This window comes from Streptomyces sp. NPDC055955 (assembly GCF_042270245.1).
Lineage (GTDB): Bacteria > Actinomycetota > Actinomycetes > Streptomycetales > Streptomycetaceae > Streptomyces.
In genome coordinates this window covers 53829-111499 of record NZ_JBHJYS010000002.1, presented here as the reverse complement: position 1 = coordinate 111499, position 57671 = coordinate 53829, and the positions used below count along the sequence as shown (strand labels likewise).

42 protein-coding genes and 1 pseudogene (2 of these 43 cut by a window edge) are annotated in these 57671 nt (G+C 71.5%); 19 read left to right on the top strand and 24 right to left on the bottom strand.

What is annotated here, in order from left to right:
- On the bottom strand, nt 1–524 hold the start of the coding sequence (locus ACFC96_RS03790; protein WP_376610019.1) for a TauD/TfdA family dioxygenase. Its footprint begins 559 nt before the window's first position; the window shows 524 of its 1083 coding nt (coding positions 1–524); its start codon is at nt 522–524; its stop codon lies off the left edge, out of view.
- A gap of 252 nt (nt 525–776) precedes the next feature.
- Here ACFC96_RS03790 and ACFC96_RS03785 point away from each other — a divergent pair, with 252 nt between their 5' ends.
- The 7 genes from ACFC96_RS03785 to ACFC96_RS03755 all read left to right on the top strand — a co-directional run bounded on the left by ACFC96_RS03785 (nt 777) and on the right by ACFC96_RS03755 (nt 8867).
- On the top strand, nt 777–1796 hold the full coding sequence (locus ACFC96_RS03785) for an AraC family transcriptional regulator (RefSeq protein ID WP_376254192.1): 1020 nt from the start codon (nt 777–779) through the stop codon (nt 1794–1796).
- Between the two features lie 169 nt (nt 1797–1965).
- Nucleotides 1966–3024: a 3-keto-5-aminohexanoate cleavage protein gene (locus tag ACFC96_RS03780; RefSeq protein WP_376254189.1), complete on the top strand. Its 1059-nt coding sequence runs from the start codon at nt 1966–1968 to the stop codon at nt 3022–3024.
- Nucleotides 3025–3180: 156 nt separating this feature from the next.
- The gene (locus tag ACFC96_RS03775) at nt 3181–4152 is read left to right on the top strand and encodes a quinone oxidoreductase (protein ID WP_340456726.1); all 972 of its coding nucleotides are present in this window, start codon (nt 3181–3183) and stop codon (nt 4150–4152) included.
- Between the two features lie 33 nt (nt 4153–4185).
- Nucleotides 4186–5061: a TauD/TfdA family dioxygenase gene (locus ACFC96_RS03770; RefSeq protein WP_340456724.1), complete on the top strand. Its 876-nt coding sequence runs from the start codon at nt 4186–4188 to the stop codon at nt 5059–5061.
- 4 nt (nt 5062–5065) lie between these two features.
- Nucleotides 5066–6331 (top strand): MFS transporter, encoded by a 1266-nt coding sequence (locus ACFC96_RS03765; protein ID WP_376254186.1) that lies wholly within the window; start codon nt 5066–5068, stop codon nt 6329–6331.
- Nucleotides 6328–6921: an RBBP9/YdeN family alpha/beta hydrolase gene (locus tag ACFC96_RS03760; RefSeq protein WP_376610017.1), complete on the top strand. Its 594-nt coding sequence runs from the start codon at nt 6328–6330 to the stop codon at nt 6919–6921. Before ACFC96_RS03765 ends, ACFC96_RS03760 begins: the two co-directional genes overlap by 4 nt.
- Nucleotides 6918–8867, top strand: a complete 1950-nt coding sequence (locus tag ACFC96_RS03755) for an acetoacetate--CoA ligase (protein WP_376610015.1) — start codon at nt 6918–6920, stop codon at nt 8865–8867. Before ACFC96_RS03760 ends, ACFC96_RS03755 begins: the two co-directional genes overlap by 4 nt.
- A gap of 113 nt (nt 8868–8980) precedes the next feature.
- On the opposite strand, the gene ACFC96_RS03750 is transcribed toward ACFC96_RS03755, so the two are convergent.
- Nucleotides 8981–10102: a PP2C family protein-serine/threonine phosphatase gene (locus ACFC96_RS03750; RefSeq protein ID WP_340456719.1), complete on the bottom strand. Its 1122-nt coding sequence runs from the start codon at nt 10100–10102 to the stop codon at nt 8981–8983.
- Between the two features lie 292 nt (nt 10103–10394).
- On the opposite strand from ACFC96_RS03750, the gene ACFC96_RS03745 reads away from it, so the two are divergent.
- Nucleotides 10395–11423: a helix-turn-helix domain-containing protein gene (locus ACFC96_RS03745; protein ID WP_340456718.1), complete on the top strand. Its 1029-nt coding sequence runs from the start codon at nt 10395–10397 to the stop codon at nt 11421–11423.
- A 223-nt stretch (nt 11424–11646) separates the two neighbouring features.
- Entirely contained in the window at nt 11647–15036 is a 3390-nt protein-coding gene (locus tag ACFC96_RS03740; protein ID WP_376610013.1) for a S8 family serine peptidase, read from the top strand.
- 291 nt (nt 15037–15327) lie between these two features.
- On the opposite strand, the gene ACFC96_RS03735 is transcribed toward ACFC96_RS03740, so the two are convergent.
- The 7 genes from ACFC96_RS03735 to ACFC96_RS03705 all read right to left on the bottom strand — a co-directional run bounded on the left by ACFC96_RS03735 (nt 15328) and on the right by ACFC96_RS03705 (nt 26508).
- Nucleotides 15328–15933: a GPP34 family phosphoprotein gene (locus ACFC96_RS03735; RefSeq protein WP_340456716.1), complete on the bottom strand. Its 606-nt coding sequence runs from the start codon at nt 15931–15933 to the stop codon at nt 15328–15330.
- A 211-nt stretch (nt 15934–16144) separates the two neighbouring features.
- A complete protein-coding gene (meaB, locus tag ACFC96_RS03730) occupies nt 16145–17125 on the bottom strand; it encodes a methylmalonyl Co-A mutase-associated GTPase MeaB (protein WP_340456715.1) in 981 nt (326 codons plus the stop codon).
- Between the two features lie 12 nt (nt 17126–17137).
- Nucleotides 17138–19324: a methylmalonyl-CoA mutase gene (gene scpA / locus ACFC96_RS03725; protein WP_376254168.1), complete on the bottom strand. Its 2187-nt coding sequence runs from the start codon at nt 19322–19324 to the stop codon at nt 17138–17140.
- Nucleotides 19324–21132, bottom strand: a complete 1809-nt coding sequence (locus ACFC96_RS03720; protein ID WP_376610011.1) for a methylmalonyl-CoA mutase family protein — start codon at nt 21130–21132, stop codon at nt 19324–19326. Before ACFC96_RS03720 ends, scpA begins: the two co-directional genes overlap by 1 nt.
- A 307-nt stretch (nt 21133–21439) precedes the next feature.
- Nucleotides 21440–22942, bottom strand: coding sequence for an amino acid permease (locus tag ACFC96_RS03715; RefSeq protein ID WP_376610009.1), 1503 nt, complete (start codon nt 22940–22942; stop codon nt 21440–21442).
- Between the two features lie 274 nt (nt 22943–23216).
- Nucleotides 23217–24563 (bottom strand): diaminopimelate decarboxylase, encoded by a 1347-nt coding sequence (locus ACFC96_RS03710; RefSeq protein ID WP_340456763.1) that lies wholly within the window; start codon nt 24561–24563, stop codon nt 23217–23219.
- Nucleotides 24564–24864: 301 nt separating this feature from the next.
- A complete protein-coding gene (locus ACFC96_RS03705; RefSeq protein ID WP_376254162.1) occupies nt 24865–26508 on the bottom strand; it encodes a PucR family transcriptional regulator in 1644 nt (547 codons plus the stop codon).
- A gap of 255 nt (nt 26509–26763) precedes the next feature.
- Between ACFC96_RS03705 and ACFC96_RS03700 the strand changes: the two genes are divergently transcribed.
- Nucleotides 26764–28278, top strand: a complete 1515-nt coding sequence (locus ACFC96_RS03700) for an SDR family oxidoreductase (RefSeq protein ID WP_376254159.1) — start codon at nt 26764–26766, stop codon at nt 28276–28278.
- A 97-nt stretch (nt 28279–28375) separates the two neighbouring features.
- Here ACFC96_RS03700 and ACFC96_RS03695 read toward each other — a convergent pair whose 3' ends face one another.
- Both ACFC96_RS03695 and ACFC96_RS03690 read right to left on the bottom strand, forming a co-directional pair.
- The gene (locus ACFC96_RS03695; protein ID WP_376610007.1) at nt 28376–28873 is read right to left on the bottom strand and encodes an amidase family protein; all 498 of its coding nucleotides are present in this window, start codon (nt 28871–28873) and stop codon (nt 28376–28378) included.
- A gap of 19 nt (nt 28874–28892) precedes the next feature.
- A pseudogene (locus tag ACFC96_RS03690) lies at nt 28893–29789 on the bottom strand (amidase); the annotation flags it as partial.
- A gap of 98 nt (nt 29790–29887) precedes the next feature.
- Between ACFC96_RS03690 and ACFC96_RS03685 the strand changes: the two are divergent.
- From ACFC96_RS03685 to ACFC96_RS03665, 5 genes are all read left to right on the top strand, one after another.
- The gene (locus tag ACFC96_RS03685) at nt 29888–30739 is read left to right on the top strand and encodes a helix-turn-helix domain-containing protein (protein ID WP_376610006.1); all 852 of its coding nucleotides are present in this window, start codon (nt 29888–29890) and stop codon (nt 30737–30739) included.
- Between the two features lie 154 nt (nt 30740–30893).
- Nucleotides 30894–31628: a class I SAM-dependent methyltransferase gene (locus ACFC96_RS03680; RefSeq protein WP_340458343.1), complete on the top strand. Its 735-nt coding sequence runs from the start codon at nt 30894–30896 to the stop codon at nt 31626–31628.
- An 888-nt stretch (nt 31629–32516) separates the two neighbouring features.
- Nucleotides 32517–32792, top strand: a complete 276-nt coding sequence (locus tag ACFC96_RS03675; RefSeq protein WP_340458344.1) for a hypothetical protein — start codon at nt 32517–32519, stop codon at nt 32790–32792.
- Nucleotides 32793–33164: 372 nt separating this feature from the next.
- A complete protein-coding gene (locus tag ACFC96_RS03670) occupies nt 33165–33371 on the top strand; it encodes a hypothetical protein (protein ID WP_376610004.1) in 207 nt (68 codons plus the stop codon).
- A gap of 932 nt (nt 33372–34303) precedes the next feature.
- A complete protein-coding gene (locus ACFC96_RS03665) occupies nt 34304–35776 on the top strand; it encodes a neuraminidase (sialidase) (protein WP_376610002.1) in 1473 nt (490 codons plus the stop codon).
- Between the two features lie 589 nt (nt 35777–36365).
- Here the strand turns inward: ACFC96_RS03665 and ACFC96_RS03660 are convergent.
- A complete protein-coding gene (locus ACFC96_RS03660; protein ID WP_376610001.1) occupies nt 36366–36920 on the bottom strand; it encodes a nucleoside-triphosphatase in 555 nt (184 codons plus the stop codon).
- Nucleotides 36921–37031: 111 nt separating this feature from the next.
- On the opposite strand from ACFC96_RS03660, the gene ACFC96_RS03655 reads away from it, so the two are divergent.
- Nucleotides 37032–37484: a YbhB/YbcL family Raf kinase inhibitor-like protein gene (locus tag ACFC96_RS03655; RefSeq protein ID WP_376227341.1), complete on the top strand. Its 453-nt coding sequence runs from the start codon at nt 37032–37034 to the stop codon at nt 37482–37484.
- A gap of 534 nt (nt 37485–38018) precedes the next feature.
- Here ACFC96_RS03655 and ACFC96_RS03650 read toward each other — a convergent pair.
- Complete coding sequence (locus ACFC96_RS03650) at nt 38019–39116, bottom strand: hypothetical protein (RefSeq protein ID WP_376609999.1); 1098 nt, start codon at nt 39114–39116, stop codon at nt 38019–38021.
- An 897-nt stretch (nt 39117–40013) separates the two neighbouring features.
- On the opposite strand from ACFC96_RS03650, the gene ACFC96_RS03645 reads away from it, so the two are divergent.
- Together ACFC96_RS03645 and ACFC96_RS03640 are read left to right on the top strand one after the other, a co-directional pair.
- Nucleotides 40014–42413, top strand: coding sequence for a ricin-type beta-trefoil lectin domain protein (locus ACFC96_RS03645; protein WP_376609997.1), 2400 nt, complete (start codon nt 40014–40016; stop codon nt 42411–42413).
- A 199-nt stretch (nt 42414–42612) separates the two neighbouring features.
- Nucleotides 42613–46158 (top strand): discoidin domain-containing protein, encoded by a 3546-nt coding sequence (locus ACFC96_RS03640; protein WP_376609996.1) that lies wholly within the window; start codon nt 42613–42615, stop codon nt 46156–46158.
- Nucleotides 46159–46383: 225 nt separating this feature from the next.
- Here ACFC96_RS03640 and ACFC96_RS03635 read toward each other — a convergent pair whose 3' ends face one another.
- Genes ACFC96_RS03635 through ACFC96_RS03620 form a run of 4 tightly spaced genes read right to left on the bottom strand, consistent with a single transcriptional unit; the run spans nt 46384 to nt 48441 of the window.
- Nucleotides 46384–46743, bottom strand: a complete 360-nt coding sequence (locus ACFC96_RS03635) for a hypothetical protein (RefSeq protein ID WP_376225717.1) — start codon at nt 46741–46743, stop codon at nt 46384–46386.
- A gap of 5 nt (nt 46744–46748) precedes the next feature.
- Nucleotides 46749–47069 (bottom strand): hypothetical protein, encoded by a 321-nt coding sequence (locus ACFC96_RS03630; RefSeq protein ID WP_376225719.1) that lies wholly within the window; start codon nt 47067–47069, stop codon nt 46749–46751.
- 60 nt (nt 47070–47129) lie between these two features.
- On the bottom strand, nt 47130–47474 hold the full coding sequence (locus ACFC96_RS03625; RefSeq protein WP_340459681.1) for a GNAT family N-acetyltransferase: 345 nt from the start codon (nt 47472–47474) through the stop codon (nt 47130–47132).
- Between the two features lie 25 nt (nt 47475–47499).
- A complete protein-coding gene (locus tag ACFC96_RS03620) occupies nt 47500–48441 on the bottom strand; it encodes a pirin family protein (RefSeq protein ID WP_376225720.1) in 942 nt (313 codons plus the stop codon).
- 98 nt (nt 48442–48539) lie between these two features.
- Here ACFC96_RS03620 and ACFC96_RS03615 point away from each other — a divergent pair, with 98 nt between their 5' ends.
- Nucleotides 48540–49040, top strand: a complete 501-nt coding sequence (locus tag ACFC96_RS03615) for a carboxymuconolactone decarboxylase family protein (protein WP_340457987.1) — start codon at nt 48540–48542, stop codon at nt 49038–49040.
- 463 nt (nt 49041–49503) lie between these two features.
- On the opposite strand, the gene ACFC96_RS03610 is transcribed toward ACFC96_RS03615, so the two are convergent.
- The 7 genes from ACFC96_RS03610 to xylB all read right to left on the bottom strand — a co-directional run.
- A complete protein-coding gene (locus tag ACFC96_RS03610) occupies nt 49504–51027 on the bottom strand; it encodes an aldehyde dehydrogenase family protein (RefSeq protein WP_340457986.1) in 1524 nt (507 codons plus the stop codon).
- Nucleotides 51028–51082: 55 nt separating this feature from the next.
- Nucleotides 51083–52381, bottom strand: coding sequence for a GAF domain-containing protein (locus ACFC96_RS03605; protein ID WP_376609994.1), 1299 nt, complete (start codon nt 52379–52381; stop codon nt 51083–51085).
- 157 nt (nt 52382–52538) lie between these two features.
- The gene (locus ACFC96_RS03600) at nt 52539–53135 is read right to left on the bottom strand and encodes an N-acetylmuramoyl-L-alanine amidase (protein ID WP_376609992.1); all 597 of its coding nucleotides are present in this window, start codon (nt 53133–53135) and stop codon (nt 52539–52541) included.
- Nucleotides 53136–53196: 61 nt separating this feature from the next.
- Nucleotides 53197–54228: an acetamidase/formamidase family protein gene (locus ACFC96_RS03595; RefSeq protein WP_376609990.1), complete on the bottom strand. Its 1032-nt coding sequence runs from the start codon at nt 54226–54228 to the stop codon at nt 53197–53199.
- The gene (locus tag ACFC96_RS03590) at nt 54225–55754 is read right to left on the bottom strand and encodes an APC family permease (RefSeq protein ID WP_376609988.1); all 1530 of its coding nucleotides are present in this window, start codon (nt 55752–55754) and stop codon (nt 54225–54227) included. The genes ACFC96_RS03595 and ACFC96_RS03590 overlap by 4 nt, the downstream gene beginning before the upstream one ends.
- Before the next feature lie 201 nt (nt 55755–55955).
- Entirely contained in the window at nt 55956–57161 is a 1206-nt protein-coding gene (locus ACFC96_RS03585; protein ID WP_376609986.1) for an ROK family protein, read from the bottom strand.
- A gap of 76 nt (nt 57162–57237) precedes the next feature.
- Nucleotides 57238–57671: the final stretch of a xylulokinase gene (gene xylB, locus ACFC96_RS03580; RefSeq protein ID WP_340457980.1), read on the bottom strand. It continues 1006 nt past the right edge of the window; only the last 434 of its 1440 coding nucleotides appear in the window; the start codon falls outside the window, past its right edge; the stop codon is at nt 57238–57240.

Sequence of the window (57671 nt, the reverse complement as noted above, 5' to 3'; positions counted from 1 at the left end):
ACGGCGTTGTGCACCGCCGCCGAACTGGCGAGTGCCGTACGCCCCCGGGAGCCGGTCGCCTCCAGGCACAGCAGCGCCGACGCGTCGGCGGCCTCGGTACGCGGCGACAGCGCGGCCCGGGCGTCGGGTCCGTCCCGCAGATGCCCGAGCATGTGACCGGTCGCGTCCTGCGACACCGGGATCCCGAGGTGTTGTCCGACACCCCACAGGAGGACAGCGGCCTCCTCCTCGCTGTACCGCTCCACCGGGATGCCCCGCACCAGTACGAAGCCCCGGCCGCTCTCCAGCTCGTCGGCCGCAGCGCGCAACCCGCGCGCCAGAGTCGGCAGCGGGAAGTGGTCGGCGGTCACCTTCAGCAGAGGTGTGCCCCGGGCGCGCACCGTCCGCAGCGCCACGTCCAGTTCGTCGAGCCACGCCGGTGACAGGTGCGGCGCCCAGGCCGGGGAGGCCGAGAGATCCCGGCCCCGCCACACCGCCGGACCGGTGCAGGGACGGCGGGGGAGTTCTGGTGATCGACCACGCACCACATTCATCCTTTCTCCGCCGGGTAATTCCATGAGAAGCAGGCGCCGGGTTCTGAATTCACCGGCTCTGTCGCGGCCTCTTCGTCGCGATGCCGGCCCCTTTTCAAGGGGCCCGCATTTTGCCAAGGTGTCTTCCGCCGGAATTCCGTGCGGCCTTCGCGGTGGTGCCACGCTAAGTCACGGCCTCACGCCTCGCTTGACCTCACGGGACAGATGCCTTATCAATCTGGGACACAGCCCTGGAGCGCGCCCATGAAACCGCTGGTCCGCAACGCAGCCCTGAGCAGCTACATCGAGCTCAGCCAGTCCGTGGGCATCGACCCCCGTGCCCTCATGAAGCGGGTGGGGCTCGACCCCGTGGGGCTCGCCGTCCAGGACCGCTGGATTCCCGGCGCTGCCGTCGCCGAGCTGCTCGAACTGTCGGCGGCGGCGGCGCGGCGGGAGGACTTCGGCCTGCTCCTCGCGGAGCGGCGCCGTTTCTCCAACCTCGGCCCGATCAGCCTCGTCCTGCGCGAGGAGCCGGACGCGCGCAGCGCCGTCCGGCTCCTGGTGCGCCAGGAGCGCATGTACAACGAGATGCTGCGCAGTCGGCTCACGGAGGCGAACGGGCTCGCCACCTTGAAGGTGAGCCTCACACTCGGCGAGGTACGAGAGGCCCGGCAGTCCGTCGAACTGGCCGTGGGCGTGCTGCACGGATTTCTCCGGGTGTTCCTCGGTGCCCGCTGGCAGCCACTGTCCGTGTGCTTCTCCCACGGCGCCCCTCACGACATCGCCGCGCACCGGCGTTTCTTCGGGCCCGTGGTGGAATTCGACCAGGAATTCAACGGCATCGTTTTCTACGCGACGGAACTCGACACCCCCAACACGATGTCGGATCCCCTGCTGCGCGGCTACGCCCGGCAGTACTTCGACTCCCTCGCGGTCTCCGAGGACACCACCGAACTCGACCGGGTACGCGAGCTGATCGAGGTCCTGCTGCCGACGGGGCGCTGCTCGGTCGAACAGGTCGCCGGCAGCCTCGGCGTCGACCGCAGGACCGTCCACCGGCACCTCGCCGCGTCGGGCGAGACCTTCTCCTCGCTCGTCAACGCCACGCGCACGGAGCTTGCCGAGCAGCTCGTGGCGAATCCGAGCCGTTCCCTCACGGAGATCGCGGGACTCCTCGGCTTCTCCGCTCCCAGCGCCTTCTCCCGTTGGTTCCGGGATCAGTTCGGCAGCAGCGCCCGTGAGTGGCGCGCCCAGCGGTCCGCCCCCGGCCCTGTCCCCAACTGACAAGTCTCCCGTCACCTGCGGTAAAGCGCCGCGCGTAACCCGCTCTTAACGTGGCCGTACCGCAAGGGCCACTTCGGCTCTGTCGATCAAGGCCCTTGCCCCAGCCACGAGTCGGGTCGCCGTGCCCACGAAGGCCTGCCCCGGCGCGTCCGCGTACCAGGAGATGACGATGCACTTCCTCGATGACTCCCTGCTGCCCGAGAACCAGCAGAAGCTGGTGATCCAGGTCGCTCCCTACGGCCCCGAGTGGCTTCCCGGCGACGCCGACGACCTTCCCCTCACCATGGACGAGCACGTGCAGGCCGCCGTGGACTGCTACAACGCCGGTGCCACCGTCCTCCACATCCACGTGCGGGAACTGGACGGGCACGGCTCCAAGCGCATGTCGAAGTTCAACGAACTCATCGGCCTGCTGCGCGAGGCCGTTCCGGACATGGTCCTGCAGATCGGCGGGTCCATCTCGTTCGCCCCCGAGGACGAGGGCGCCGAGGCGAAGTGGCTCAGCTACGACACCCGCCACCTGCTGGCCGAACTCGACCCGCGGCCCGACCAGGTGACGATCGCCATCAACACCAGCCAGATGAACATCGTCGAGATCATGTCCGACGACGACCTCGCCGGGACGTCCATCGCCAAGCCCGACTACTACGCGGCGTACCGGGACATGGTCGTCGAGGCGGGCCCCGACTTCTACCTCGAACACCTCGAGCGCCTGCGCGCGAACGGCATCCAGCCGCACTTCCAGCTCGCCACCCTGGCCCAGCTGGAGACCGTCGAGCGTCTCATCCGCAGCGGCGTGTACACCGGCCCCCTGGTCCTCAACTACGTGGCCATCGGCGGCGGGTTCTCCGGGCGCCACCCGGCCGACCTCATCGAGTTCGTCCGCCGTGTCCCCGACGGCGCCGTCCTCACCATCGAGTCCTCGATGCGTGCCGTCGCCCCCATGAACGCCATCGGCATCGCCCTCGGCGTCCACGTCCGCGTGGGCAACGAGGACAACCTGTGGGCCCGCAAGGGCGAACGCATGAGTTCCGTGAAGCAGGTCGAGCAGATGGTCAGCATCGCCGACACCCTCGGCCGTGACATCGCGAACGGCGCGGAGGCCAAGGAGATCTACCACATCGGCGAGTACTACTCCGACACCGACCGGACCCTGGCCGCGCTCGGCATGGTGCCCAACCGGCGTCCCGGCCAGCGCGGCTTCATGCTCGGCGGCACCGCCGGCTGACATCGGCCGACGTCCGCCGGCCGTCGCCGAACAAGCACGGCGAGCCCACCGGCGTCGCGGACCCACCATCACAGCGAGCCCACCGGCAGCACGCAGGCCGGCACAGCAAGCCCCCAGCACAGCACGCCGAACAACCCGAACGAAGAGAGCATCGCCGTGGCATACGCCATCCGCTTCCACGAGACCGGCGGCCCCGAGGTCCTGCGCCGCGAACAGGTGGCCGTCGGCGCCCCAGGCCCCGGCGAGGTCCGGGTCCGGCACGAGGCCGTCGGCCTCAACTTCGCCGACACCTATTTCCGCACCGGCCTGTACCCGGCACCGCTGCCCGCGGGAATCGGCGTCGAGGCCGCCGGCGTCGTCGAGGCCGTCGGCCACGGCGTCACCCACGTCGCCGAGGGCGACCGTGTCACGTACACCGGCAGCCCGCTCGGCGCGTACAGCTCCGAGCGGGTCATGCCCGCCGACTCCCTGATCCGGCTCCCCGACGGCATCGACTTCGAGACCGCGGCCGCCATGACCATGCGTGGCCTCACCGCGTCGTACCTGCTGCGCCGCATCCACCCGCTGAAACCCGGCGACACGATCCTGCTGCACGCCGCCGCGGGCGGCGTGGGACTGATCGTCTCCCAGTGGGCGAAGCTGCTCGGCCTCACCGTCATCGGCACGGTCTCCACCGAGGAGAAGGCCGCACTGGCCCGCGCCCACGGCTGCGACCACACCATCCTGTACCGGCAGGAGAACGTCGCGGAGCGCGTGCGGCAGCTGACCGGCGGGGCCGGTGTCCCGCTCGTCCTCGACAGCGTCGGCAAGGACACGGTCGCCGGGTCCATGGCCTCGCTGCGCCGCCGCGGCCTGCTGGTCTGCTTCGGCACCTCGTCCGGGGTGCCGCCGCTGGACGCGATGCAACTGGTCCGGCACGGCTCACTGTTCGTGACCCGCCCGGCGCTGGCCGACTACATCGCCGACCCCGCCGAGCGGGACGACCTCGCCGGGGAACTGTTCGGCCACGTCGCCGCCGGCCGCATCGGGATCCGCATCGACCAGCGCTTCGCCCTCGAGGACGCCGTCACCGCGCACCGCACGCTCGAAGCGGGCCGCACCACGGGCTCGTCCGTCCTCATCCCCTGAGCCACCCGTCCCCCGTACCCCAGGAGAGCACCCATGCCCCGGACCGCTGCCCGCACCCGGATCCAGGTCGAACCGCTGACCTGCACCATCGGCGCCGAACTGCACGGCGTCCAGCTCAGCGACGCCGTCCATGACGACGCGCTCTTCGCCAAGATCAAGGAACTCCTGCTCCGCCACAAGGTGCTGTTCCTGCGCGACCAGGACATGAGCCGCGCCGAGCACGTCGGGTTCGCCTCCCGCCTCGGCCCGCTGGAGGACCACCCTGTCCTCGGCAGCGACCCCGACCACCCCGGCCTCGTCCGCATCTACAAGGACCTGGACAGCAAGCCCGAGCACTACGAGAACGCACTGCACTGCGACGCGACCTGGCGCGACCGCCCGCCCATGGGCGCCCTGCTCCGCTGCGTCGAGACGCCCGAGGTCGGCGGTGACACGATCTGGGTCAACATGGCCGAGGCGTACCGCAGGCTCCCCGAGCACATCCGCACCCGGATCGACGGGCTCCGCGCCCGGCACAGCATCGAGGCCAGCTTCGGCGCGGTCCTGCCGACGGAGCAGCGCCACCAGCTCAAGGCCCGCTACCCGGACGCCGAGCACCCGGTCGTGCGCACCCACCCCGAGACCGGCGAGAAGATCCTCTTCGTCAACTCCTTCACCACCCACTTCGTCAACCACCACACCCCCGAGAACGTGCGGTTCGGCCAGGACCACGCGCCCGGCGCGAGCCACCTGCTCAACTACCTCACGAGCCAGGCGGCCGTCCCCGAGTACCAGGTCCGCTGGCGCTGGACCCCGAACAGCGTCGCCCTGTGGGACAACCGCTCCACCCAGCACTACGCGGTCCAGGACTACTGGCCCGCCGTCCGCAAGATGGAGCGCGCCGGGATCGCCGGTGACAGGCCCTGCTGAGCCGATGACGCGTCGCTACGCGTGGTGGGTGTTCGCCCTCAGCTTCGGGCTCCTGCTGTCCGACTACATGTCACGGCAGGTCCTGAACGCGGTGTTCCCGCTGCTGAAGGCCGAATGGCTGCTCTCCGACACCCAGTTGGGAGCGCTGAGCGGCATCGTCGCCCTGATGGTCGGCGTGCTGACCTTTCCGCTGTCGTTGCTCGCGGACCGCTGGGGCCGGGTCAGGAGCCTGGTCCTCGCGGCGGTGGTGTGGAGCCTGGCCACCCTGGCCTGTGCCGTCTCCGCGAGCTACGGCCAGATGTTCCTGGGCCGTTTCATGGTGGGCGTCGGCGAGGCGGCCTACGGGAGCGTGGGCATCGCGGTGGTGCTGAGCGCGTTCCCGGTGGGCCTGCGGGCCACGCTGTCAGGCGCCTTCATCGCGGGCGGCGCCTTCGGCTCCGTACTCGGCGTGTCGATCGGCGGTGTGGTGGCCCAACACCTGGGCTGGCGCTGGACGTTCGGCGTCATGGGCCTGTTCGGGCTGGTCCTGGCCGCGGTCTACGGCGTCGTCGTGACGGAGCGGAGGCTGGCCCCGGCCGGCCACGGCACCGGCCCCGCGCCGGGTACGGGAGGCCCGGTACGGGCGCTGCTGCCCCGGCTGTTCTCGTCGGTGTCCGTGCTGTGCGCCTACGTCGGCAGCGGCCTGCAGATGTTCATCGCGATGTCACTGCTGGCCTGGATGCCCAGCTTCCTCGACCGGTACTACGGCCTGCCGCCCGGCAAGGCCGGACTCGCCGCCGGAGGATTCGCCCTGATCACCGGGATCGGCATGATCGGCGGCGGCATCGTCAGCGACCGGCTCGGCCGCAGCGACCCGCACCTCAAGTGGACCGTCGCCATCGTGTGCAGCTTCGGCTCGCTGGTCCTGCTCACCGGCGGGTTCCGACTCCCGCCCGGCATACCGCAACTCCTGCTCGTGGGCGCCGGGACGCTGCTGTCCAACGCCACGGCGGGACCCGCCGCCGCCATGGTGGCGAGCCTGACACCGGCCGCCGTCGCGGCGACGGCCATGGCGACGCTCACCCTCGCCAACAGTCTGCTGGGCCTGGCGCCCGGCCCCGCGGTCACCGGCATGCTGGCCGACCGCATGGGCCTGGACGGCGCACTCCGCCTGGTCCCGCTCGTCGCCGTCGTGGCGGGCCTGGCCTTCGCCCTCGGCAGACGCCACTACGACAAGGGCCTCGTCTCGGCATCGGCCCCGGCCCTCGAAAAGACGGAGATCTCCGCATGAACCCCGTTCCCGCGCCCACGGTCGTGCTCGTGCCCGGCCTGCGCGACCACGTCCCCGACCACTGGCAGACGGTCCTCGCCGCCCGCCTCCCCGGTTCCGTGACCGTGCCGCCCCTGACGGACCTCAGGCTGAGCCGTGACGCGCAGGTCACCGCTCTGAACGACGCGATGTCCGGCATCGAGGGACCGGTCGTGCTCGTCGCGCACAGCGCCGGCGTCCACACCACCGTCCACTGGGCGGCCGGGCACACCCGCCCGGTGCGCGGCGCCCTCCTCGCGACGCCGCCCGACTTCGAGACCCCGCTGCCGGACGGCCAACCCGCACCGCGGACCCTGCGTGACAACGGCTGGCTGCCGACGCCGAGCGCCGCGCTGCCGTTCCCCAGCGTGGTCGCCGCGAGCACGAACGACCCTCTGGCCCGCTTCGACCGGGTCAGCGCACTGGCCGACGCGTGGGGCAGCCGGCTGGTCGACCTCGGCCCCGTCGGCCACCTCAACCCCGCCTCCGGCTACGGTGAGTGGCCTCGCGCGCTGGAGATCCTCCAGGCCTTCGGCTGCCGTACGACGCCGGACCCGCGGGTGTCGGCATGAGCGCGCGGGACTCCGGCATCAGCCAGTTCCTGGCCTGGCTGGCACAGGAGCGCGGACTGTCGTTCACCGACTACGCCGAACTGTGGCGGTGGAGCGCCGACGACCTGCCCGGCTTCTGGTCGGCCGTGTGGGAGTTCTACGGCCTGGACACGGTCAGCGACTACGACGAGGTACTCGCCGACGCCAGGATGCCCGGCGCGACCTGGTTCACCGGAGCACGCCTCAACTTCGCGCGGCAGTGCCTCGCCCACGCGACCGACGAACGCCCCGCGCTCATCGCCGTGTCCGAGACCGGCGACCCCGTGGAGATCTCCTGGGACAGGCTCACCAGGGAAGTGGCGGGCACGGCCGCGGCCCTGCGAGACATGGGCATCGGCCCCGGAGACTGCGTCGCCGGGTACCTGCCGAACGTCCCGCAGGCCGTGGTCGCACTCCTGGCCACCGCCGCCGTCGGCGCGACCTGGACGGTCTGCGCACCCGAGTTCGGCACGCCCGGCGTCCTCGCCAGGCTGCGCCAGGCCCGGCCGACGGTCCTGGTGGCCGCGGACGGCTACCGCCACGGCGGCAAGAACTACGACCGGCGCGCCCACATCGCCGAGATCCTGGACGGTCTGCCCACGGTCCGCCATCTCGTCGCCGTCGACCGCCTGCACACGTCCGCCGCCGGACCGGTCTGGTCGCAGCGGCAGGACGTGACGCAGCACGACTGGGCCGTCATGGCCGACCGTGAGGCCCCGCTCGACTACGCCGACGTCCCGTTCGAGCATCCGCTGTGGATCCTCTGGTCGTCGGGCACCACCGGCGTCCCGAAGGGAATCGTTCACGGCCACGGCGGCATCGTCGTCGAACTGCTCAAGGCGCTCGGGCTCGGCGTGGACCTGCGCGCCGACGACCGCTACCTCTTCCACACCTCCACCGGCTGGATGGTGTGGAACTTCATGGTCGCCGGACTCCTGCACGGCAGCACGCTCGTCCTCTACGACGGCAGCCCCACCCACCCCGACGTCAACGGCCTCTGGCGGATCGCCGAACGCACCCGCGCCACGACGGTCGGCGTCGGCGCCGCCTACCTGATCGCCGCGGAGAAGGCGGGCGCCCACCCGGCCGCCGCCACGGACCTCGGCGCACTGCGGACCATCCTGCAGACGGGCTCGGCGATGCCCGACAGCACCTGGCGCTGGGTCCACGACCGGCTCGCCCCGAAGGCCCGGCTCCAGTCGATCTGCGGCGGCACCGACATCTGCTCGGTGCTCGCGGGCGGCTCCCCGCTGCTGCCGGTGCGCACGGGCCGGATCTCCGGCCCCTCCCTGGGCGTCGCCCTCGCCTCCTGGGACGCCGACGGACGGCCGCTCGTGGGGGAGCAGGGCGAACTCGTCGTCACGGCACCGCTCCCGTCGATGCCTCTCCGCTTCGTCGGCGACCCCGACAACGCGCGCTACAGGAGCAGCTACTTCGACGTCTACCCCGGCGTGTGGCGGCACGGCGACTGGGTCACCCTGAACCCCGACCTGTCCGTCGTCGTGGCCGGCCGCTCCGACTCCACCCTGAACCGCATGGGCGTGCGCATGGGGTCCGCCGACCTCTACGCCGTCGTCGAACGGCTCCCGCGGATCGCGGACAGCCTCGTCATCGGCGCCGAACTCGCCGACGGCCGCTACTACATGCCGCTGTTCGTCGTGCCCGCGGACGGCGAGCGGTTCGACGAGGCCCTGCGTGCCGAGATCGTCGGCGCGATCAGGCACAGCCTGTCACCCCGCCACGTCCCCGACGCCGTCGTCCCCATCGAGGCAGTGCCCCGCACCCTCACGGGCAAGAAACTGGAGGTTCCCGTCAAGCGCATCCTCCAGGGCGCCCGCGTCAGCGAGGTCAGCGCGGAGGGCGCCGTGACCCGGCCCGACATGCTGGCCTGGTTCGCGGAATTCGCGGCCGGGCTGGCACAGCCCTGAGAACGTACGGCCGCGCGGCGTCTGACGGGCACAACCTGGTCAGGCGCCTCGCCCCGTACGGAGAACTCCCGGCGGGCGTGACGTGTGACCGCGTGATGCCAAACGCCACGTACTCAACGGTAAGGCGACCGCCGGACGGACAGGATCGCGACGTCGTCGTGCTGACCGCGCTCCCCGGCGAACGCGCTCGCGTCGTCGTAGAGGGCGTGGGGGAGGTCGGTGGGGGAGAGGGCCATCCGCTCGGTGAGGCGTTCGGTGACCGGGTAGAACGTGCCGTCGGCGCCGCGGGTCTCGGTGAGCCCGTCGGTGGTCAGCAGCAGTGTCGCCCCGGCCGGAAAGGAGAACCAGCCGACGGTCACCGGTTCGGTGGCGAGCTCGGCGAGACCGAGGGGAACGCCGGAGTCGAGGGCCGGTGTGCTGATGGTGGCGTCGTGCAGCAAGTGGGGCGCGATGTGTCCGCAGTTGATGACTTGTACCTCGTCGTGCGCGTCGACGTTGAGGATGAGCGCGGTGACGAAGCGTTCGTCGTCGCCGGTCCGCGCGGCGTAGGAGTTGTGCCGTACGACAGAGGCATCGAGGGCGTCGACGAGCGCGGTCAGGGTCGGCTCCCGGTGGGCCGCCTCCCGGAACGCGCCGATGACCGCGAACGCGGCACCGACGGCGGGCAGGCCCTTGCCCTGCACATCGCCGATCAGGACCCGGGTTCCCCAGGGCGACTCGACGACGTCGTAGATGTCGCCGCCGACCAGCCGGTCCTCCTGGACGGGCTCGTACGCGCCGTCGACCAGGACGTCGTCGGTGAGCAGGGGCAGCGGGCGCAGGATGTGACGCTGCATCGCCGCAGCGGTGGAGCGCAGCCGCAGCATCTCGTCCTCGCGGCGGATACGACGGTGGCAGGCGTATACGGAGGCCACGCCCAGGGCGAGGGTGAGCAGCATCATGAGGCCCCTGTCGAGCCACGACCGCCCGTCGCCGTGCCGGAGCAGCACGATGACGACGACCACGAGCGCGATCCACGCAGCCACGAACTTCGTCTGGCGCACGGTGCACAGCGCGGACGCCGCCGCCGGCAGGAAGACGAGGAGCCCGAGAAGCCACACCGGGGAATCGGACAGGGCACCGAGGACCAGCACCAAGAGGGTCACCAGCGCGACGCCGATCACCACCTCGACGTTGCGCGGTGGTTCGATGCTCTCGACGGGGCGCGCGGAACGCTTCGGATGGGTTTGCGGCACGGAACCTCCCGGGCAGGTGGTGTACTCCCCGTACGTTAGGCAGGCCCGGACGTGGGTGAGCCGCGCCCCGCCGGACGATGCCCCCGTGCGGTGAACGGCGTGACCAGCGATCCGGGACCCGGGATCCGGGTGTACGGGCGGTGCGAGGCACACCCCGGTCCGGGCGATTCAGGTACGTCCACGACAGGTTCCGGGAAAGGCGACTTCCTGAGAGTGGGGTAATGTGCCGCCGCGAAGAATCCGCCCGAGCCGCGCCGAGGCCGGACACGGCGGCCGTCCGAGGGGGAGCTGGATGCTGCAGTCATTGGGGCTGGGCCCGGCCGAAGAGGCCGTCTACACCGCACTGCTGGCCCGACCGACCGCCTGCGCGCAGGACCTCGTCCGGCAGACCGGACTTGACGAGGCCGAGACCACCCGCATCCTGCTCGATCTGACCGCACGTGGTCTGGCCGCGGTCGCCACCGAGGCCGGGAGCGGGGTGTCCGACCCGTCCGACCACGACGCCGGCGCCCGGCCCGCCCGCTACCGGCTCACACCGCCCTCAGTGGCCCTGGCCCCGATACTCGTCGAGCAGCGCAACGCACTGCACCGGGCCGAGACCGCGTTCTCGATGCTGACCGAGCAGTACCGCAGTACCGCCGCGCACCCCGCGGGCAGCGTCGTGGAGGTGGTCGTCGGCGTGGAGCAGGTGGCACACCGGTTCCACCAACTGCAGCGCGGTGCCCAGCGGGAGCTGCTCGTCCTCCTCGTCGGCGCCCCCACCGCGGTGCCGCGCGACGACGCCGAAGTGTCGGAGAGTTCCGCCCTGGACCGCGGAGTCGATTTCCGTGTCGTGGCCGCCAAGGACTATCTCGACGGTCCCGACGTGGCGCGGGACATGAAGGCCGGCATCGCCGCGGGCGTCGAGGTGCGCCTCGCCGACTCGGTGCCGCTGAAGATGGTCGTGTCGGACCGGGAGCGCGCCATGGTGCCCCTCGACATGACGGACTCCGGCGGCGAGCCGAGCGCCATCGTGGTGCACCGCAGCGGTCTGCTGACGGCCCTGGTCCATCTCTTCGAGCGGGAATGGGCCGAGGCCCGGCCGCTGTACGCCACCACCACGGGGGTGCGCGCGCAGCCGGCCACCGAACAGCAGCCGACCGAGGGGGAACTGGAGGTCCTCGCCCTCCTGCTGGCAGGGGTCTCCGACCGGCGTGCGGCCTCTCAGCTCGGCCTCTCGATACGCACCGTGGAGCGGCGGACGCGCCGTCTCATGGACCTCGCGGGCGCTGACTCGCGCCTGCAACTGGGCTGGCACGCGGCCCGTGCGGGCTGGCTCTGACGTCCTGACCGGTCCTGAGGGCCCCTCCTCGACGACCTCGATCCGGCCGGGGCCGCGGCCTGCGGCCCGGGTCTCCACAGTGCCGAGGACTCCGATGACGGGACCTCATGTCGGAATTCCGACATGAGGGAGACCCGTCACGCGCGGCATCACTCCACGATCCGGATGTCTGCCAGGCTGCATCGGCAGCACGGCATGTTCACGGTTTCGAGTGGGGAGATCCATGCGCTCCATAACGCGTATAGCCATGGGCGCGGCTACCGCCGCCGCCCTGGCCGTCACGGCGGTCGCGCCTTCCGGGGCGGCTGATACGCCGCCTGACGGCGCCTCGGGTAAGAGACCCGTCATCGGCAACGGGGCCAAGGCGACGGGCGGCAAGCAGACGACGGTCACGCTCGTCACCGGCGACAAGGTGGTGGTGGCCACCGACAGGTCGGGTCACAGCTCCGCGGCCGTGCTGCCCCGCGAGGACGGCACGCAGCCGGTGGTGCAGACCTACCAGCTGGGCAAGGACCTCTACGTCTACCCCGAGGCCGCCTCCGCGGCGATCGCCGAGGGCAAGGTCGACGAGCAGCTGTTCAACGTCACCGGGCTCATCCGCCAGGGATACGACGACGCGCACACCGACACGCTGCCGCTCATCGCCACCTACCGGAACGGCGTGGACGTCGCGAAGAGCGCGCCGGCGGCTCCTCGCGGCTCCGAGCGGGGCCTGAGCCTCCCGGCTGTGGACGGCGTCGCGCTCGAGGCGGGCAAGGACTCCGCCGCCACGTTCTGGCGGGACATCACCGACACCCGCTCACGTGCCGCCTCCCCGCTGAAGAAGCTGTGGCTGGACGGCAAGGCCGAGGCCACGCTGGACCGTTCCACAGCGCAGGTGCACGCGCCGGAGGCCTGGGCGGCCGGCTACGACGGCAAGGGCACCAAGGTCGCCGTGCTGGACACCGGCGTGGACGCCGAGCACCCGGACCTGGTGAACCGGGTCACCGCGTCCAAGAACTTCACGGACTCGAAGACCACCGACGACAAGGTGGGCCACGGCACCCACACCGCCTCGACGGCCGGCGGGTCCGGAGCGGCCAGTGACGGCCGCAAGAAGGGTGTCGCCCCCGGTACCTCCCTGCTCATCGGCAAGGTCCTCAACGACGAGGGCTACGGTCAGGACTCCTGGATCATCGCCGGTATGCAGTGGGCCGTCGACCAGCACGCCGACGTCGTCTCCATGAGCCTGGGCAACCCCACGATCCGCGACTGCGCCGACCCGATGGCCCAGGCCACGCAGCAGCTCTCGCGGAACACCGACACCCTGTTCGTCGTCGCCGCCGGCAACGCCGGTCCGGCCACCGAGACGGTCTCCTCGCCGGGCTGTGTGCCCGGTGTGCTCACCGTCGGCGCCGTGGACCGTGACGACACGACCGCGGTGTTCTCCAGCCGCGGTCCCGTGGCCGTCACCCACACCCTCAAGCCCGAGATCGCCGCTCCCGGCGTCGACATCTCGGCGGCCAGTGCGGGCGGCCGCGGCGTCTACGCCTACCGCACGATGTCCGGCACCTCCATGGCGACCCCGCATGTCGCGGGCGCCGCGGCCGTCGTCCGCCAGGCCCACCCGGACTGGACCGCGCAGCAGATCAAGGCCGCCCTGGTCTCCTCCGCCCGCACCGGCGGCAAGGTCGCGGGCGCCGACCAGACCGGCGGTGGCGTCCTCGACGTGTTCGCCGCGGTGAACCAGAAGGTGCTCTCCGCACCCGCCGTCCAGGCCGGCAGTTACAACTGGCCGCAGGACGCCTCGGACCGCACCACCGTGCAGGTGCCCTTCACCAACACCGGCGAGAGGGACCTCACTCTGAGCCTGAAGGTCAGCGGTGTGCACGGCAACGACGGCAGCGAGATCCGCTCCGGCATCGTCAAGCCGGCGGAGGGCAAGGTGAAGGTCCCCGCGGGCGCCACGGCTCAGGTGCCGCTGCGGATCGACCCCACCGCCCGTCTGACGGACGCCCAGTACGGTGCGGTCACCGGCCGGATCCTCGCCACCGGAGGCGATGTGCACGTCTCCGTGCCCGTCACGCTCTACGTCCAGCCGCAGACGGTCACGCTCCGGGTCAAGGCCGTCGACCGTGACGGCAAGCCGGCCACCGGCTCCTCCTCCCTGGACCTCGTCAGCCTCGACACGGACAAGGGCGAGCGTCGTACCAACTCGGGCGCGACCGAGCAGACGTACAGCGTGCGCCCCGGCGACTACTCCCTCAGCAGCTTCGTGACGACGTACGGCGCGGACAACTCCCTTGAGTCGGTCAGCTACCTCGCGAACCCGCAGTTGCGGATCACCCGTGACACCACCGTCGTCCTCGACGCCCGCAAGGCCCACCAGGTGAGCGTGCGCACGGACCGTCCCTCGACGGTGACCAACACGACGCTCAGCTACTCCCGTACGTGGGACGACACCTGGGAGATATCCGGGTCGCTCGTGGCCGACCGGACGGTCCAGAAGTTCTACGCGGACATCGACGGACGTGCCGGGAACGGCACCTTCGAGTTCCGGCCCACCTGGCGTGCCTCCGGCTCCGAGGGCGGCTCGCCGTACGTCTACAACCTGTCGTTCCCGACGCGGGGTCCGCTGCACTCCGACCAGGTCTACCGGCCCGACGACGCCAGGCTGGCCCAGGTGGCCGAAACGTGGAACGCCATGGGCAAGGAGGCCGACTACCTCGACGCGTTGTTCCTGCGCCCCGCCGGCAGCAGTGGCTCCTACCTCCCCGTGAGCGCGTTCGGCACGATCCACGTGCCCGTCACCCGCACCGCCTACTACACGACCGGCGACGACGCCTGGTACCACGGCGCGATGACGAGCTTCCCGTTCGCCGCGTTCATGGGCGACCAGGAGCGCAGTTACCGGCCCGGGGAACGGCGTGCCGAGAAGTGGTACGGCGGTGCTCTGCGGCCCGGCGCGGCGCGCGACGCCGACGGCAAGCTGATGCTGGCCGCCGAGCGGCAGGGCGACCTGATGGGCTTCCAGAACGCGCTCTGGGTCGACGGATCGGGCGACCACTGGTCCTACGGCGGGTCGTTCGGCGACCTCGGCAACCTGGAGTTGAAGCGCAACGGTGAGCGGATCGGCGGCAGTTACGATCCGTACGGCGTGTTCCAGGTGCCGGACGAGGACTCCGCGTACGAACTCACCCAGAAGTTGGAGAAGATCTTTTCCGGGGACCGGAACTGGCTGCGCTCCACCGCGGTCACCACCACGTGGAGCTTCCGCTCCCACCGGGAGCCGGACGTCTACTCGCGCGGCCTGCCGATCCTCTCCCCGGTGTACGACCTGCCGGTGGACGGCCTGAACACCCTGCCCGCGAAGAGCGGCATCAAGGTCGGTCTGTCGGTCGAGGGCCACGCCGGGTACACCCCGGCCGCGCTCACCAAGGTCTCGCTGTCCTACTCCTACGACGGCGGCACCACCTGGACCCAGGCGCCGACCCAGAAGAAGGACGGCGAGTGGACGGCTGTCGTCGACCACACCGGTGCCACCGGCAAGCAGGTGATGACGAAGGCCGAGTTCACCGACGCCAACGGCAACGCGGTCACCCAGACCATCACCCGCGCCTACGACGTCCGCTGACCCCACGGTCTCCCGCCGGGCAGCCGTACAGCTCGTGTGAGCCGTACGGGTAGCGGCGGCACGGGCCGAGAGGGGGGGGGGGGCGGGGCGGGGGGGGGGGGGGGGCCCCCCCCCCCCCCCGGGGGGGGGGGGGGGGGGGGGGCCCCGCCGCCCGGGGGGGAAGCCCCCGCCCGGGCGGCCCGCGCCCCGCGCCGGCCCGCCTTGGGGTCCGGGGCGCCCCGGCGCGTGGGGGCCCCCTGCCCCGCAGATCCCGGCCCCCCGCCCCTCTTCGTGCACGGGTGCGGAGGGATCTCAGTAGCCGCGCCAGACGTTGTCGAACGCCGCGTCCTCGATCGCCCTGCGCTGCCGTACGGCCTGCAGCTCCTGGACGGCGGTTCCGACGGCGGCCAGAACCGCCGTGACCGCGTCCCCGGCGAGCTCGGGCGCATCGTCGGCCGGCGCGTCCCGCATTCCGGCGGCGGCCGCCAGGGCGACGAGCACGGGTTCGCCCGCTGCCCAGCGCTCCTCGGCCCGGCGCCGGTCCTGCGAGTCGACCGGTTCCGCCCGCCCGCCCCGCAGCGGATGGCGAAGGCCCCGCGGCCGGGTCGTCAGGCCCTCCCGCTCCAGCTCGTCGACGTACGCCGAGGACAGCCCGCGGCCCCGGCGCCACAGCCAGTCCTCGACCGACTCGTACGGCTCCTGTCGCACGAGAGCCGCGGCGGCCTCGTCCAGCAGGCGGTCCCCGGTGGGCGCCTGGGCGCTGGGCATGATGCGGTCGCCGTCCACGATCAGGCCCTTGGCCTCGATGAGGTCGAACACCTCGGCCCCCGCGAGCGCCAGCGACAGCTCGCCCTGCTCCACGGGGTGGTCGGGTGCGTCGGCCAGGGCAACGATCGCGAGGTCCCGTGCGGTGGTCATGAGCGGCTCCACGTCAGTCGGCCGAGTGCGGGGCGGGAGCGCCGGCGGCTCCCCGGTCGATTGTCGCCGCGCTCCGGGCGATGCGTGCCCTCTTACGACCATGTCGTCCCGGAATCCGATCCGCAGCATGGAGGGGGCCAGAAGATCGTCATCTGTCCGGGGGAGAGACCCGTTCCCCCCGGACCGGTGTCGTTCCGGGCCGGGGGATCGCTCAGTGGCTCCTGAAGGCGTCCAGGATGCGCTCGGCGGCCAGCGTCGCGGTGAGCCGTCCGTCGCGGACCTGCTGTTCGAGCTCCGGCGTCAGGGAGCGGACCGCCGGGTCGGTGTGCAGCCGGTCGAGGAGCTCGTCACGGACCATGGCCCACGTCCAGTCGAGCTGCTGATCGCGCCGGCGGCCGGCGAGGCGCCCGGTGGAGTCGAGCAGGGCGCGGTGCTGTTCGAGCCGTTCCCAGACGGCGTCGAGGCCGGTCGACTCGCGTGCGCTGCAACTGAGCACGGGCGGTGTCCAGAAGGCGTCCTTTCCGTGCATCAGGCGCAGGGCGCCCGCCAACTCCCTTGCCGCTGCCCGCGCGTCGCGCTCGTGCGGGCCGTCCGCCTTGTTGACGCTGATCACGTCGGCCAGCTCGAGGACGCCCTTCTTGATGCCCTGAAGCTGATCGCCGGTGCGGGCGAGGCTGAGCAGGAGGAAGGAGTCGACCATGTTCGCGACCGCGGTCTCGGACTGGCCGACGCCGACGGTCTCCACGAGCACCACGTCATACCCGGCGGCTTCCATCACGATGATCGACTCGCGCGTCGCCTTGGCGACACCGCCGAGCGTGCCGGCCGTGGGGGAGGGACGCACGAAGGCCGCCGGGTCGACGGCCAGGCGCTCCATGCGGGTCTTGTCGCCGAGGATGGAGCCGCCGGTCCGGCTGGAGGACGGGTCGACGGCGAGCACGGCGACCCGGTGCCCGAGACCGGTGAGCATCGTGCCGAAGGCGTCGATGAACGTCGACTTGCCGACGCCCGGCACACCGGTGATCCCGATCCTGCGGGACCGTCCGCTGTGTGGCAGCAGCTCGGTCAGCAGCTCCTGGGCCAGCGCCCGGTGTTGGGGCCGGGTGGACTCGACGAGGGTGATGGCGCGAGCGACGAGCGCCCGCTTCCCGTCGAGAACACCCTTGACGTAGGTGTCGAGGTCGATGGCCATGGACTCACCGGCTCACAGGTCGTCGTGCCCGAGCCCGGCCGCCAGCCGCGTCACCAGGTCGTGGGCGGCATCCGGGATCACCGTGCCGGGCGGGAACACCGCGGCCGCCCCCATCTCCAGGAGCGTCGGCACGTCCTGTGGCGGGATGACACCGCCCACCACGATCATGATGTCGCCGCGCCCCTCCTCGGCGAGTGCCTCGCGCAGCGCCGGTACGAGGGTGAGGTGACCGGCGGCCAGCGACGACACCCCGACGATGTGCACGTCCGCCTCCACGGCCTGCCGCGCCACCTCGGCCGGGGTCTGGAACAGCGGGCCGACGTCCACGTCGAAGCCGAGGTCGGCGAAGGCGGTCGCGATCACCTTCTGGCCGCGGTCGTGGCCGTCCTGGCCCATCTTGGCGACGAGGATGCGCGGCCGACGCCCCTCGGCCTCGGCGAACTCGTCGACGCGGGCCCGGGTGCGGTCCACCGACGGCGACTCGCCTGCTTCGTTGCGGTACACACCCGAGATCGTACGGATCTGCCCGGCGTGGCGGCCGTACACCTTCTCCAGGGCGTCGGAGATCTCCCCGACGGTCGCCTTGGCGCGGGCCGCGTTCACGGCGAGCTCCAGTAGGTTGCCCTCCCCGGCCGCCGCCCGGGTGAGGGCGTCGAGCGCGTCCTGGCAGGCGGTGGCGTCGCGTTCGGCACGCAGACGGCGCAGCTTGGCGATCTGCTGCGAGCGCACCGAGGAGTTGTCGACCTTGAGGACCTCGATCTGTTCGTCGGAGTCCACCCGGTACTTGTTCACCCCGATCACCGGCTGCCGCCCGGAGTCGATCCGTGCCTGGGTACGGGCCGCGGCCTCCTCGACACGGAGCTTGGGAATGCCCGCGTCGATGGCCTGCGCCATGCCGCCCGCGGCCTCGACCTCCTGGATGTGCTGCCAGGCGCGGCGGGCCAGGTCGTAGGTCAGCTTCTCGACGTACGCGCTGCCGCCCCACGGGTCGATGGCCCGGGTCGTGCCGGACTCCTGCTGGATCAGGAGCTGCGTGTTGCGGGCGATGCGCGCGGAGAAGTCGGTGGGCAGCGCCAGCGCCTCGTCGAGGGCGTTGGTGTGCAGCGACTGGGTGTGTCCCTGGGTCGCGGCCATCGCCTCGACACAGGTACGTGTGACGTTGTTGAACACGTCCTGCGCGGTCAGCGACCAGCCCGAGGTCTGTGAATGGGTGCGCAGGGAAAGGGACTTGGCGTTCTTCGGGTCGAACTGCCGCACCAGCTTGGCCCACAGCAGCCGCGCGGCCCTCAACTTGGCGATCTCCATGAAGAAGTTCATGCCGATCGCCCAGAAGAAGGAGAGCCGGGGCGCGAACGCGTCCACGTCCAGGCCCGCCTCCTGTCCGGCGCGGAGGTACTCCACGCCGTCGGCGAGGGTGTAGGCCAGCTCCAGGTCGGCTGTCGCGCCCGCCTCCTGGATGTGATAGCCGGAGATCGAGATGGAGTTGTAGCGCGGCATCCGCTGCGAGGTGTAGGCGAAGATGTCGGAGATGATCCGCATCGACGGCTTCGGCGGATAGATGTAGGTGTTGCGGACCATGAACTCCTTGAGGATGTCGTTCTGAATGGTCCCGGCCAGCTTCTCGGGCGGTACGCCCTGCTCCTCGGCGGCCACGATGTACAGCGCGAGTACGGGGAGCACGGCGCCGTTCATCGTCATCGACACGGTCATCTTGTCCAGCGGGATGCCGTCGAAGAGCTGCCGCATGTCGAGGATCGAGTCGATCGCGACACCCGCCATGCCGACGTCACCGGTGACCCGTGGGTGGTCGCTGTCGTAGCCCCTGTGGGTGGGCAGGTCGAAGGCGACCGACAGGCCCTTCTGGCCGGCCGCGAGGTTGCGCCGGTAGAAGGCGTTCGACTCCTCGGCCGTGGAGAAGCCCGCGTACTGACGGATCGTCCAGGGCTGGTTCACGTACATCGTCGGGTACGGGCCGCGCAGGTACGGGGCGACGCCCGGGAAGGTGTCGAGGAAGTCGAGGCCCTCCAGATCCTGCCCGGTGTAGAGCGGCTTCACCGTGATGCCTTCGGGCGTCTCCCACAGCAGGTCGTCGCCGTCGGTGGCCCGCTTGACCGCGGTGCGCCAGTCGTCCGTGCCGGCGCCGACGGCCGGTGTCCCGAGCTCTACCGCAGAGAAGTCGGGGACGGAAGGGATGGACATCAGGACACTCCCATGCGGTCGAGCGTGGCGGAGAGCGCGGCCACGGCGTCACAGCCGGCGAAGACGTATGTGTCGACCCCGGCATACGGTCCGGGCCGGCCCGCGAGGAACACGTGCCGCGCGCCCGCGGCCCGCAGGGTGCCGGCGGTGGCCTCGGCCTGCTCCTCGTACACCGTGTCGCTGGAGCACAGGCACACCTCCTGGGCCCCGCTCTCCTCGAACGTGCCGTCGGTGACGGGCTCGATGCCGCCGGCCTGGAACAGGTTGGCCGCGAAGGTGAGGCGTGCGGTGTGCGCGGTGGCCGGGCCCAGCGCGGCCAGATACACGCGGGGACGGCCGCCGGTCGCCGCGAGGTGGGCGTCCGAGCGGGCCCGCAGAGCCTCGAACGCCTCGTCCCGCCGCACGCGGGGCAGGCCGCCGGAGGGCGGAGCCTCGGCGGGCACGCGCTCGACCGGCTTCTCATCGAGGTGCGGGAACTCGCTCACGCCGGTGACGGGTTCACGCCGCTCGGCGAGTCGCACGCTGCGCGCCGCCCAGGTCTCGGCGAGCCGTTCGCGGACGAGACCCGAGCGCAGCGCAGCGCGCTGACCGCCCTCGCGCTCGATGGTCCGGAAGAACTCCCATGCCGCGTGGGCGAGTTCATCGGTCAGCCGCTCCACGTACCAGGAGCCGCCCGCGGGATCGATCACCCGGGACAGATGCGATTCCTCGATGAGGATCGTGGAGGTGTTGCGCGCGATACGGCGGGCGAACCCGTCGGGCACGCCGATCGCGCTGTCGAAGGGCAGTACCGTCACCGCGTCCGCGCCGCCCACGCCGGCGGCCAGCGTCGCGACCGTGGTCCGCAGCATGTTCACCCACGGGTCACGCCGGGTCATCATCACCGGCGACGTCACGGCGTGCTGCACCTGGGCGCCCGTCTGCGGCGCCCCGCACACCTCGGCGACCCGGGCCCACAGCCGGCGCGCGGCGCGCAGCTTGGCGACGGTCAGGAACTGATCGGCGGTCGCGGCGAACCGGAACTCCGTCTGCGCCAGGGCTTGTCGAGTGCTGAGCCCCGCCTCGGTGAGCTCACGCAGGTACGCGACGCCGGTCGCCAGCGCGCAGCCGAGTTCCTGTGCGGCCGACCCGCCCGCCTCGTGGTACGGCAGAGCGTCCACGGTCAGCGCGCGCAGGCCCGGGTACTGCCGGGCGCACAGCGCGGCCAGCTCGGTGACCGGCGGGCCGTCGTACCGCAGCCCGGTGCGGGCCTCGTGGCCCAGCGGGTCCGCGCCGAGGTTGCCGCGCGCCGCGTCCGGGGCGATGCCCGACTCCTCGTACAGGCGCAGCAGTTGACGTGCGGCGGCGTCGACTTCGGCGCCGGCGTCCAGGACGATCGGAGCCAGGTCCAGATAGACACCGTCGAGGGCGCCGGGCAGCGCGGCGACGGGAATGCCGGAGGAGCCCACGGTGAGCCACACGGAGGTGACGCCGTTCTCCAGGTCGGCCAGGACGGCTGCCGGGTCGGCGACGGCGTGCCGTTGGCGCACGTCCCAGCCGCCGACGCTGTTCCCCTCGGCGCGTCCGCCGCGTACGAACGGCGCGAAGCCGGGCAGGCCGGTGGCAGGGGCGTCATCGCGCGCGGTGTAGAGAGGGCGGGCGCGGAGCCCGTCCTCCAGCGCGGTGGACAGGGCGTCTTCCGCTGCGGAGCTCGAGACTTCCTTTCCCGACTTGCGCAGGACACCCGAGACCAGGTGCTGCCACTGCTCATATGTCGCGTCAGGAAACTCGGCCGCCAGGGAGAGCCCGTCGTCAGGCAGGACCGTCATGCTCGGATGCTAGGTCAGACCGACAGAAGAGCAGCACACCGTAGGGGTGTGACCTTGTTCTCCTTGCCCAGGGGGCGTGGTTCGTCTATTGGCCGGGAACCGGCCGCTGTCCGTGCGGGACACCCAATGGCATCGGCACGCCTGCGTGCTCTCGGCCGTCGCGGTCGACCGGCGCTGTTCGCCCGTGAGTTGTTCCGTCGCCCAGTCGTCACCGATCGATGCCCTGTGCCATGCGCGTTGACGCGGAGCAACGTTGCCGACCCGCCGGGGCGCGGCGGGTCGGCAACGTTGCTCAGCTGAGGGCCGTTCAGCCCCGCTGTTCGGCCGGGCTCTGTTCGACCGCCGGATGTCCGGTCGTCTGCCGCTCGGCGACGCGGCCGCGGACCGCGAACCAGCCGATGACCAGACCGATGGCGATCAACGGGACACAGGCCACCGACCAGGCGGCGTCACCACCGTCGACGCACATGAGCACCACGACGACGCCGAGGAAGGCGAGCGTGAGCCAGGAGGTGAAGGGCGCGCCGGGCAGCCGGAACGCGGGGCGCTCCAGCTCGCCGCGCAGCGCCTTGCGGCGCAGCACCATCTGGCAGACCATGATCATCACCCAGGTGCCGATCATGGTGATCGCGGAGAAGTTCAGCACGATGGAGAACGCCCGCTCCGGCACGACGTAGTTGAGGACGATGCCGAGGATGTAGCAGCAGGCGGTCAGCAGGACGCCGCCGAACGGCACGCCCCGCTTGTTCATCTTCGTGGTGAACGCGGGCGCCGAACCGGCCAGGCCCATCGAGCGCAGCACGCGGCCAGTGGAGTAGAGACCGGAGTTGCAGCTGGAGAGAGCCGCCGTGAGGATCACGAAGTTCATGATGCCGCTGATACCGGGAACGCCCAGCTTGCCCATCAGCGTCACGAAGGGCGACTCGCCGGCCTTGTACGCGGTCCACGGCAGCAGGAGGACGAGCAGCAGCACGCTGCCGACGTAGAAGAGCACGATGCGCCACGACACGGAGTTGATGGCGCGCGGGATCACCTTGCGCGGGTTCGCGGTCTCGCCGGCGGCGATGCCGACCATCTCGATCGCGGCGTACGCGAAGACCACGCCCTGGATGAGCACGACGGCGGCGAGCAGGCCGTTGGGCAGCATGCCGCCGTGGTCGGCGATCAGCTGCGGGCCCGTGCTGTGGCCGTCGACGGGGTGCCGGCTGGCCAGCAGCCAGCAGCCGATGGCGAGGAACGCCAGGATCGCGGCGACCTTGATGATCGAGAACCAGAACTCGAACTCGCCGAACCAGCGCACGGAGATGAGGTTCGCGACCAGCACCACGAGCAGCGCGAACAGGGCCAGCGTCCACTGGGGAATGTCCCGGAACGCCGCCCAGTAGTGCAGATACATGGCCACCGCGGTGATCTCCGCGATGCCGCTGCACACCCAGTGCAGGAAGTAGACCCAGCCCGCCGTGTACGCGGCCTTCTCGCCGAGGAACTCACGCGAGTACGAGACGAACGAACCGGACGTCGGCCGGTGCATCACCAGCTCGCCCATGGCGCGCGAGATGAAGAAGGCGAACAGGCCGGTGAGCGCGAAGATGACGACCAACGACGGGCCGGCCGCGTGCAGTCGTTCGCCGGCGCCGAGGAAGAGGCCGGTGCCGATGGCGCCGCCGATCGCGATCATCTGGACCTGACGGTTGCGCAGACCGGCGGTGTAACCCCCCTCGCGGATGGCGCCTGTCGCGCCACCCCCGGCCGCAGCGGCAGGGGCCTGCGCCGGCCGGGCCTGCGGCTCGGCTTGTGCTGTGTGCTCCATGTTTCTCCGACGTGCATCGCGGTACACCGCACCCGCGCGCATGCACGCACACACGCGAAAGCGAACGCCGGCAAGCGGCGCGGCATACCTGTTGGACAGGGCCCGTCCCCCCGTACGGCGGGCCGGCAGAGCGGGACAGCGGTGGACCTGGCGTGATGCTGTGCGGATCACGCGAGGAACGCGGTGTCCCCGTGGCGCGCCGCGGGACGACCACGCGGCGACATGCCACCTTAAACCGTTTCCTGGGGCAACTTTTCCCAGGTGGGGAGCGCCCCTACGAAGACGGCCGGTCGGTCAGCCCGAGCAGCGACGCGGCCTGCGCCGCACCGGACTCCGCGACCACCTCGGCCACCGTCTGGGCGGGCCTGACCGGAGCGAACGTCACCGCACCCGTATCCGACACGGCATACCCGTACACAGCGGGACGCGGAAGGCTGTTGTAGTGGAAATGGGTCGAGAAGTAGTAGGCCCCCGTGTCGTACAGGGCGACCAGATCACCGGGCGCCAGCTCGGGCAGCTCCCGCTCCCGCGCCACCAGATCCCCGGCGAAACAGCACGGCCCGGCCACGTCCTGCACCAGCGGCTCGGTCGTCCTGGGCCGGCCGTCGGCGTCGAACGCGCCCACGCGCAGCGGCCACGACTCGGGCACGAACACGGTGCGCGTGGCCACCTGCGCCCCGGCGTGCGTGACGGCGATCCGCCGGCCGCCGGAGGTCTTGGTGTACTCGACGTACGCCATGATCAGGCCCTGCTTGGCCAGCAGCGACCGCCCGAACTCGGTGACGAGCGCGTAGCGCCCGTCGAACAGGCCGGGCACGGTCTCCCGCAGCAGCCGCGCGTACTGCGCGAAGGCCGGGGTCACCTCGTCCGAGGCGAAGTTCACGGGCAGGCCGCCGCCGATGTCGAGGGTGTCGATCTGCTGCCGGCCGACGTGCGCGTTGATCTTCTCCGCCAGCTCGTACGCGGCCCGCACCCCTTCGGCCATCAGTTCCAGCGCGACGCCCTGCGAGCCGGTGTGGGTGTGCAGCCGGGTCATCCACGGGCGCAGCCGGTAGGCGTCGAGCACCCACTGCTCCGCGCCCTCGTCGCGCAGCGCCACGCCGAACTTGGAGGTGGCCGTCGCCGTGCTCATCGCCCCGATCGAACCGCTGCCGACCTGCGGGTTGACCCGCAGCCCCACAGGCGCGCAGCCGACGCCGAGATCGGCGACGACGGCGTCGACACGGTCCAGCTCCTGCGGGTTGTCTGCGTTGACCGCGATGCCGTGGGCGAGAGCGTCACGCAGCTCGTCCAGCGTCTTGGCCGGGGAGTCGAAGACGATCCGCTCGGCGGGGACACCCGCGGCACGGGCCAGTTCCAGCTCACCGGCACTGGCCACCTCCGCGCCCACGCCCTCGCCGTTCAGCAGCGCGAGGACCGGCACGAGCGAGGCGGCTTTCACCGCGAACGTGTGCTGTACCGAGACCCCGTCGAAGGCGAACGCCTCGCGGAGCTCGCGGGCGGCGCCACGGATCCCTTCCACATCGAGCAGGCCGAGGACGGGCGCCTGTGCGCCGACCAGGCCCTGCTCGGCGGCGGCACGCACGGCCGCCTCCCTGCGGAGGACGGATTCCGGGGCCATGGTCATGGGTGTTCCTGCCTTCTCACTGCGCACTGCCGGCTGTGTGCCCGGCGGATCGTTCGCCGGGCGGGCCGCCGACTGCGACGGCCCGCGGGCGGTGTCCACGCCACCGGCTCGTCACCCGTGCGCTCCGCCCCGGTTCACTGTGCGGCCCCGAGCCCCGCGCTGTCTGCGTGCTCCGGCACGAAGTCCGGGCCGCTCCCGTCGTGGCCGCGCACAGGCGTCGGGCCCCGCCCACGCCTCCATGGTGCGCCCGCACGATGCGCAGGGGGAGGTCGTGGTGCGCCCGCACCACACCCGTTCAGGGCAGCGGGATCAGCCCGGCCCGCCGCAGCCCCAGCTCCACCAGCAGCCGTACGTCGGGATCGGTGAGGTCGATGCCGCACAGTTCACCGGCACGGCGCAGCCGGTACCGCAGCGTGTTGGTGTGGACCCCCACGTAGCGGGCCGTGGCCGCCGCGTCACCGAAAAACACCAGGTGCGCGGCGACGGTGCGCGGCAGGTCCGTGCCGTGCCGCTCGTCGTGCTCGAGCAGTGCCGCCACCGCGTCGGCGGCCGACGGCACGTGCTCGGCGACCGCATCGGTCACCCGGAGCGCGTCCATGGCGAACCGGACGTCCTCGGCGCCGGCCGTCTCCGGTCCGCCGCGCTCGCGCAGCACCCGCAGCACCTGGGCGGCCCCCGCACGGGACGCGGCGGCGTCGCCGAGGCCCCCGACGGCGGGCCCCACCGCGACCAGCGGCCGCACCCCGGCGCCGCGCAGCACGGCGGCCAGGTCGCGTGCCAGCCGGTCCACGCCGTCCCCCGCCCCGGTCCCGGCCACCAGGACGTCGAGCCGGTCGCCGTCGCGGTGCGCGAACGCCGGTGTGTGATGCGCCGCCACGCGAAGGGATGCCAGACGGAAGGCCCGGTCCAGTCCGTCCGGGGCGATCGGTGCCCCGGCGGAGGCGGTGAGTACGGTGCACGCCTGTCCGGCCTCGACCCCGAGCACGGCCGCCGCCGCGGACACGTCCGGCGGGCGCTCCTCGAACAGGGCCCGCACCGCGTACCGGCGGCGGCTGGCGGCGGACCGGGACCGCAGGCGGTGGTGCAGCAGATGCGGTACGGCGATGACGGCCGCCTGCCGCAGGGCGTCCCGGGCTCCGGACGGCAGCGGTTCACCGTCGGCGGCCGCCCACAGCGAGCCGAGGATCTCGTCGCCGGCCCGCACGGCGACGGCGAGGCGTTCGGGGAACCGCGCGTCAGCGGGCCGGTGCACCACGTCGCCGCTCGCCCACAGCGTGGTGAGGAAGCCGCTCTCGGCGAGTTCGGTCACTCGCCAGCTCGGCACCCGGCGGCCCAGGATCGTCAGCCTGCGCAGCGGGTCGGCGGTGTCGGCGGTCGGGGAGTACGCCAGGACGTTCGACTCGGGGTCCTCGACGGTGATCGCGCCGCCCACCAGCGCGGCCAGCGCCAGGGCGAGGCCCGGCAGATCACCGAGCGCCACATCGGCCGACGCCTCGGTGGGCGCCGCCGTACCGGTACGGGCGATGGCCGCCCGCAGCAGCCCGATCAGCTCGCCCCACTCGATCCACGGGGCCCGGGCGAGCAGGGCGGTCGACACCTCGTCGGCCGCCTCGGCGAGCGAGGGCGCGACCCCCTGAGCGCCACGCCGCAGCACCACGGCCGCCGCCCCGGCGCGGTCCGCGGCACGCAGCACGCCCGCGGCACCCGGCGCGGACGTGTCGACGCCGGGCGCGATGAGGATCCGCCCCCGTGCCTGCAAGGTCTCGCCCTCGTCGAACACCCCGGCCCCGCTCACCGGCACGTCCGTGCCGCACGGCGCCCGCAGCACCTCGACCACCTCCGGCCCGACCACTCCGACGGCCTGCCCCAGCGTGGGCGAACCACCTCCGTGCGCGGCGGCGTCGGGCGAGGGAGGAGGGCCGGGCGGGGAAAGCTGCATGACCCAAGTGTCACCGATGCCGCCCGGCCGACGGCCCAGGGTGAGCACCCACCCGGCTCCGGAACCGATCGTGGTGCCGTCTTCTCCACGGTTTCGGCCGGATGGGGCCGAGGGGTGTCCCCGGGATCACCGGGTACTCGGGCTGGGTCGTGTCGGCCGTCCCCTGCGCGTTGCGGGGACATCCGCCGGGCGGCAGTCATGATCGAACGGGAGAACACTGGAGCAGCGTCGGATCGAGTGCCTGGAGAGATGGTCGTGGACACGGACGGAAAGCACAGCGCGGAGCAGCTGCACTGTCTGGTCACCGGAGCGTCCGGATACATCGGAGGACGCCTGGTACCGGAACTGCTGGCGGCCGGTCACCGGGTCCGCTGCCTGGCCCGCTCGCCGGGCAAGCTGCGTGACCACCCCTGGGCGGCCGCCGCCGAGACGGTGCGCGGAGACGTCACCGACGCCGAGTCGGTCGAAGCGGCCATGCGTGGCGTCGATGTCGCGTACTACCTCGTGCACTCCCTCGGATCCGGGTCCGGCTTCGAGGACACCGATCGCCGCGCGGCCCGGATCTTCGCCGAGCGGGCGCACGCAGCCGGCGTACGGCGCATCGTCTATCTCGGAGGGCTCACTCCGCAGGACGTACCCGAGAAGTCCCTCTCCCCGCACCTGCGCTCCAGGGCTGAGGTCGGCCGCATCTTCCTCGACGCCGCGGTGCCCGCCACCGTGCTCAGGGCCGCTGTCGTGATCGGCTCGGGGTCGGCGTCGTTCGAGATGCTGCGCTATCTGACGGAGCGGCTGCCGGTGATGGTCACCCCGAGCTGGGTGCACACCCGCACGCAGCCCATCGGGGTCCGCGACGTGCTGCGCTATCTCGTCGGCTCGGCCACCATGCCCACCGACGTCAACCGGGCCTTCGACATCGGCGGGCCGGACGTCCTGACGTATCGGGAGATGATGCGCCGCTACTCCGAGGTCGCCGGACTGCGGCGGCGGATCATCGTGCCGGTGCCCATGCTCACCCCGCGGCTGTCCAGCCACTGGGTCGGCCTCGTGACCCCGGTGCCGGCGTCCATCGCCCGGCCCCTCACGGAGTCGCTTCGCCACGAGGTCGTCTGCCACGAGCACGACATCGCCCGCTACGTGCCCGACCCGCCGGGCCGGCCTCTGCCGTTCGACGAGGCACTGGCCCTGGCGCTGCGCAGGGTACGGGAGGCGCAGGTCGCCACCCGGTGGTCGTCCGCCGCCCTCCCCGGTGCGCCCAGTGACCCGCTGCCCACCGATCCCGACTGGGCCGGCGGCAGCCTCTACCAGGACGAACGGGAACTGTCCGTCGAGGCATCCCGGCAGGCCCTGTGGAAGGTGATCGAGGGGATCGGCGGCGACAACGGCTGGTACTCCTTCCCGCTGGCCTGGGCGGTCCGCGGCTGGATGGACCGGTTCGTGGGCGGAGTCGGCCTGCGCCGCGGGCGACGTGACGCGGAGCGTCTGCGAGTCGGCGACTCGCTGGACTTCTGGCGCGTCGAGGAGATCGAACCCGAACACCTGCTGCGGCTGCGCGCGGAAATGAGGCTGCCGGGCCTGGCGTGGCTGGAGATGTACGTCGAGGCGGGCACCGAGGGCCGCACCCGCTACCGGCAGCGCGCTCTGTTCCACCCCCGCGGCCTGCTGGGCCATGCCTACTGGTGGTCCGTCTCCCCCTTCCACGCCGTCGTCTTCGGTGGCATGGCCCGCAACATCACCCAGGCCGCCGCCAAGGGCATGAGCGCCCGCAAGTAGCTCCCGCACCGACCGCGTCCGGCACTCGTGCCGCGAGCGAAGACAGCGGCACGAGCGCGCACACCCCGCGTCACCGCCGGGGAGTGGGCCCGCGCGGTCAGCTGACGGCCGGCCGGCGACCGGCCCAGGGGAGGGCGAGTTCGAGGGTGCGGGACACCTGGAGCAGGAGGTCCTCCCGCCACGGCGCGGCGACGATCTGGATGCCCACGGGCAGGCCGGTGGCCTCGTCGTGGTGGACGGGGAGGGAGATCGCCGGCTGGCCGGTCACGTTGAACACCGACGTGAACACCCCCATGGGATAGCTGTTCACCAGTGCTCTCAGGGGATCGTCCCCGGTACCCGTCCGCCAGGCACCGACGAGCGGCGGAAGACAGGCCATCGTCGGCGTCACGAGGAGGTCGAAGCCGGCGAGGAAGCCTTCGACGATGCGCCGCGACAACTGCTGCGTCCTGCGCACCCCTTCCGCGTACGCCCACGAGTCGATCGCTTGTGCCGCCTCCCGCAGAGCGCGATTGTGCGGCTCGACACGGTCCGGTTCCGCGAGCGCGATCCCGGCACCGCCGACGTTCCACAAGGTCGTGAACGCGGTGACCAACTCGTCGGTCGACGATGTGCTGGCCGGCGGATTCGAGCGTCCGCAGAGCGACGTCGACGGCTTCGACGCACGCCGGGTGCACGCGTATCCCGTCGATCGGGGAGTCGGTGAGCGCACCGACGCGCAGCCCGGTCGGTGCGTCCGTCTCCATCGCGGCGGCGAAGGACGCGCGCGGCGTCGGCGGCGACCACCACGCGCCGGGGTCGTGGCGCGCCAGCACGTCGAGGGCCGCCGCGGTGTCCGCCACCGAGCGGGTGAGCACGCCGCCGGTGCCGAGACCCTCCACCTCCACGACGGCGCCGGTGACCCGGCCGCGGGTGGGCTTGAGGCCGACGAGGCCGTTGCACGACGCGGGGATCCGTATCGACCCGCCGCCGTCCTCGGCGTGGGCGATCGGCGCCATCCCGGCGGCGACGGCGGCGCCCGCTCCGCTCGACGACCCGCCGGGCGTGCGGTCCGGGTCCCACGGGTTGCGCGAGATGCCCAGGGCGTCGCTCTCGGTGAAGGGCAGGCTGCCGAACTCGGAGGTGGTGGTCTTGCCCAGCAGGACGAAGCCCGCGTCCACGAACCGTCGCACGACCGGGTCCGAGGCCTCGGCCGGGGGCCGCCCCGCGCCGGCGGACCCATGGGTGGTGGGCCAACCGGCCACGTCAGCAAGGTCCTTGACCGGCAGCGGGACGCCGTGGAACGGCGGGAGGTCTTCGACGGACGCGGCCCGCGCCACCGCATCGGCAGCGCGGGACGCGGCTTTGCGGACGTCGTCGTCGGCCCGGTGGCAGAAGGCGTTCAGCCCGGGGTCGAGCCGGTCCATCCGCTCGAGACAGCAGTCGGCCAACTCGACCGGGCTCACCTCCTTCCTGCGGACTGCCGCGGCGAGTTCGACGGCGGGTGTGAACGGGTCGATCGGCGAGCGCATCACGGGTGGCCCTTTCCGGTACGGGGCGTGCGGGAGCCGTCAGTGTCGTCGCGCACCGGACATCGCGTCTTGGACGAATGTCCCGTAGCTTTGGCGCCATGCGATCCGGCGAGCCGGCCCATGACGCCGCGTCGGTGTGGGACATCGCCACACCGCCGCGGCACGGTCGGCTGCCGGGAGTCAGCATGGCCGGATTCCGGGCCCGTACAAGCGACTTCGTCGACCTGGGCCTGGTCCCGTACCCGGCCGTCACGGTGGCCGTCGACCTGAGCGACCGGCCGCTCGTCGTCGACGACCACAGCGGTCGGCAGGAGAGCGGCAGCGTCGTCGTGGGGCTCGCGTCCGGCGGCGTTCGAGGACGCGGCCGGGACATCGAGTGCCTGCAGGTGCGGCTGTCGCCGCCGGTCGCGCACGCGGTACTGGGCGCCTGCGCGGAGCCGGGTGCCACGGTGCTCTCCCTCGACGGCCTCTGGGGCCGTGACGCCGCGCGCACCCAGGAGCAACTGCGAGCTGCCGGGTCATGGGAGGCCCGGTTCGCGATGATTGAGGCCGCGCTCCTTCGACGACACGAGGCGGGCCGAGCGGTCGACCCCGAAGTCGCCTTCGTGTGGGGGCAGATGGTGACACATCGGGGAGGGGTCCGCGTCGAGCGGCTGGCGGCCGAGGTCGGGTGGAGCCGTAAGCGTCTGTGGTCCCGGTTCCGCGCCCAGATCGGTCTCACCCCCAAGCGCGCAGCGCAGCTTGTGCGCTTCGACCAGGCGGCCCACCGGCTGGCCGTGGGGCACAGCGCCGCTCGGGTGGCGGCGGAGATCGGCTACGTCGACCAGTCGCACCTCCATCGAGATGTCATGGCCTTCGCCGGGGTGACGCCCACGGCTGTCGCGGCCGCGCCGTGGCTCGCGGTGGACGACGTCGCATGGGCCGCCCCCGCCTACCTGTCCTCCTCCTGACCCACGGTCCGCACCCGGCAGGCGCGGGCTGCACCCGGCAGTCAGGAGGCCATCCGGCAGGCGCGGGCCACCCCGCGGGCACGAGGCCGGTCGTGCGGGGCACGGGGGACATTTCTACAAGACGCCCGGCAGTCGAGCCGGTGACACTGCGAGCATGTCCAAGAACCGGAAAGACTCCTCATCGCCGGACGTCCGGTGGCCGCGTTACGGCGTCGACGCGCCGGCGTTCCCGGCACTGCTCGGCGCCGCAGGCGCGGCCTGCTGCCTGGCCGCAGGCCGGTGGCGGCCGGGACGGAAAGCGCTGACAACCGTGGGGACGGCGCTGATCGCCCAGACCGGCATCTACCTGCACACCACCTTGCGCGGCAAACTGCGTGTCTGGAGGCGGGAGTTGGACCGCGCCGCCCTGAAGGGCGACGAGCGGCTCCTGGACCTGGGCTGCGGTCGCGGCGCGGTGCTCATCGAGGCGGCCAGGCGACTGCCGACGGGCCACGCCGTGGGCGTGGACCTGTGGTCCGGAAAGGACCAGAGCGGGAACCACCCCGACGTCACGCTCGCCAACGCCGCGGCGGCCGGGGTCGCCGACCGCGTGGACGTACAGACGGCCGACATGACCGCACTGCCGTTCGCCGACGGCTCCTTCGACGTCGTGACGAGCGCGATGGCGATCCACAACATCCCGTCGCCCGAGGACCGATACCGCGCGGTGGACGAGGCCCTGCGGGTGCTGCGTCCCGGCGGCCGCTTGATCGTCGCCGACTTCTGGCCCATGGCCAAGCAGTACGCCGACCACATCGGGCAGGGCACACTGCGCGGACTCGGCCCTGAGTACTGGTACGGCGGCCCGTGGCTCGGCGCCCTCCTGCTGCATGTCGTCAAAGAGCGCTGAGCAGGTTGCACGGCGAGCGGCGCCTGGCCGGCAAGTGCCCGGGCCAGGCGCCTCATGGTGGACCTCCGGCAGAACCGGAGCCCCTGCGCCGAGCAGCTCGCCCACAGGTTCCTCGTCCGCCGGCGATACAGCGCTTGGCCCACGCTGACCGGTGAAATGGGCGGTCGGCCCGGCGCGTTGGGCGGTGACGGCCGGAAAGGTCTGGATCTCGGGACGCTGGGGAGGGGGCACGGCGTCGGCGCCTGCCTCGGGGGCCGTGGTACCCGCGACATCGCCCGTGCCCGCGGCGTCCCGGTCCTGTCCTGCGACAGGCTGGATACCTGCATGCGCTGCGCCGCCGTCGCGGCCCCGCCGGACTTGACTCGCTCAGGCGACCGTTGGCCTGGCCCCATAGCTCCCCGTGGAGTGCCATCGCAGCGGCGGCGCAGCACCTCACGGGGAAGCGAGGGCCGGCGCCTCCTGGGCCGACCCGGACGACCCGGGCGGTGGCAGGGGACCGGCCTGGTGCTCGGATCGGGCGGCCGGCCCGTCCGATCCGAGCACCAGGCCGGCCGCACGGGCCGGCTGCCGCGCTGCGCGCAGCCGCAGTTACTCAGCGCGCCCGGCCCCCGGGTGCCCAGGACGGGTGGGGGAGAGGATGCGACGCTGGAGTGAGGTGCCCGCGAGTGGAGGCCCGAGCGCGACTCATCCGGGTCCGGGGCCCTCCGCTTCGGCCTGGTGGCCAGGTCCCGGTGCGGCTCCATGGCTGCGTCGCAGATCCGTGCGGTCAGTCGGTGAGCCCGTCGGCCAGGGGCACCACTCGCCGAGCGTCGCCAGGCTGCGTCTCCGCGTGGATCCGGTCCGCCAGGACCAGGACCGCGCGACCAACCCGGAAGGCAGGTGCGTCCCATGCGCACGTCGACCCGTATCGCCGGTGCCCTCACCGGCCTGACCCTCGCCCTCGGCGGTGCGGTCTTCGCCGCCCCCACGGTCCGGGCGGACATCCCCGCCTGCGCGAAGATGGCCGAACTGGCCGGTGCCACCGCTTCCGACTCCGTCACAGCGGCCTGCAGCCGTGGCGTGGTCGGAGACCTGCAGAGTTGTGTGTCCGGGCTGACCGGTGCCGGAGTGGCGGGCGGCGCCGCGACCGGTGCCTGCCGGGCTGCGGCCCACGAACCGCGTTAGCGTCGCCCACGAACCGCGTCCGAGGACCGCGCGGCAGCCGGCCGCCGGTACCGGCCGGAGGCGGGCCACGGCCCGTCTCCTCACCGAACCCGGCCTGTCCCGGACACGACGCGCCCCCGGTGGGCAGCCTCGACGCCGGGGACATTCACGTCGCCCCGCTCCTCACCGACGCGTACGCGGCGTACCGATGCGGCCGGTCGAGGGCGGTGACATCGTGCCTTTCCGGGGCCGGGCAGTCACGGCCCGGGCGCGGCCCGGGCCTCCCCTCGCGGGCCTCATGCGGAGCGCCCATGCTGGGTAAGAGGGCGCCGTCGTCTTGAGACTTGTCCTTCCCGAAGGCCGAACGAAGGCGCCTGAGAGGAGGAGGAAGTCATGCGCATGCGGAAAATCCTGGGCCTCGCCCTGGCCGCGGCAACCCTGGCCGGTGTGAGCGCCGTCGGCGCTGTCAGCGCCGAGGCCGCCTCATCTCCGAACATCACCAGAGACGAGTGCACGGCCGCCGGCGGGCAGGTCATGGCACGCCCCTACGCCGGCTACGTCTGCGCGATGCCTGACGGGACCTCGCAGCCGATCAGCTGATCGGTCGGCGCCCCGCTGGGCAACCAGCCCGGTGCACCCGGCGCGGTGCGTACGGCGTGACGGCGCCCGGTCCACCGTCGGGTGCCTCGCTCACGCCCGTCTCGACACCGCGGCACCCGCGATGGTGGACGCCGACGGCGTCGACGCCTGGGCCGTCACTGCTTCGAAGCGGTCCGCGACGTCATGAACACCGCGCTCGCAGCCGTCCTGAACGGCCTCGGCCGCGTCGTCGTGCGGTGACCGGCGAGACGGTCCGGATTTTCCAACCGTATGGATCGCGAATGTTGTTGATGCTCCGCAGCTCCTGAACATGGCGAAGACCTCCGGTGTGGTGGGAGTTGTCCAACAACCCCGCACGGAGGTCTTCGTGTCCCGCCGTGAGGCGGCAGACCGTCTTCGGCGGGCGGCTGCCGGTCCAGCGTGTCTGCTCGGGCCGACCGGTCGCGCCTGGTCCGGCCGAGGCAGGTACATCCTCCCGTGCCACTGCCCACATGCAGCGCTCCACGAACCCACCGGCCGTCTCTGTCCCCCTTGCCGCGGGCCCCTCCCCGCCGCCGAGTCCCGCGTCCGCGACCCGTGCCGGATCGCCGGCTCGGCCCCGCACGGATCGGTCCGATACTGCGGCGTTCCGGCCTCGACCGTGCACCGGATCCTGGCCCGACACACCTTGATACGGCCTGATACGGCATGACGCGGCCTGAACCGTCCGGCCCGGCTCGACAGGCCCACCGGACTGCTCGTCCGACGTGCCGTGCTCTTCGACGCCCCAGGGGAGGACTCCGTCGTTCGGCCCATCAAGAGCACTGGTGACAGCGCCGAAAAGGATCAAGCGGAGTCGCCCCACGCTCACGTTCCGGTACGCCTCCGTGCCCCAGGCCGCCCCGATGACGGCGGTCCCGTACCCCGGCCGCGAGGCCCGGAGGAGATCCCGCATGCGCGTCTTCCTGCCCCTGACCGCCGTCACCACCGCCGCGCTCCTGCTCGGCACGGTCACCGGCGCGGCTCCCGCCACAGCGGACCGGAACCCCGACGGCACGCGACTGGTCAAGGTGTCCCACGGCGACCCGTACGCGCGCTGCACCATCGGCGCGAGGTCCCCCGACAGCATCGTCTACCCGGCCACCGAGGTCGAGCCGTACCTGTCCGTGGATCCGCGCAACCCCAAGCGTGTGGTCACCGTGTTCCAGCAGGACCGCTGGAACGACGGCGGCGCCCGTGGCCTGGCGGCCGGCTGGACCACGGACGGCCACACCTTCCACCGGAGCACGCTGCCGTTCAGCCTGTGCGCGCCTGGCGGCGCGGACTTCGAACGGGCCACCGACCCCTGGGTGAGCACCGGACCGGACGGCATTGTCTACGCGAGCGGGGAGGGCGTCGACTTCACGAAGAGCACGCGCACCGGCCTCCTGGCCGTCACCTCCCGCGACGGCGGCCGCACTTGGCGGAACCTCACCACCACGCACGTCGACGAGCAGCCGTTCTTCAACGACAAGCCCTCACTCACCGCCGACCCGATCCGCAAGGGCACCGCCTACCAGGTCTGGAACCGTCTCGACAACGATCCGCCCCGTCCCAGCTCCCTCGACGGTCCGGGCTACATCTCCCTCACCCGCGACGGCGGCCGCACCTGGAGCGAGGCGAGGCGCTTCGTCGACACCAGCGCCGTGCCCAACACCCAGACCATCGGCCATCTGATCGTCGTCGACCGCCGCACCGGCACCCTGTACGACTTCTTCGACCGGATCACCTACGCCGACGACCTGAGCACCGTCCTCGAAGCCCGCTACGAGGTGGTCACCTCGACCGACGCCGGAGAGACCTGGAGCGCCCCGGTCACCGTGGCCCGGGACACCTCCGTACCGGAGGTCGACCCGAACGACCCCACCAAGCTGTTGCGCGCCGCGTCCACCCTGCCCAGCCCGGCTGTCGACCCGAAGACGGGCACGCTCTACATGGCCTACGAGGGCTCGGACTTCTCCGGCGGCAGGTTCGACTCCATCCAGCTGGTGCGCTCCACCGACCGCGGACGCACCTGGGGGACCCCGAAGCTGATCAGCCTCAAGAGCGTGCCGGCCTTCTCCCCGTCGATCGCGGTCGACGAGCGGGGCACGGTCGCGCTCACGTATTACGACCTGCGCTTCCTCAAGCCCGGCAACACCACCACCCTGCCCACCGCCTACCAACTGGCCACGCTGCCGCACGGAAACGCGAAGCTCCGGACCGAACGACGGATCTCGCGGGTCTTCGACTGGCTGCAGGCGCCGTTCGCCGGGGGCTACTTCCTCGGCGACTACCAAGGCCTGGTGGCAGACGGCAGGGGAGTACGTGCGGTGCTCACCGAGACCCACTCCGGCGCACCACGAAACCGTACGGACGTGTACACCAGCAGTCTCCGCACCCGCTGATCGACGCGGACATCGTCGACCGGCCCGAACGCCGACGGCTGAAGGAGCAACAACTGTGCTGAGCAGCGGAAACGGTGGTCTTCTGGGATCAGGGCAGTGGCCTGGACCGCGTGTGGTCCGGATCTTGGCCAGCCGGCAGGATTCACCACCGTGCCGTGGAGCCACCGGGGGACGCGGTCACCGTCGTGCTGCGCCCGACGTCCGGCCCGGCTGTCACGACATCCGAAGTCAAGGCCCCCGCGCACCGGTTGGGCCGCGGCCGGAGTGGCGGCAGCCGCTGCCGTGGCGTCCGCGCCCCGTGCCACGGTCGTGCTCAGCAGCTGCTCCGGCTCCGTCGTGAGCACCTCAGCTCCCTGCCGAGCGACCCCGTGCTCGTCCCGCGTACGCCACAGTGACCGACTCGGACATCTCGATCCGACCGCTGACCGGGACCTGCGCAGAAGTCCAGAGCCGGTACGGCACCAGAGCTCTGATCCTCAACGGCGTCCACCGACGCAGGGTTCGTCAGACCACGCCGGCTCTCTCGCGCCGAAGCCGTACGGCCGCAGGTGGCGGCGCTCGGTCGACCATGCCGTGGCTCGCACGGTTCTCATCGGTGAGCGGGAGGCCCCTGACGAGTCCCGGGCTGCTGCAGCCGGGCTGCGAGCTCCCCGGGCAGGACATCCCGGTTTGCCGCAGTGAGGTGGACGACCTCGATGCCGGCACGCCGCCTGAGGGCGTCGGTGAACGGATCGCGGTGCGTGTGGACGGTGGCAACGACGTCGACCTCGGCGACGAAGAGAGCATCGACCGCGTCCCGGAACGCGGTACACGCCAGTTCCATCCGCCCCAGCTCGTCGATGAGCACCAGCCGCCCTGCCGACTCCGCCGTCGGCCGCAGCGCAGGCAGCGCCAGTCGTTCCATGACGCCCAGGTCGACACCGTATTTCCCTACCCGCGGTGGACCGGGCAGGTCGACATGGGCGAGCACCTCGCGTCGGCCCGCCAGGGTCTCCAGGGCGAAACCGACCCGGGCGCCGGACTGCCGGATCTCCTCGGTGGTGAAGCCGGTGACCGGGCGGGTGGACAGCAGCGCGGCCAGCCGCCGGAGTGCGGTCGTCTTGCCCGCGCCAGGGCGGCCCTCGAGCAGGATCCTTGTCGGCACACCGCCATTTTCGCCCCCGCCACCCGAGGTGGGCCGGGCGGGCACGGCCGAACGAGGGGTTTCGGGTGCTCACCTGTGCCGACGCCGCCGCGCGCGGGTATGGCGGCGCCCATGAGCGGAATTGAACTCAGCAGCACCGCGTTCGACGACAGCACGGTGATCCCCCGTCGCCACAGCGGGGAGGGAGAGAACATTTCACCGCCCCTGACCTGGTGTGGGGTGCCCCGGGAGGCCAGGGAGCTGGTGCTCCTGTGCGAGGACCCGGATGCACCGGGGACGACCTTCCTGCACTGGCTGGTGACCGGCATCGATCCGGGAACCGCCGGTGTGGCGGAGGGCCAGAAACCCCAGGGCGGATTGCCGTGGCCCAACGGATTCGGGCGCGTCGGCTGGGGAGGGCCGATGCCCCCGCCGGGGCACGGGCAGCACCGCTACTTCTTCCGCTTGTACGCCCTGTCCGAGCCCCTGCCGCTGCACGGCCGCCCGGGCGCCGAGGACGTGCACCGTGCGTTGAAGGGGAGGGAGCTGGCGTCGGGCACCCTGGTCGGGACCTATCAGCGCTGAGGGTGTCATCGCCGGTGGCGTCACCGCTGGTCGCAGCCGTGGGCGCCGAACCGCCGAACCGCCGAACCGCCGAACCGCCGAACCGCCGGACGAACCGGGCCGCGTCGCCGATCCTGCGGTGTATCAGGCCGTGCGCCTGCCGCTCGGAACGGCTTCAGGCGCTCCTGCCCGCCCGGCCTGGAGCGGCTCCCGGCGCCTGCGGGAACCACTCCGCAGACGATGACGGCGTCGTACGCTGCACGGCGCGAGATCCCGAGGGGCCCGTCGCCGAGTACGCCTTCGGCCTTGTAGGCCCCGCCCTTTCCGGCCGACCGGACAAGGCGGGCCTACTCGAGCAGATCGGGCCGGAGTTCGACGCCGACGGCGTACGTGGCCGGGCGGGCCGGCAGCGCCGTCTCCCGACCGTGTCCGGTCCCGCCCCCCCCGCACTTGTTCGTCTCCGGTGAGGCCGGGCGCGGGGCCGTCATCGCGATCAGCGACGGCTGGGTGGGCACCTGCCGGTGGGGGGAGTTGGACGCGGGCAGCGCGCTGGTGTCAGGACGGTGTCCCAGGGTCGGTGTACCGCAGCAGGGCGCCCACGCCCTCGTACAGCCTGAGCTCGCTCTCCGGTACGACGACCAGTTCGGCACCGGTACCGACGAGGGCCCTGACGAGGGCCTCGTCGACGCGCTCCTCACGCGGCGCCCGTACGCCGAAGGACGTCAGTTCCGCCTCGCTCAGGGCGAGCTGCGTGGGCTGTGAGCCTGCCCAGAGCCGCAGCGAGGACGCGGGCGGGCGGTTCAGCAGCAGTGCCGCCACTTGGCCGCGCTGGAGGGCGGCCACCGTGGGAGCCAGCCCTTCCGTCATGGGTCCGTCCAGGGCGCGCCGGCCGATGAAGATGTCCACGAGTTCCCGGTCGTGCGCGGCCATGTGGCCGCGGAAGACGCCGTCGAGCTGTGGCTCCAGCAGGGCACGTCCGGTGTCGGTGGGCGTCCGACCGCCCACGCGTACGACCTTGTCCCGAAGGGCGTGCGGCAGGCGGCGGATCAGTACGTTGCACGCCCACTCGTCGCCGCCTACGACGACGGCGTCGGCATGGGCGCGCCGCGCCCGCTCGTCCAGCCGATGGCCGAGCCGGAGGGCGGTGCGGTGCCAGATCGCGACTGCGACCCTGTGGTGCAGCCGCTCACCCGGTGTGACGGTGGACACCGGCCACGTGCCGGTCTCCGCCTCCAGCGTCACCCAGCCGTGGGTTTCGGCGGTCGGGAGGCCGCCGTAGTGGACGACCACGGCCATGTAAGGGATCTCCGGAACGTGCTGGGCCACGAGGGGCATCGCGTCCGGCAGGGTGCTGTAGCGCGCAGAGTCGTGCTCGGGCGGCCGGGGCAGCTCCCCGTTCAGGACGAGCGTGCCGTGGGCGGCGAAGAGGGTCTGCCCGTGCAGCCCGGGCACCTCGGTGTCGGAGCCGACCACCTCCTCCAGTACGTTGAGCAGCCCCCTGTCCGCGCCCTGACGGGACAGGCTCTCGCGCAGCCGCCGCCAGCGCAGCGCGATCGCCCGCTCGGGATGCTCGATGTTTCGGGAGGTATCCAGGTACACGGAGACGTACGGGCCAGGCTCTGCGTAGAGGGGCTCCAGGAACGACAATCTCATCGCCACTCCTCGTCGACGGTGCCGATGGTCCCCCCACCTTCGATGATGCCTGCAGCGGGGCGACTGACCGCGACGAGCGCAGAGCGCCGGTGGCACAGCGGCCGCCGATCTCGCCTTCCAGGCCCTTGGCATGCGCGGGAGCGTGGTGGGCGCCGGCGGCGGAGGAGCGGTCCGGTGCGTCCAGAACCCGGCCGAGACGACCTTCTTGCGCCGCCGCCCCGGTCGCCGTTTGCGTCAGCAGTCGGTCCTGCGCGTCCTGGACGGCGATCTCGCTGCGCCAAGGTCGCATCTCTCGGGCGATGTTCATCCCACCGACTCCGCGCGTTCCGTGCAGTTCGTTCAGGGCTTCGTAGAACGTGGCCGGCGCGGTGTTCAGCGCCCCGTCCCGCAGCCACGCCGACGATGACGGCTCCTGACGACAGGGGAACAGTGATCGCGCGGTCGAGGGCTCATGGCAAGGGTTCACATGGTCGCTCAGAACCCAACACGCTCGAACAGTGACGCCCATGAGAGCCGTTCGGCGTGTCGAACGTCAAGGGTTCTGTCGCATCTTTCCCGGCCCATGGATTTGGTGAGACATCGGTTGAGTCGGCCCCGTTCCGCCTCTTGGATTGCGAAGCTGGTGCATGCCTCAGAGGAAAGCGCTTTCCCTGAACGGCCTTGGTTTTACTGGTAGTTGCCGATGTGGTGGCCATAAAGTCCAAGGCCGTCTGACATTCGTCCATGGCGTCACCTGAGTCGCGGCGATTAGAACTCAGCGGAGGCCGGACTCCGATGATTCACAGGCCGGCGTGGGTGCGGAACGCACTGACTGTGCCTCCAGTAATCCACCACAACCAAACATCGGTCGGTGTCTGCCGGAACGATCACACACTCCCCTTCCACCCCGGAGTCGACATGACCTGGACAACCAAGTGGAGACCGGTGCTGTTTGCCGCGCTCCTGGCACTGCTCCTCGCTGCCGTGACGGGCTGGGGCGCACCGCGTGCCCACGCGGCGACCAGTACGGCCATCACGATCGACGGCACGCAGTCCGGCCGTGCCTTCGACGGCATCGGCGCCATCAGCGGCGGCGGCGGGAACTCGCGGCTGCTGATCGACTACCCCGAGCCGCAGCGCAGCCGGATCCTCGACTACCTCTTCAAGCCCGGTTACGGGGCTTCCCTGCAGTTCCTGAAGCTGGAGGTGGGTGGCGACACCAACTCCACCGACGGCGCCGAGCCCAGCCACATGCACACCCGCGACAAGGTGGACTGCAACACCGGCTACGAGTGGTGGCTCGCCGAGCAGGCCAAGGCGCGCAACCCCCACATCAAGTTCCAGGCCCTGTCCTGGGGTGCGCCGGGATGGATCGGCAACGGCGACTTCTGGTCCCAGGACACGGTCGACTATCTGATGTCCTGGTTCGGCTGCGCGAAGAAGCACGGGCTGACCATCGACTACGTGGGCGGCTGGAACGAGCGGGGCTGGGACGCCGACTGGTTCAAGAAGCTCAAGTCGACGCTCGTGGCGAAGGGTTACCGCACCAAGGTCGTCGCAGCCGAGAGCTTCGGCTGGGACATCGCCGACGCGATGGCCGAGGACAGTGAGCTGAGCGACGCCGTCGACGTCATCGGATCGCACTACCCCTGCGGCTACCAGAGCGACTTCACCTCATGCCCGTCCAGCGACGCTGCCCAGGCCTCGGGCAAACCGCTGTGGGCCAGCGAGAACGGGTCCCTCGACACCGACGGCGGGGCCGAGGCCGTGGCCCGCGCCATCAACCGCGACTACATCGACGGCCGGATGACGGCGTACGTCAACTGGCCGGCGATCGCCTCGCTCTACCCCAACCTCTCCTTCGCCACGGACGGCATGTCGATCGCCAACCAGCCCTGGTCCGGCGCCTACCACATCGGCGCGACGACCTGGGTGACCGCGCACACCGCGCAGTTCACCCGTCCCGGCTGGCGCTACATCGACGCGGCGAGCGGCTATCTGGGCGGTGACCGCACGAACGGCAGCTATGTCTCGCTGAAGTCCTCCGGCCGGTCCGGCGACTACTCCACCGTCATCGAGACGATGGACGCCACCGCGGAGCAGACCGTCAACCTCACCGTCCGGGGCGGCCTTTCGACCGGAAGGGTCCATGTCTGGTCGACCGACGTGGCATCGTCCGGTACCGACGACGACTTCGTGCGGGGCGCGGACATCAAGCCCGTGGACGGCACGTACTCGCTGACCCTCGAGCCCGGGCACCTCTACACCCTCACGACCACCGACGGCCAGGGCAAGGGCGCCGCGACCTCCCCCGAGAAGGCCCCGCTGGAACTGCCGTACTCCGACAACTTCGACAAGCTGGCCGCCTCGAAGAGCCCCCGGTACTTCACCGACATGAACGGGGCCTTCGAGACCACGGCGTGCGGCGGCGGCCGCTCCGGGACCTGTCTGCGGCAGATGGCGCCGACCAGCCCGATCCGGTGGACGGACGAGCCCTACAACGCCCCGTACACGTTCATGGGCGACGGATCCTGGACCAACTACACCGTGACCGCGGACGCCCTGTTCAGCGAGAAGGGCACGGTCGAACTCCTCGGCCGGGTCGGTCAGCAGGGACGTAACAACAACGGCCTGAACGCCTACCACCTCCGCGTGGGCGACGACGGCACCTGGTCCATCGACAAGAGCGACACCACGTGGAAGTTCACGAAGCTCACCGGGGGACGGACCGGCAAGCTCGGCCTGAACAAGTGGCACAAGGTCGCCTTCACCCTGCAGGACACGAAGCTGACCGCCTCCGTCGACGGCAAGGAACTCGGCAGCGTCACCGACTACTCGCTCAGCGGCGGCCAGGCCGGGCTCGGGGTGACGGGCTATCAGACCCAGCAGTTCGACAACTTCGCCCTGACCCCGGGCGCACCTTCGCCGCAGCACCTCGGCGCCGTCACCTCGGCCCTGACCGACACCTGCCTGGCGGCGGAGAACGGCGCCGACGCCAATGGCACCCGGGCCCTGGCGGGCACCTGCGACGACAGCGCCGGACAGCAGTGGTGGTGGGGCAACGGCCGGCTGAGGCTGGGCAGTTCGACCGGCAAGTGCCTGGACGTCACCGGCGCGGGCACCGAGAACGGCTCCCCGGTCGAACTGTGGGAGTGCAACGGCGGCGGCAACCAGCAGTGGGTGCCCCAGCCGGACGGCACGCTCCAGGGCCAGGCCTCCGGTCGGTGCCTCGTGGTGCCCGGATCCGACATGTCGAAGCAACTGGTGATCCAGGACTGCGACGCCACCGCGGCGAACCAGCGCTGGGCCATTCCGTAGCAGGTCGCGAGGCGCACGCCTGGGCCTGACCCGATCGATGAGGTGCGACGACGGCCACGACACGTACACCTGGCCGTCGTCGCACCACACGTCGTCCTTCCCGCGGCCACCCCGCCCGGAGCAGCCCTCCGCGTCATCGCGCCGAGCGTCGTCTGAGGGCCGCCTGCGCGCGGGGACAACGAACGAAAGGAACGCACGCGTGAGCAACACAATGGACGGTGTCAGACGCCGGGGCGTGCTCGCTGCCGGCCTGGCCGGTGCGGGCGCCGCACTGGTGCCCGTCGGGCGGGCCGCAGCCGCCACGCCGGGCGCCGGGACGACGGCGGCGTCCGGCGGTGGCGGGCAGGGTGTGCGACGGGTGCTGAACTTCAACACCGGCTGGGCCTTCTGGCGTGAGGACGCCGCCGGTGCCAAGGAGCCCGGATTCGACGACGCCCAGTGGGCGGCGGTGTCGCTGCCGCACACGATGCGCCTGGAGCGCAAGCACCCCTCGGTGTACGACGCCTTCGCCGGGATCGGCTGGTACCGCCGGTATTTCCGCGTCGACTCGCAGGACGAGGGCCGCCGCGTGACCGTGGTGTTCGACGGCGTCCAGACCGACTGCGTCGTCTACCTGAACGGCGAGAAGGTCGCCGAGCACCAGGGTGGCTACATGGGCTTCGTCGTGGACATCACCGGCAAGGTCCGCTTCGACGGCGACAACGTTCTCGCCGTACGCGTGTCGAACCTCGACGACCAGCTCACCCCGCCCGGCAAACCTCGCACCCAGCTCGGCTTCCTCACCTTCGGCGGCATCTACCGAGGTGTCACGCTCCGGGTGACGGACCCGGTGCACATCTCAGACCCGCTGCAGGAGGACCTGGTCGCCGGGGGCGGCGTCTTCGTCTCATACTCGAAGGCGAGCAAGCTCCGGGCGACGGCCCAGGTCAGGACACATGTGGTGAACGAGACGGCCGACGCCGCCCGGACCAGGCTCGTCACCACCTTGTACGACGCCCAGGGCACGGTCGTCGCCCGGGCCACGGACCGGGCAACGGTCTCCGGGAAGGACGGGCACACGTTCGCCCAGACGCTGAGCGTGGCCCGTCCGCACCTGTGGCATCCCGACTCCCCGTACCTGTACCGGCTCGTCAGCCAGGTCCACGTGGGTGACCGCCTCGTCGACACGGTCACCACACGGACCGGTGTCCGGCGCATCGACTTCACGGCGGACGGGTTCCGCCTCAACGACGAGCGGCTGTACCTGCGCGGCGCCAACTGCCACCAGAACTACGCCTACATCGGCGACGCCGCCCCGGCCTCGCTCAAGTACCGCGAGGCGCTGCGCCTGAAGCTCGGCGGGTTCAACGCCGTACGTACGGCGCACTACCCGCACGACCCCGCGTTCCTCGACGCCTGCGACGAACTCGGCCTCCTCGTCGTGGCCTGCGAGCCCGGTTGGCAGAACTGGAACGGCGACCAGACCTTCGTCTCCCGCACCTACCGCGACATCGCCACGATGATCCGCCGCGACCGCAACCGCCCCTCGGTGATCCTCTGGGAGACGTCACTCAACGAGACCGGGTACCCGCAGTGGTGGGCGAAGGAGGCCGACTCCGTCGCCCACGCCGAGATGCCGGGCGACCAGATGTTCACCTCGGCGGACTATGGCACCTGGGGAAGCGAGTACGACGTCAACTACAAGGTGGTGAACACCGACGGCTCGGATCCCGCGCCGAACGTGCCCTTCCTCACCCGGGAGTGGGGCGACTGGGAGGACCCGAGCCGCACCGATCGCGCCGCCGGAGACGGGGCGATGGTGGGCCAAGTCATCACCCGTCAGCGCTACTTGAACGGCGACGGCTACTGGGACTGGGGCGGCCTCGACGCCCACAGCCGCATCGGCGGCCATTTCCTGTGGGTCTTCGAGGACTACGGAACCAACGACACCTACCAGAAGTCCGGCGCCGTCGACATCGACCGGTACCCCAAGTACTGCTACCACTGGCTCAAGTCCATGCAGTCGGCCACGAACCCGAACCACGGTGGACCGATGGTCTTCGTCGCGAGCGCCCATACCGCCGACTCGCCGAAGGACGTGCGGGTCTTCAGCAACACCGACCGGGTCCGCCTCTACCAGAACGGCCGCCTCGTCGAGGAGCAGACGCGTGCGGGCAACGCCGCGAGCGCACCGAACGTGGCGGCCAAGGGCGGCAGCCCGTACTACACGTTCCGTCTGCCGGAATTTGCCGCCGGAGAACTCCGGGCCGAGGGCTACCTGGGAGACGTGCTCGCGGCCACCCACAGCGTCAACACCCCTGGAACGGCGCACCACTTGGAGGTCGTGGCCGACGACGCGGGCGTCCGGGACGCGCTCGTCGATCTGTTGGCCCGCGCCCTGGGCGACAGTTCGCAGGACGGGAAGAAGACGGCTCGCAAGCTGCTGGCGGAGATCCGGCCCGGACAGCTGGACCAGCTCGTCGACCTGGCCGGCAAGAAGAGCGGCCGCACCCTGGCGACGCAAGAGGCTGCGGCCCTGCGCACGGTCGCCGGGCTGCTCGAACGCATCCGGCCCGTCGCCGACGGCTCCGACCTGATCCCCGTGTACGTCAAGGTGGTGGACGCCGACGGGAACCTCGTCCCCGACTCCTCCGCCACCCTCGACCTCGAGGTGACCGGAAACGGCACGCTGGTCGGTGCGGACATCCCGCGGATCGCGGTCCAGACGCAGAAGGCACAGGGCGGCATCGGCTACGCCCTGATCGCCACCGGCACCGCCGGGGGATCTCTCACACTCACCGCGACCTCGACCGGTCTGGCCGACGGTGCGTACACGGTACGGACCGAGCCCTACCGTGGCACGCACGTCACCGACGGCACCCACCCCACATGGAAGAACATCTCCACCCTGGAGAGCCAAGGTGCTCAGAACCTGGCCCTGTTCAAGGAAGCGACCGCCTCCACCACCCAGTCAGGACACGAGCCGGGCGACGCCGTGGACGACGCGGCGGAGTCCAAGTGGGTCGGAGACGGTTCCGATCCGGCCTGGTGGCAGGTCGACCTCGGGGCGTCGGTCGCACTCGAGCAGTTCCAGATCCTGTGGGAGACCGACGAGACCGCGTACCAGTACCGGATCTTGACGTCCGACGACGGCGCCACCTGGAAGACATCCGTCGACGCGCACGACAACACCGCGGCAGTGACCACCGCGGTCCATCAGGTGGAGGTCACGACGCGGTACGTACGCGTCGACATCCTCGACGCCGGTGACTGGTGGCCCTCCATCCGCGAGTTCCGTGCGGTCCCGCCCGGCGGCAGCGGCGGCGTGCCCCCGGCCGATCCGGGACCGAAGATCGCCCGCGACCAGATCGAGACGGTCACGGCCACCAGCACCGCCACCGGCTTCGCGCCCGACAAGGCCTTCGACGGCGACATCACCTTCGGCACCGGTTGGAGTGCCGCTACCCCGGCCGTTCCGCAGACCCTCACCGCGGAGCTGGCCGCGGCCCACGACCTCGCCGGAGTGCGTATCCACTGGGGCAAGGACAGCAGCTGGTACACCTACGACCTGCAGACCTCCACCGACGGCAGCACCTGGGACACGGCACTCTCCGGCCTGACCCGAAGCGGTCAGTACACCCTTCCCGAGGTCTTCACAGCGCCGGACGTGCGCCAGATCCGCATCACCGTGACCCAGGTCAGCGGCGGCGGCGCGCAGAGCGTCGCGGGGATCGCGGAAGTGATCCTCTACGGCGGGCCGGCCTGAGGCAGCCCCTCCCGGCAGGAGGGTCAGGTCGCAGGAGAGTCGGCCACGTTCGGCACGCGCCAGCCGGCGAACCGGGCCTGAGGCAAGCCCGGAGCCGGGCGCCCGACCGGACATCCTGCCCGGTCGGGTCCCCGGCATCTGCGCCTGGAAGAAGCCCAGCTTCTTCGGCGGGTACGAGACGAGGAGGTTCTTTGCCTCTTGGTGGTACAGCAGATGAACCCATGATCACCAGGAGAAACGGTCGCTTGTAGGTCTCAGTGGAGAGGGCTGGTCCGGAAATGGTCCAGATCGTGGTCCGGGTGGTCGTCGGGCGGCGGTGAGGCTGTGCCGCCGAGGCCCGTTATGGGTCAGCCAGTCGCGCAGGACTCTGCTGACGGCGGGCACCGCCACGTACGTCATCAGTACGTTGAAGACGGCGGCTCTGATCAGGCTGTTGAGCAGGAGGGGGAGTGCGGCCAGGTGCGGCATGAGGAAGAGGCCGCCGACTACGGAGACCGGGTAGATCGCCAGGGTCGCGCTGATCGCCGTCTTCCACCGGGGCGGCGCCGGCCATGTCGAGCCCGGTTTGGCGAACCAGGTCTCCATGCCGGTCAGGGTGCGCCGGGCGGTCTCGCTGTGGTGGTGCCCTTCGCAGTCGGCGAACCAGGCTGCCCGTTCGGGCGACTCCTGCCATGCCCGGCAGGTTTCTGCGTTCCGGAACCGGTGGACGAGGAGCCAGGGGCGTCGCCGCCGGAGGTGCGGAAGAGTCCGTACCCCAGGTGGTCGGGGAAGGCGGCCGCGCTCTCCAGGATGCCCTTCGCCCAGAGCTCGAAGTCGGCTTCATGCCCGGGGTCGCCCCGGCGGGCTGTCAGAAGGGTTACCTCGCCGGTGTCGGCGGGGACAGTAGCGAGCTCAAGGGTGACCGTAGTCACACGTACTCCTCGTGATCATGCCGCGCCCGGCCACACTCTACGCGCAGGTGCGCCGGGAGCTCAGCGCCCCAGCCGGGAGTCGAGCCAGGTGAGGACCTCGGGAGTGACGGGGTCGGTGATGTCCGCGAACTCCTGGTGTTTGGTGAGGAACTTGGCGACGTAGGGGCAGACGGGCACGATCCGCATCCCGGAGGCGCGGACGTCGGTCAGGGCCTGCTCGACGAGGATCGCGGCGAGTCCCTGGCCTGCGTAGGCGTCGTCGATCTCGGTGTGGAAGAAGACCCGCTGGCCGTCGCGGTCGCGATAGGCGGTCAGACCGGCGCGCTTCTCGTCGACGAGGATCTCGTAGCGGTGGCGGTCGTCGGCGTGGCGGACGATGGGGGCGGTGTTGGTCTGCTCGCTCATGGCGATGATCCTTCCGGTGAGGGGTTCAGTGGCGGGAGGGGTTCTTGCGGGGTGTGATGACGGCGTTGGGCAGGGCGGGGGCGGGCAGTCGGTCACCGGGGTAGCCGTCGACGGTGCCGAAGCGATCGGAGGCGCGCTCCCAGTCCTCCCGGGCCTCGACGATGTCCTGGTGCCTGCGGCCGATGAAGTTCCACCACATCACGATCTTCTCCTCGAAGGGCGGGCCGCCCAGGAGGACCGTCCGGGCCGGGTGCTCGGAGACGTTGGTGAGGGTGAGGGTGGCGCGGCCGGGGGCGGCATAGCCGAGTTCCGCGGGGCGCAGGGGAGTTCCGTCGAGGCGGACGTCGCCCTCGTCGACGAGGAGTCCGTGTTCGAAGCCGGGATCGACGTCCAGGGTGACGGTGGCACCGGCGTCGATCAGGACCTCGGCGCCGAGGAGCGGGGTGAATGTGCGCACGGGGGAGGTGTCGCCGACGAGGGTGCCCAGGAACACCCGCAGTCGTGCGCCGTCGACGCGGAGCTGCTCGGGCGCGTGGTGCTGGAAGTCGCGGGGGGCGTTGCGGTGTTCGTCGGGGAGGGCCACCCAGAGCTGGACGCCGTGCAGGACGGTGGTGCCGGGGGTGGAGACCTCTGTGTGGCTGATCCCGTGGCCCCCGGTCATGAGGTTGAGTTCGCCCGGCCGGACGAAAGCCTGGGTGCCCAGGCTGTCGCGGTGCTCGATCTCCCCGCTGAACAGCCAACTCACCGTCTGGAGCCCGGTGTGCGGGTGCGGGGCGACGTCCATGCCGCCAGAGTCGGCGACCCGGTCGGGGCCGTAGTGGTCGGCGAAGCACCAGGCCCCGATGAGCGTTCGGGACCGCTGCGGCAGGGTGCGCCGTACGGTCATCGCCCGTGGCCCACCCAGCGGGACGTCCCGGGAGGTGAGGACCTCGACGTGGGCCTCGGCCTCGACCTCGGTGTGATCCATCTCCCGGCCCCTCTTCCACCAAAGTAGTTTCGCTTTCAACGAGTTTCGGTGATCATAGTCCCAAAGGCAAACCACGACAACAGGTGAAGGAGTGCAGGGTGATCGAGACGGCACAGGCCACGGCGGCCCCCCGGGCCACCGATCGGATCTACCTCGACAAGCAGAGCCCCGCCGCGTACCAGGCACTGGTCAAGACCGCCGACGTCGTCCGTGCGACGGCTGCCGAGGCCGGCCTGGACCGGATCCTGGTTGAGCTGGTCAACCTCCGCGTGTCCCAGCTCAACGGCTGCGCCTTCTGCCTCGACGTCCACACCCGGGCCGCGCTGCGCGCCGGGGAGACCGGTCGTCGCCTCGGTGTGCTCGCCGCCTGGCGGGACACCGAGCTCTTCACCGCCCGCGAGCGCGTCGCCCTCGCCCTGGCCGAGGCCGCCACCCACCCAGCCGACGCCCTCGCCCAGGAGCGGGCGTACGCGGAGGCGGGGGAGGTGCTGGACGATGACGAGATCTCCGCCGTGGTCTGGGTGGCGATCACGATCAACGCCTTCAACCGGGTCTCGATCCTGAGCAAGCACCCGGTGCGGGAGGCTCCCGCCCGCTGAACGCCTACGGGGCCGTCGCCCAGCCCGCACCCCCGGGACCGAGAGCCGCCACAGCGCCACCGCGCCTGCGGTGAGCAGCGTCAGCGCCACTCCAAGGGCGAGCCAGAGCCCGACCTTCAGGAGGACGACTCCGACGAGGGCGCCGAGGAGCATCGCCAGTACGGACAGCATCCGTCGGCCGGGCCGGAGTCCGCGGCGAGCCCGGTCAGGGTGAGGGTGAGAAACGGTGGTCGTCAGGTCCGGGGCGCCGCCCCGCCGGGCGACCGCGTTCTGCAGCCCCATCGCGAGACCGAGGGCTGAAGCGGGCTCTTTGGTCCGCGACTGGTCCGGAACAGCTGGTCGGGAGCGGGATTGCCGCGGGAGAAACTGGAAGTTACGGCGCAAACCAGGCTCGGGCCTGAGTGGGATGAATGGAAGGCGCCTGACGGGCATGCGCCCAGGTCAGGCGCCTTCTTTCGTGCTCCTAGAAGAACCCGAGCTTCTGCGCCGAGTACGACACGAGCAGGTTCTTCGTCTGCTGGTAGTGCTCCAGCATCATCTTGTGGTTCTCGCGGCCGATTCCCGACTGCTTGTACCCGCCGAAGGCGGCGTGGGCCGGGTACGCGTGGTAGCAGTTCGTCCAGACGCGGCCCGCCTGGATCGAACGGCCCGCCCGGTAGGCCGTGTTGATGTCGCGGGTCCACACGCCCGCGCCGAGGCCGTACAGCGTGTCGTTGGCGATCTTGATGGCGTCGTCGTAGTCGGCGAACGAGGCGACCGAGACGACCGGACCGAAGATCTCCTCCTGGAAGATCCGCATGCGGTTGTTGCCCTCGAAGATCGTGGGCTGGACGTAGTACCCGCCCGCCAACTCGCCGTCGTACTCGATGCGCTGGCCGCCCGTCAGAACCTTCGCGCCCTCCTGCTGGCCGATGTCCAGGTAGGAGAGGATCTTCTGGAGCTGGTCGTTGGACGCCTGGGCGCCGATCATCGTGTCGGTGTCGAGCGGGTTGCCCGGCTTGATGGCCTCCGTGCGCGCGATCGCCGCGTCGAGGAACTCGTTGTAGTGACCCTGCTGGATCAGCGCACGCGAGGGGCACGTGCAGACCTCGCCCTGGTTGAGGGCGAACATCGTGAAGCCCTCGAGGGCCTTGTCGCGGAAGTCGTCGTCCTTCGCCCACACGTCGTCGAAGAAGATGTTCGGCGACTTGCCGCCGAGTTCGAGGGTGACCGGCTTGATGTTCTCGGACGCGTACTGCATGATCAGTCGGCCCGTCGTCGTCTCGCCGGTGAACGCGACCTTCGCCACGCGCGCGCTGGACGCGAGCGGCTTGCCCGCCTCCACGCCGAAGCCGTTGACGACGTTCACGACACCCGGCGGCAGCAGGTCGGCGACCAGGCTCAGCCAGTAGTGGATGGACGCCGGGGTCTGCTCGGCGGGCTTGAGGACGACCGCGTTGCCCGCGGCGAGCGCCGGGGCCAGCTTCCACGTGGCCATCAGGATCGGGAAGTTCCACGGAATGATCTGCGCCACGACACCGAGCGGCTCGTGGAAGTGGTACGCGATCGTGTCGTCGTCGATCTCGCTGAGCGAGCCCTCCTGGGCACGCAAGGCACCCGCGAAGTAGCGGAAGTGGTCGATGGCGAGCGGGATGTCGGCGGCGAGCGTCTCACGGACGGGCTTGCCGTTCTCCCAGCTCTCGGCGACCGCCAGCTTCTCCAGGTTCGCCTCCATCCGGTCGGCGATCTTGAGGAGGATGTCGGCGCGCGCGGTGGGCGATGTACGGCCCCAGGCGGGGGCGGCGGCGTGCGCCGCGTCCAGGGCGCGCTCGACGTCCGCCTCGGTGCCCCGGGCGATCTCGGTGAACGGCTTGCCGTTGACCGGACTCGGGTTCTCGAAATACTGGCCGAGGGCCGGCGGCACGTACTCGCCGCCGATGAAGTGGTCGTAGCGCGACTGGTAGGAGACGACTGAGCCGTTGGTACCGGGCGCTGCGTAAAGGGTCATCTTGGCTGGCCTCCCGTGCGAGCCGCCCGCCGTTGGGCAGCTTTCGCCCGGGAGGCTAGGCGCGCGGACGTTGCAGATACGTTGCGTACGACGTCGGGGAGCCGGCCGCGGCCTGCTCCGCGTCGAGCTCCTTGAGGCGGGCCAGCACGGGCGGCGCGGGACGCACCGAGGCAAGCGCCCGCCACACGTCGAGGTCCTCCTCGCCCCACGGCGCGTGCGCCCAGTCCGCCAGCAGGTCGGGGTCGCCCCGCGCGATGAGCGCGGCCCGTATCTCGTCGGTGAGCCTGCGCCGGATACGAACGACGGCCGGAGCCTGCGAGCCGGGCAGCAGCGGTCCGCCGAACGCGGCGGCTGCCGCCGTCACCGCACCCGTTCCCAGGCGCCGTTCGACCGTCCCGAAGTCGGACTCGACGGGGGACGCCAGACGGTAGGGGCGCGAGCCGAGGACGTCGGGGCCGAGGACTCGGCGCAGGCGCGCGAGTTCGGCCCGCAGGGTGACGGGTGTGACCGACTCGTCCTCGTACAGCGCGCACAGCAGCTCGTCGCCGGTCAGGCCCTCCGGGTGGCGGGCCAGCAGGACGAGGATCTCGCTGTGCCGGCGGCTGAGCCGGATCTTGCGGCCGGCGCTGGTGACGATCAGGGCCTCGTCCCGGCCCAGCGCGGTGAGCCGGAGGCTGTCCGCGTCCGAGGGCGGCGGTGCGAGCAGCGCGAGCTGGGACTCCGCCGCGCGGGCCACCGCCTGGACGAACGCCAGGCTGTGCGGATGGGCCAGCCCGTCCCCGCCCGTGATGTCGACGGCGCCGAGCAGCCGCCCGGAACGCGGATCGTGCACGGGGGCCGCCGCGCAGGTCCACGGCTGGACGCGCCGGATGAAGTGCTCGGCGGCGAACACCTGGACGGGCCGGTCGACCGCGACGGCCGTACCCGGTGCGTTCGTCCCCATCGCCGTCTCGGACCAGCGCGCGCCCGGCACGAAGTTCATCGTCCCCGCCCGTTGCCGGGTCGTCCGGTCGCCCTCGACCCACAGAAGCCTGCCGTGCGCGTCGCACACGGCGAGCAGATGCTCGCCGTCCCGGGCGAACGTCCCCATGAGTTCACGGAACAGTGGCATGACCCTGGCCAGGGGATGCTCGGCGCGATACGCCCCGAGGTCGCCGTCGCTCAGCTCCACCGACGCGGACGCGTCCGGGCTGACGTGCGCGCCGGCGGAGCGCCGCCAGGAATCGGCCACCACGGAGCGCACCGGCCGGGACACGGTCCCCGCGGCGGTGAACGTCTCGTGCGCGCGGCGCAGGACCCGTACCCGCTCGGACGGATCGGTGCCCGGCTCCAGGGCCACCCATGGATCGGTCAAGTCGGCCTCCCCGGCGGGCGATGCGGCGGTGCATCGCTGTGGGGACATCGTCGCGCCGGGGGCGCATACGGACAAGCGTCCCGACACTGATCCGCACGGATGCGTCACAGTGCGTGCGCGCCGGGCAGGCCGACCCCGCTGCGCCCCTGCCCGCTCCTCAGGCGAAGTTGACCATGCGGATGTAGCGGGACCAGTCCCAGTACGGGCCCGGATCGGTGTGGTCCGTGCCGGGGACCTCGACGTGCCCGAGGATGTGCTCCCGGTCCATCGGAATGCCGTACTTGGCGCAGATCGCGGCCGTCAGGTCGGCCGACGACTGGTAGAGGGCGTCGGTGAAGTACTCCGGCTGGTCGACCCAGCCCTCGTGCTCGATGCCGATGCTGCGGGTGTTGTAGTCCCAGTTCCCCGCGTGCCAGGCGATGTTGCGCTCGCGGACGCACTGGGCGATGTGGCCGTCGGACGAGCGGACCACGTAGTGCGCGGAGACCTGCTTGGCCGGGTTCTGGAAGATGGCCAGGGCGTCGGCGTACGTCTCCTGGGTGACGTGGATGATCACGTAGTTCAGGGGGTAGCTGGTGGGGCGGCTGGACGCCGTGTAGTTGGAGGTGCTGGCCGGGACGGACTCGGCGCCCGGATAGTCGACGGTCGGCGCTCCGGCCGAGGCGCGGGCGGCGGGGAGCAGGGCTGTGGGCACGGCGGCGAGGGCGCCGGCCTGGAGCAACCGGCGTCGGCTCGGAAGGGGCCTTCGGTCCATGACGGGTCTGCCTCTCTGGTGGGGGCGGTGGGGCAGGGCCTTGTCGGCGAACGGTGTGTCGTCAGAAGGTGCGGTGGTCCGGGCGGGGGAGCGTCGCGGCGATGTCCCTCAAGCGCGCGTGCAGCCCGCGGTGGGTGTCTCGCGCCGGCAGCCATTCCTTGCGAAGCTTGGCCACGCACGTGTAGTTCGTGTCGCAGACGTTGGCGAGCGGAGACTCGACGGTCTGCGAGGCGAACTGGTACGCGTCGAGCTCACTGAAGCCGTAGTCGCGCTCCAGCCAGCGCACCAGGTCGAGCTGGGATATCCGGAACGCGTCCTCGAGGGGCCGCGCCGACCCTGTCGAGATGATGTGGGTGTCGGACTCGATGCGCGGCCACGGTGTGGCGACGCCCTTGAGGAGCTCGACGATCACGACGGTCCGCATGGCGCACTCGACGGCGACGCCGCACGTCTCCCCCTCGCCCTGCCGCGCGTGTCCGTCGCCGAGGCTCAGCAGCGCACCCTCGACATTCACCCCGAGATAGCAGGTGACGCCGGCCCGCATCTCCGGCGAGTCCATGTTGCCGCCGTGCGCGTCCGGGACGAGGGCGGAGCGGACCTCGAGGTTCGCGGGCGCGACGCCGACCGTTCCGTGCATCGGGTCCATCGGCAGCTCGACCTGGAGGTCACTGTCGCGCGCGGCGAACCGGGCGGTGCGGCGCTCCCGGTCGAGGTGCCACATCCATACGACCTCGGGCAGCGGCGGCTGGAGTGTGGCCGTGGTGTGGGTGGACGTGAGCGCGCCGAAGAGCGGGACCGTCGTGGACGCCGCCCAGTCGCGGGCCGGTTCGACGGACACGAAGTGCACCGCGACCGTGTCACCGGGTTCGGCACCCTCGATGTGGAACGGGCCGGTCTGCGGATTGAGGAACGGGAACTCGCACACCTGCGACACCAGATCCTTCTCGGACCGCACCCGCCCACCGAAGCAGTCCTCCGTGTACAGGTCCAGGACCGTGCCCGGTGCGATCCTGGCGACGGGTGGCGCCCCACCGAACGTGTAGGCGTACTCGCCCGGTTCGGGCCGCACGGTCAGGATCCGGGGGTCGCTCATCGCTGTACAGCTCCGCTCTGTGAGGTGGGCGCGTCAGGGTCCGCGCCCCGGTCCGAGTCTCCGTCGGATGCATCGTCGAGATGGACGCGTCCGGTCTCCGCTATGCGTTCCGGATGGCGTCGCAGGAGCACCAAGAGCACCACGATCCCCGCGAGCATCCACACGGCGACGACCGGGCCCGCGTAGGACACCGGCGCCGTCAGCGGCGACACGAAGTCGAAGACCGGCAGGCCCGCGGCCGTCAGCAGCGCGGGCACGAAGGCGACGATGCCGAGGAGCGGGAAGAGGAGATGGCGCACCGGACGCAGCGCGGAGCGACCGCGACGCAGGAAGTACCCGGCACAGGAGAGGTTCGCCACGATGTACACGCCGATGATGACCGTGACGATCACCGTCGCCAGGAGCAGGAACGCCGTCACCGGGTCGTAGGCGAATCCGAGCCCGAGCATGGCCGAGACCGCGACGACGAACTGGACGGCGACGCCGGTGACGGGGGAGCGGCGCCGCGGGTGCAGGCGCGCGAAACCGCTCGGGAAGACACCGATGCGGCCGAGAGCGAACGCCGTGCGCGTCGAGACGTTGGCGCACGCGTTGGCGTTCGCGACCGTCGAGTTCACCACGGCGAGGAACACCAGGACCCAGAACAGGCCGAACGACGCGCGGGCCACACCCTCCCACGACGCGGCGCCCTCCGCCCCGAACGTCGCGAACTTGCCGGGCCCGAAGTACACCGACATCGCGTAGGTCGTCAGTACGTAGAAGAGCCCGATGGCCAGGGCCGACCCGAGGACCGCCCGGTGCATGGTGCGTCGCGGATCGCGGGTCTCCTCGGCGAGGGGCGCGGCCGCCTCGAACCCGGCGAACGCCAGCACCGTGTACACCGAACCGGCGAAGACGCCGCTCAGGCCCTCGTACCCCGGCGCCGTGTGCGAAGTGCCAAACACCGAAAGGGTGTTGTGGCTGCCGGCCTTCGAGATCAGCAGGATCGCGAAGGCCAGGAAGACGATGACTTCGAATGCGCCGAGCACTGTCCCGAAGCGGGCCGACGCCCGCACTCCGAAGTAGCCCGCCACAGCGATGATCACCGCTCCGGCGACCGACCACGGCCACCACAGGTCAGCGGGGTACGACGACCACTCGTGGTGCAGCGTCCCGGCCGTGGTGAAGCCCAGCTGCAGCAGAAGCAGAGGCGGCACGAGGGCCTCCACGAACACATAGCTCCAGCCGACGAGGAACCCCACGCCGGGATGGAGGCCGCGCGCGGCGTACGTCGACACGGATCCCGCCGCGGGCAGTTCGCGTGCCAGCTCCGCCACGCACGACGCCGTGAACAGGCAGGCCACCAACGCGATCAGCACGGACAGCGGCAGGCTGCCGCCCGCGAACGCCGTACCCGCCGGGATCGACGCGGCGACCGCGGCCGCCGGCGCCATCGCCGTGATGCTCTGGAACAGGACCTCGCGCAGTCCGATCGCCCCGCGCAGCAGCCCCGTTCCGCTCTGAACGCTTGCCCCCGACACCTGCATCCCCCGATCCACGGGGACGCGCCACCGCGCCGAGGCGGTGGCGTCCCGCGTGAATTACGTTAAGGGCCTTGGCGGTTGGGACGGAAGAGGGCGCGGCGCGCCTGTGGACAACTCGCCCGTTGTGAACAACCGCACGTCAGAGGTCCGAACCTCTGGCACTTGCGCGCCGCGGCACGGGGGTGTCCCACGGCCACCGGCGTCCTACGAGGCCACCGCCACCGGATCGTCGAGCACCGCCCGCACCACCGAGTGCGCCGCCCCCAGCAGGGGGCCGTCGGACCCCAGGCGTGACACCGCCACCCCGGCGGCCGGCGTCGCCGTCCGGCGTGTCAACTCCTTTTCCAGCGCGGGCAGTAGCCACGGCGCGAGCCGCGAGAGCGCCCCGCCGAGCACGACCGCCCGCGGATCGAGGAGGTTCACTGCCCCGGTCAGCGCGATACCCAGGGCGGTCCCGGCCCCGCGCAGCGCCCGCCGCACATCCGTGTCCCCTGCCGCGGCGCGCTCGGCGAGCAGGCCCACCCGGTCCTCGCCGGGCCCCAGCCCGGCCGCCCGCAGCACGGCCTCCTCGCCCGCGTACTGCTCCAGGCACCCGCGCCCTCCGCAGGGGCACGCCGGGCCCTCCGGGCGAACCGGAACGTGCCCCAACTCGCCCGCGAATCCACGGGTTCCGCGCAGCAGCTTGCCGTCGACGACGAGCGCGGCGCCGATGCCGATCTCGGCCGAGACGTGCAGGAAGTCGGCGGGGGTGTCCTCGCCGAGCCAGAGCTCGGCGAGGGCCCCGAAATTCGCCTCGTTGTCGACGGCCAGGGGCAGAACGAACGGCGCCGCGGCCGCCGGCGGCAGCAGCGCGGCGACGTCCGTGTCGTGCCAGTCCAGGTTGGGCGCCCGGACCACCGTGCCGGCGCCGCGTGCGACCAGGCCCGGCACCGCGACCGCGAGGCCCGCCGGGCGCAGTCCGTCCCGTTCGGCACGGGCCGTCACCTCCCGCACCAGCACGGACAGTTCCTTCAGGACGGGTCCGGGCGCGCGTCCGCGGTTGGCGACGCGGCGCACGGCACGCGCGCGTACCTCGCCGCCCAGATCGACCGCGCACGCCGCGAGATGGTCGACGCCCACCTCGGCCCCGATCCCGGCGGGGCCGCGGCGGCTGACCGCGAGCGCCGAGCCGGGACGCCCGACCCGGCCGGGCCGCTGCGGGCCGAGCTCCTCGATCAGACCCGACCGGATCAGTTCGTCGACGAGCGTGGACACCGCGGCCCTGGTCAGCCCGATGCGCTGGGCGACCGTGGCCCGTGACAACGGGCCGTCGGTGGCGACGGCGTGCATGACCCGTGAGAGGTTGCGCCGGCGCATGCCCTGCTGGGTGTCGGGCGTGCCGGGCCGGGGCTCGTGCAGTGGTGCGGTCATGCCTCCGGACGCTCCCATGGGCTCGGGCCGGCGCACGGGGTCGTCGGCCTTCCTGGATCCTCGGTCGGCCGGGTGGTCAGCGCGGGCCCCTGTCCAGGAGCGGGGCCGCGTCGGAGAGTACCCCGGAGATCCGTGCCAGCGCCTCGGCGTCCTGCTCCACGGGGTCGAGAACGGGCCCCTGCGCCGTGCCCCAGCGCCGTGCCACCGCCGCCGGATCCTCCCCGGTCAGCATTCCGGCGGCCTGTGCCGCGGCGCCGAGCGCGACCAGCTCACGGGCCTCCGGCACCTGCACGGCGCGGCCCGAGAGCCGTCGTACGGTCTGCTGCCAGGCTGTTCCCCGGGCGCCGCCCCCGATGAGCAGCAGCGGCACCGACAGGTCGGCGTCGGCGTCGAGGACGAGGTCGAGCGCGCCCAGGAGCGCGTGGACGGCGCCGTCGTAGGCGGCCTGCAGAAGCTGACCGCCCGTGGTGTCGTGCCGCAGTCCGTGCAACAGCCCTGAGGCGTTCGGCA

What these genes read in the sequence shown, in the direction of transcription:
- ACFC96_RS03785 (WP_376254192.1), top strand. Translation starts at nt 777, where the DNA reads ATGAAACCGCTGGTCCGCAACGCAGCCCTGAGCAGCTACATCGAGCTC.
- ACFC96_RS03780 (WP_376254189.1), top strand. Translation starts at nt 1,966, where the DNA reads ATGCACTTCCTCGATGACTCCCTGCTGCCCGAGAACCAGCAGAAGCTG.
- ACFC96_RS03770 (WP_340456724.1), top strand. Translation starts at nt 4,186, where the DNA reads ATGCCCCGGACCGCTGCCCGCACCCGGATCCAGGTCGAACCGCTGACC.
- ACFC96_RS03765 (WP_376254186.1), top strand. Translation starts at nt 5,066, where the DNA reads ATGACGCGTCGCTACGCGTGGTGGGTGTTCGCCCTCAGCTTCGGGCTC.
- ACFC96_RS03760 (WP_376610017.1), top strand. Translation starts at nt 6,328, where the DNA reads ATGAACCCCGTTCCCGCGCCCACGGTCGTGCTCGTGCCCGGCCTGCGC.
- ACFC96_RS03755 (WP_376610015.1), top strand. Translation starts at nt 6,918, where the DNA reads ATGAGCGCGCGGGACTCCGGCATCAGCCAGTTCCTGGCCTGGCTGGCA.
- ACFC96_RS03745 (WP_340456718.1), top strand. Translation starts at nt 10,395, where the DNA reads ATGCTGCAGTCATTGGGGCTGGGCCCGGCCGAAGAGGCCGTCTACACC.
- ACFC96_RS03740 (WP_376610013.1), top strand. Translation starts at nt 11,647, where the DNA reads ATGCGCTCCATAACGCGTATAGCCATGGGCGCGGCTACCGCCGCCGCC.
- ACFC96_RS03735 (WP_340456716.1), bottom strand. Translation starts at nt 15,933, where the DNA reads ATGACCACCGCACGGGACCTCGCGATCGTTGCCCTGGCCGACGCACCC.
- meaB (WP_340456715.1), bottom strand. Translation starts at nt 17,125, where the DNA reads ATGGCCATCGACCTCGACACCTACGTCAAGGGTGTTCTCGACGGGAAG.
- scpA (WP_376254168.1), bottom strand. Translation starts at nt 19,324, where the DNA reads ATGTCCATCCCTTCCGTCCCCGACTTCTCTGCGGTAGAGCTCGGGACA.
- ACFC96_RS03720 (WP_376610011.1), bottom strand. Translation starts at nt 21,132, where the DNA reads ATGACGGTCCTGCCTGACGACGGGCTCTCCCTGGCGGCCGAGTTTCCT.
- ACFC96_RS03715 (WP_376610009.1), bottom strand. Translation starts at nt 22,942, where the DNA reads ATGGAGCACACAGCACAAGCCGAGCCGCAGGCCCGGCCGGCGCAGGCC.
- ACFC96_RS03710 (WP_340456763.1), bottom strand. Translation starts at nt 24,563, where the DNA reads ATGGCCCCGGAATCCGTCCTCCGCAGGGAGGCGGCCGTGCGTGCCGCC.
- ACFC96_RS03705 (WP_376254162.1), bottom strand. Translation starts at nt 26,508, where the DNA reads ATGCAGCTTTCCCCGCCCGGCCCTCCTCCCTCGCCCGACGCCGCCGCG.
- ACFC96_RS03685 (WP_376610006.1), top strand. Translation starts at nt 29,888, where the DNA reads ATGCGATCCGGCGAGCCGGCCCATGACGCCGCGTCGGTGTGGGACATC.
- ACFC96_RS03680 (WP_340458343.1), top strand. Translation starts at nt 30,894, where the DNA reads ATGTCCAAGAACCGGAAAGACTCCTCATCGCCGGACGTCCGGTGGCCG.
- ACFC96_RS03675 (WP_340458344.1), top strand. Translation starts at nt 32,517, where the DNA reads ATGCGCACGTCGACCCGTATCGCCGGTGCCCTCACCGGCCTGACCCTC.
- ACFC96_RS03670 (WP_376610004.1), top strand. Translation starts at nt 33,165, where the DNA reads ATGCGCATGCGGAAAATCCTGGGCCTCGCCCTGGCCGCGGCAACCCTG.
- ACFC96_RS03665 (WP_376610002.1), top strand. Translation starts at nt 34,304, where the DNA reads ATGCGCGTCTTCCTGCCCCTGACCGCCGTCACCACCGCCGCGCTCCTG.
- ACFC96_RS03655 (WP_376227341.1), top strand. Translation starts at nt 37,032, where the DNA reads ATGAGCGGAATTGAACTCAGCAGCACCGCGTTCGACGACAGCACGGTG.
- ACFC96_RS03650 (WP_376609999.1), bottom strand. Translation starts at nt 39,116, where the DNA reads ATGAGATTGTCGTTCCTGGAGCCCCTCTACGCAGAGCCTGGCCCGTAC.
- ACFC96_RS03645 (WP_376609997.1), top strand. Translation starts at nt 40,014, where the DNA reads ATGACCTGGACAACCAAGTGGAGACCGGTGCTGTTTGCCGCGCTCCTG.
- ACFC96_RS03635 (WP_376225717.1), bottom strand. Translation starts at nt 46,743, where the DNA reads ATGGAGACCTGGTTCGCCAAACCGGGCTCGACATGGCCGGCGCCGCCC.
- ACFC96_RS03625 (WP_340459681.1), bottom strand. Translation starts at nt 47,474, where the DNA reads ATGAGCGAGCAGACCAACACCGCCCCCATCGTCCGCCACGCCGACGAC.
- ACFC96_RS03620 (WP_376225720.1), bottom strand. Translation starts at nt 48,441, where the DNA reads ATGGATCACACCGAGGTCGAGGCCGAGGCCCACGTCGAGGTCCTCACC.
- ACFC96_RS03610 (WP_340457986.1), bottom strand. Translation starts at nt 51,027, where the DNA reads ATGACCCTTTACGCAGCGCCCGGTACCAACGGCTCAGTCGTCTCCTAC.
- ACFC96_RS03600 (WP_376609992.1), bottom strand. Translation starts at nt 53,135, where the DNA reads ATGGACCGAAGGCCCCTTCCGAGCCGACGCCGGTTGCTCCAGGCCGGC.
- ACFC96_RS03595 (WP_376609990.1), bottom strand. Translation starts at nt 54,228, where the DNA reads ATGAGCGACCCCCGGATCCTGACCGTGCGGCCCGAACCGGGCGAGTAC.
- ACFC96_RS03590 (WP_376609988.1), bottom strand. Translation starts at nt 55,754, where the DNA reads ATGCAGGTGTCGGGGGCAAGCGTTCAGAGCGGAACGGGGCTGCTGCGC.
- ACFC96_RS03585 (WP_376609986.1), bottom strand. Translation starts at nt 57,161, where the DNA reads ATGACCGCACCACTGCACGAGCCCCGGCCCGGCACGCCCGACACCCAG.